This is a genomic window from Pseudomonas sp. 18173 (genome assembly GCF_050432945.1).
Classification (GTDB): domain Bacteria; phylum Pseudomonadota; class Gammaproteobacteria; order Pseudomonadales; family Pseudomonadaceae; genus Aquipseudomonas.
The window spans coordinates 1-55481 of record NZ_JBKFTN010000027.1 but is presented as its reverse complement, the minus strand read 5'-3'; the positions used below and the strand labels follow the sequence as shown (position 1 = coordinate 55481).

Below are 55481 nucleotides of genomic sequence, written 5' to 3'. Positions count from 1 at the left end.
TACACGTAGCGCTGCGGGTCCAGCGGTTGCCGGCGTTCATAGCGCACTGGCGTCGGTGACAGCAGCAGATTGAGCCACGGTGAGTCGGTGAGGAACTGCCCCGCAGGGCACGGCGGCGTATGGTTGGTCAGGAGAAATTGCGAAAAGCGTTCATGGGCCGGCGCGACAGCCTTGAGGTACTGCTCGGTGTAACGCTCGCAGGCCTGCGTGTCGCTGGCCAGGCAGCCGGACAGGTACGGCGGAACGGCTGCATCCGGCAGTTCGGTTTCGGCGCAGGACACCACCCGCACCCACGGGCACCCGGCGTTGGCGATGGCCGGGAACATCACCACGTTGTCGAGCACGATCACGTCGGGCTTGAGGCGGCTGAGCAACTGCTGCAAGGGTTTTTCCGCTTCGATCGCGGTGTCGATGATGGCTTCCCAGGCCGGTGCCACGTAGCTGTCGATCTGTGCCAGCGGGGTCTGGTCGAAGTACGGAATGCTGCGCTCGATGAAGCGCTCCCAGTAGTGCTGGTGTTCCGCCGCCGACAACGGACTCGCTTGCGGAATCGGGTATTCGTCGAAACCGTATTCGGCGAACAGTCCCTGGAAATGTTCATGGCAGATGAACACCGGCCGGGCACCCAGCTCTCGCAGCGACTGGGCAATACCGATGCAGTTCAAGGCCGCGCCGAAACTGGCTTCCGGAAACAGGGCGATCAGTTTTTGTTTTTGCATGGCGAGGGACTGTCCATGGCGGGTCAGACCCGCCGCTCCTGAAGGTGTTTTTGATGCTGTCTTATTTTCAAAAAAAAATCATCATGTTTTTGCGAGCCGTTTAACGACGGCCAAACAGATGACTTTGCGGGATGCCACGGTTGGCGGTTTGCGGGCGTTGCGCGGCGCTCAGGCGCAGGTGCAGGCGCAGCAGGTCGGCGGCGATCTCCATCTGTCCGCGCTCGATCTGCGCGATGATTTGCAGGTGTTCGCGCAGGGCTTCCTGCAGGCGGTGCACGCTCACCGATGGCAGCAGGTTCGGCAAGCGGCGCAGGCCCTGATGCTGGAGCAGGGCGTCGCTGATGAAACGATTGCCGCAGCTCTGGGCCAACAGTTCATGGAAGCTGATGTCCAGTTCGCGAAACTGCTGGATATCGAAGTCTTCCACGGGGCGGGTGAGCAGGCTCTGCATGGCGCTACGCAACAGCGCCAGGCGTTGCGGGTCGGCGTTGAAGCTCTGGCTGAGCAGGGCTTCGGGCTCGAGGATCAGGCGGAATTTCAGGCTCTCTTCAAGGGCGGCCAGGCTGTTGAGCGACGGGCGAAACAGCCAGGACTGGCCGGGACCACGCTCGATGGCCTGGTTTTCGCTCAGTTGCTGCAGGGCCTTTTGTGCCGCCGGCCGGCCGATGTCGTAGCGTCGCATCAGTTCGCTGATGCTGATGCTGTCGCCCAGGCGCCCGGCCATGCGATCACGCAGCACCGACGCGGCAATCTCTTCTTCTTCGGCCTGGGGCAGGGCGGCGTTGAACGCCTGGCCTGCCGGCGAGGCCAGCAGTCGGTAACCCTTGCCGGCTTCGTGGCTCAGCAGGTGTTCTTCCTGCAACACTTTCAGCGCGCCGCGAATCAGCGTGCGCGAGACCTGGAAGGTCCGGGCCAGGGCCTGTTCGGCCACCGGGTCGCCGGCCACCAGCCCGCTTTCCTGGGTGTGCTCGAGGATGCGGCGGGCCAGTTCCAGGTGATTGGTGCGCGGTTTTTTTTCGGCTGTCGTGCTCAAGCGTCTTTTCTCGTTGTGTCCGCGGTCGGGCTCAGGTGCTCATCTTATGTCATGCGCCGGCGAAGCGTCAGGCCGGAAAAAAGCGTTGACATCTTTTGATACTGGTCCTAATTTCTAAAAAAAAACACCAGCAATCGTTTCTCGTTTTGCCGTACTGCCTTCGAACACAACAATAAACAATCGTCGGGTGAGTATTTATGAGCAAGCTGAATGATCTTCTGTGTGCGGGATTGGCCGTTTCCCTGGCGATCGCTTCACAGGCTGCAAGTGCGAAAGACATGGTGATTTCCATCTGGGACGGCTACATGGCCCCGGATGCGCTGGAGAAGTTCAAGGCTGCCAGCGGTGTGGACGTCGACAAGGCGCTGCACGCCACCAACGAAGAAATCATGGGCAAGCTGATGGCGTCCGGTGGTGAAGGGTATGACGTGGTGTTCGTTTCCTCGCCCTTCGCCGAAGTCCTGCACAAACAGGGGCTGCTGGCAGACATCGATCCGGTCAAAGTCCCCAACCTGAAAAACCTCTACCCCGAAGCCACGCACCTGGAATATGACCAGGGCAACCGGTTCTCCGTGCCTTACACCTGGGGCACCACCGGCATCTGCTATCGCTCCGACAAGGTGACGCCGGCGCCGCAAAGCTGGAACGAGCTGCTCAACCCGAGCGATGCCCTCAAGGGTAAAGTGACGATGCTCGCCACCGACCGCTGGATGCTCGGCGCCGGTTTCCTCGCCAAGGGCTGGTCGGTCAACGACAGCGACCCCGCGCAAATCGCGGCGGTTCGCGATCAACTGATCGCCACCAAAAAACGCATCCTGTCCTTCGACGACACCACGTTCTATTCCAAGCTGGCCTCCGGTGAGTCGCTGATGGCCCACGCCTGGGACGGCTGGTGCAACTACGGCACGCAAGCCAACGCGGCGATCAAGTTCGTGGTGCCCAAGGAGGGTTCCGACCTGTGGGTGGACACCATGGTGGTGCTGAAAAGTTCGAAGCATCAGGACGAGGCCTTCAAGTTCGTCAACTTCATGCTCGCCAGGGAAAACCACGCCTGGGTCGCTGAGAACATCCTCTACAAAGTCCCCAACCAGGCCGCAATGGCCGGGTTGTCCGCCGACCTGCTCAAGCAGTACCCCAACCTGACCATCGCCCCCGCCGAGTTGCTGAAAATGGAGCAATTGCGCGACCTGGGCGGCACCACGCAAAAGGCCTACACCCGGGCCGTCACCGAAATCATGGCGGCGCAGAACTGACGCCGCATTGATCCGAGGCATGCCCGGCATGCCTCGCCACGCTCGCAAGCCGCTTCTGTCCTGAAGCGGGAGGATATGGGTAATGAGTGCTTTGCATGCTGACAGGCGCCTGTCGGCCTGGCTTCTTGCGCCCGGCTTTGGCTGGCTGCTGATGTTTCTGGTGATTCCGTGCCTGCTGGTGCTGGTCTACAGCTTCGTCGAACGCGGCGCGTATGGCGGTATCGACTGGTTGTTCACCTGGGAAAACTACCAGCGTGCGTTTGATCCGCTGTACCTCGGCATCCTGCTCAAGTCGGCGAAGATCGCCGGGCTGGCCACGGTGTTCGCGGTGTTGATCGGCTACCCGGCGGCCTATGCGATTGCCCGGGCGCCACGGCGGCGCCAGGCGGCGTATCTGTTCCTGGTGATGCTGCCGTTCTGGAGCAATTACCTGATCCGCACCTACGCCTGGATCGTCCTGCTCAACCGCGAAGGCCTTATCAACCGCGTGCTGCAAGTGTTCGGCTACAGCGGCGAACCCATCAGCCTGCTGTACACCGAAGCCTCGGTGGTACTGGGCCTGGTCTACAACTACATCCCCTTTGTGATCCTGGCGATTTTCTCGTCGCTGTCGCGGATCAACAACGAACTGTGGGACGCCTCGAAAGACCTCGGCGCCTCGGGCTGGATGACCTTTCGCCGGATCATCCTGCCGCTGAGCGTGCCGGGTATCGCGGCGGGGGCGGTGTTTGTCTTCGTGCTGAGCATCGGCAACTTCATTACCGCCGACCTGCTGGGCGGCAAGCAGGTGCAGATGGTCGGCAACCTGATCTATGCGCAATTCCTCACGGCGCGGGACTGGCCGTTCGGCGCTGCGCTGAGCTTCTTCCTGATCGCGATCATGTTGATCCTGCTGTTCATCCAGGCCCTGGTGGCCCGTCGTGCAGAAGGGGCGCGCTCATGAGTCAGCCACGTTCTGTCAGCGCTACCGTGCTGGGTTCGCACCTGGGGCTGGTGTATGCCTTCCTTTATATACCGATCCTGGTGTTGATCCTGCTCTCGTTCAACAAGTCCGGATTGCCCACCGCCTGGGGCGGCGTATCGCTGAAGTGGTATGCGGCACTGGCGCACAACACGGCGATTCTGTCGGCGGCGCTCAACACGCTGATCGTTGCCTTGTCGGCGACGTTCATTGCCTGCGTGCTCGGGACCTTCCTCGCGCTGGGCATCGAATTGCGCCGCAAGGGCAACGACAAGGGCCAGGTGGTCGACACCTTGCTCATGGCGCCGATGATCATTCCCGACATCGTGCTGGCGATTGCGCTGCTGAGTTTTTTCAACCTGCTCAAGGTCGGCCTGGGTCTGCACTCGATCATCATCAGCCACGCGGTGTTCAACATCGCCTTCGTCTGCGCGGTGGTGCGCACGCGGCTCAAGCACTTCGACTACTCGATTCTCGAAGCCTCGATCGACCTCGGCGCGGGCTGGTTCACCACCTTGCGCCGGGTGTTGCTGCCGGTGATCTTCCCCGGCGTGCTGGCCGGCGGGTTGCTCTCGTTCACCCTGTCGGTGGACGAATTCATCATCGCCTTTTTCAACTCGGGCTCAGGCCAGGCCTCGACCACGTTGCCCATGCAGATCTACGCCATGATCCGCTTCGGCGTCACCCCGGAAATCAATGCTCTGGCGACGCTGGTGATGCTGGTCAGCATCACCGCGCTGCTGGCTTCGCAGCGTCTCAACAAGGCTCCTCGCACCCATGAATAATTCTTCCGCGGTACTGATCCTGGATAAGGTCAGCAAGTCTTATGGCAACGGTCTGGCGGTCAATGAGGTGTCGCTGAGCATCCGCGAGAACGAGTTCTTCGCGCTGCTCGGGCCGTCGGGCTGCGGCAAGACCACGCTGCTGCGCATGCTCGCCGGTTTCGAGACCCCCAGCGGTGGCTGCATCTATCTGGACGGCAATGACATCTCGCCGCTGCCGGCCAACAAGCGTCCGCTGAACCTGATGTTCCAGTCCTACGCGCTGTTTCCCAACATGACCGTGCGCAAGAACATTGCCTACGGCCTGGAAATGGAGCGCCTGCCCGAAAGCGAAATCCGTCGTCGGGTCGATGAAGTGCTGAGCACCGCGCAACTGGGCGAGCTGGCCGAGCGCAAGCCCGATCAACTCTCCGGGGGGCAGCGTCAGCGGGTGGCGCTGGCGCGGGCACTGGTCAAGCGGCCGCGGGTGTTGCTGCTCGACGAACCCCTGGGCGCGCTCGACAAGAAGCTGCGGGAAAAGATGCAGCTGGAACTCAAGCGCCTGCAACACGAGAGCGGCATCACCTTCATCATCGTCACCCACGACCAGGAAGAAGCGCTGGTGATGTCCGACCGCATGGCCGTGCTCGACGGCGGCAAGGTCTGCCAGTGCGGCAGCCCGACCGAGCTTTACGAAAATCCCAACAGCCGTTTTGTCGCCAACTTCATCGGCGTCAGCAACCTGCTTGAAGGCGTGCGCTCGGGCCAGCACTCGGTGCGGGTCAACGGGCAGGAGCTGAGCGTCGAAACCGACGCGCCGCTGGTGTCCGGTCAGTCCGTTGCCGTGGTGGTTCGCCCCGAACGCCTGCAGGTGCTGACGGAGCAGGGCAGCGAATGCGCCAATCAGGTCAGCGGCAAAATCGTCGAAGTCGCCTACCACGGCCTCGACACCAATCTGCACGTGCAGACACCGCTCAGCGACAAACCGCTGATCGTGCGCGTGCCGTCCTCACAGTTTGAATTCGCCCATTTTGCAATCGACACGACCATCCGGCTGGGCTGGCAAGTCCGGCATGCCCGCGTATTGACACGCTGAACAATAAAAAGACCAGGCAGGAGCAGCACTCGATGAAACAGAAAGTGATCGCATTCTTTCCGGAAGCCGCCTACGGCCCGGCGCTGAACTCAGTCGGCATCGCCCAGGCGTGTGAAGCGCTGGGGCACAAGGCGGTGTTCCTGACCGACCCGGGCATGAGCGGTGTCTATGCCGGTTATGGTTTTGAAGAGCACATGGTCAACATGTCGGCGCCGATGCCGGCCGAAGAGATGGCCCGCTACTGGGTCGACTTCATCAACGGCCACATTCCGAATTTCCGCAAGTCGCCGCTGGATCAGATCGACAACTACGTCAAGGAATGCTGGGCGGCCATCGTCGAAACCGCCAAGTGGGCACAAAAGGACCTGCCGGCGGTGCTGGACAAGGTCAAGCCCGACCTGATCTGCGTCGACAACGTGATCCTGTTCCCGGCGATCAAGCAATACGGCAAGCCCTGGGTGCGGATCATTTCCTGTTCGGAAAACGAGATCGAAGACCCGGATATCCCGCCGCACCTGTCGGGCATGAGCATCGACGACAAGGCCGGCCACGTGCAATTCCGCCAGCGTTTCGAGGAAGTGGTCGGGCCGATTCACGAGGACTTCAACCAGTTCCTGCAGGCCCATGGTGAGGAACCGTACCCGCTGGGCACATTCTTTGAAGCCTCGCCGTTCATGAACCTGCTGTTGTACCCGGATGCGGTCAAGTTCGACCGCCGCCATCCGCTGCCGGCCGAGCGTTTCCATTACCTGCAAGGTTGCGTACGCCACGACACGCCGTACGAGATTCCGCCGTTTCGCGCGCACAACGACAAGCCGCTGCTGTACGCCAGTTTCGGCAGCCTCGGTTCCGGCGATGTCGAGCTGCTCAAGCGCCTGATCAACGCGGTGGGCAAGCTGCCTTACCGGGCGTTGTTCAATGTCGGCGAGCACCTTGACGAGTACACGGACCTGCCGGACAACGTGCAGATTTCCAACTGGTTCCCGCAGCCGTCGGTGATTGCCCAGGTCGACGCGGTGATCCACCACGGCGGCAACAACAGCTTCACCGAGTGCCTGTTTTTCGGCAAACCGGCGATCGTCATGTCCTACGTCTGGGACGGCCACGACAACGCCATGCGCGCCGAGGAAAGCGGTCACGGCTTCAAGCTCGATCGCTACGAATGGAGCGAAGAGCAGCTGGCGGAAAAACTCGCGGCGTGCCTCAACGACGAGGCGATGCGCCAACGCTTGCAGCGCACCAGCGCGCACATGCAATCACGCAAAGGGCCGCAAGACGCGGCGGCGATTCTCGACAAGGTGCTTAACCATGCCTGATTCATCCACCACGGCGGGTATCACGCCGTACCTCGAAGCCGTCAGCAGCCGCACCGACCTGGTGGACTGGGGCGTGCAGAGCGATGCCATCGAAGGGGTTTCGCATTCCAGCGGCCGCTTGCTGTTCAAGGGCCCGGACAACAGCCCGGAAACCGGGTTGTGGGTCTGTACCCCCGGGCGCTGGCGCCTGTCGATTCCCCGGGACGAGCTGTGCCATTTCATCGCCGGGCACGCGACGTACCGCAACGACAACGGCGAAGTGATCGAGATTCGCCCCAACACCCTGGTGCTGTTCCCGGCCGGCTGGACGGGCGAATGCGAGGTCCGCGAAACCCTTCGCAACGTTTATATGTTGGCCTGAACCTGAACAACCAATGTAGGAGCGAGCTCGCTCGCGAAAAACCCGAGAGCGCCGCCGGGCATCTGGTATCGCGCGTAATCGTTCACGACCATCGCGAGCTCGCTCCTACACACAACCTGGAGAACAACACATGACTACCCCGTTTCTGTACGACCCGCTGGGCATCACTGACGTCAAGGATTGGGGCGTGATCCCGACCATGCTCGAAGGTGAGTCCCGCGTCAGCGGCGTGGTGCTGCACAAGGGCGCCGAAGGCCAGTCCGAATGCGGCATCTGGATCTGCACCCCGGGCAAGTGGTTCTGCCATGTCACCAGCGACGAGTTCTGCCACTTCCTCGAAGGCCGCTGCACCTACGTTCACGAGTCCGGCGAAGTGATCGAGATCAAGCCAGACACCGCCGCTTTCTTCCGCAAGGACTGGAAGGGCGTGTGCACCGTCCACGAGACCATCAAAAAGGTCTACATGATCCGGTGACTGCCATGACCGATGCACAGGCATCAATGCCAACCCGTGAGGACCAGCGCGCCGCCTTCCTGGCCCGCGCCGGTTTTGCCGGGGCCCTGCTGGTCGCCTTGCCGGCGGATGCTTCGGCCCGGCGTTATTTCCGCCTGGACGGCGCGGGGCTGTTGCTGATGGATTCGCCGCCCGAGCGCGAACCCATCGGCCCGTTTGTCCGCATCGCCCGGCAGTTGCAGGGACTGGGCCTGTCCGCGCCGGCCTTGCTGGACGTGGACGAGGCGGCGGGGCTGGCGCTGATCGAGGATTTCGGTCACGACACCTACACCCGGCTGCTGGTGGCCGGGCATTCTGAGTCGGTGTTGTATCACCTGGCGGTCGATACGCTGGTGGCGTTGCATCGTGCAGCGCCAGCCGCGGAGCTGGCGCCTTACGACGAGCAGCGACTGGCGGACGAGTGCGCGCTGTTCATCGACTGGTACGTGCCGCTGCTGATTGGCAAGGGTGCGGCGCACGATCTGCGCGAGTCGTATCTGGCGTTGTTTGCTACCGCCTGCCGCGACGTCGCAACACGCCGCGAAGCCCTGGTGCTGCGCGACTTTCACGTCGACAACCTGATGCTGCTGCAGGGCCGTGAAGGTGTCGCGGCCTGCGGCTTGCTGGATTTTCAGGACGCCCTGGCCGGGTCGGCGGCCTATGACCTGATGTCGCTGCTCGAAGACGCCCGGCGCGATGTGCCCGAGGCGCTGCGGGCGGCACTGATCAGCGATTACCTGGCGCAGCGCCCGGAGCTGGATGCGCAGCGCTTTCTTGAAGACTACCGGCGCCTGGCCGCCCAGCGTCACGCCAAGGTGCTGGGGATTTTCGTGCGCCTGGCCGGCCGTGACGGCAAGCACGGTTACCTGGCGCACCTGCCGCGCACCCTGGGTTTGTTTGTCCGTGCCCTGGACGCCGAAGCCTTTGCACCGCTGCGCCAGTGGCTTGACCGGCACGTGCCGGGCTGGCGTGAAGAACTGCCCGCCAGGACCCTGGCGGCTTTGCGTGAAACCCCTTATCGATTGGTTCAAGGATCATCCCATGGCCACGTTTGACAGCATTTGTGCCTTGCGTTTCATCAATCCCGAGTTCCTGCCGCTGACCGATGGCCGCGTGCGCGAAGTGCTTGACCCGGCGACCCTGCAACCGGTCGGGCAAGTCGGCGTGTGTGGCGCCGCCGATGTGCAAGCCGCCATCGATGCCGCCACCGCCGCGCAACGCCAATGGCGCCTGGTCGACGCGAAAAGCCGCGCCGCGCGCCTGCATCAACTGGCCAACGCCATCGAACAGAACATTGCCTGCAACCGTGAAGTCGCACGGCTGATGACGCTGGAGATGGGCAAGCCGTTTCCCGAAGCCATGGGCGAACTGGCCAACTGCGCGCCGATCTTTCGCTACTACGCGGAAATGGCCCGGGACGATGCCGGCAAGGTCGCCGGTACCACGCAGATCGGCTCCTTCCAACATGTGCGTTATGAGCCGTATGGCGTCAGCGTGCACATCATGCCGTTCAACTTTCCGATCCTGCTGATGTGCTGGACGGTCGCCGCCTCGCTGGCGGCGGGCAACGCCTGCATCATCAAGCCGGCGGAGGCCACGACCCTGTGCACCCTCAAGTTCATGGAGCATTTCACCGCGTTGCTGTCGGGACTGGTGTCCTGCGTGCCGGGCGATGCCGCCACCGCGCAATTGCTGGTGCAGTCGGCGCAGACCCACGCGGTGGCGTTCACCGGCAGCGTGGCGGCAGGCAAGGCGGTCGCCGTGGCCTGTGCCGAGCGGATGAAACCTTGCGTGATCGAGGCCGGCGGCAGTGATCCGTTGATCATCTCCAGGCATGCGCCGCTGGACGTCGCGGCGGCGGGGGCGGTGACGGCTGCGTTCCACCTCAGCGGGCAGATTTGCACGTCGGCCGAGCGCTTCTATGTGGTTGACGAGGTCCATGACGAATTTGTCGCGAAGTTCGCCGAACGCACGCGTGCCTTGCGCATCGGCCATGGCCTGGAACGCTCGGAGATCGGGCCGATGGTCAGCGAAGCGGCGCGCAATAAAGTCATGCGCCTGGTCGATGACGCCGTGGCCAAGGGCGCGAACGTGGTCTGCGGCGGGCGGATTCCACCGGGGCAGGACGTCGGCTGGTTCTATGAACCGACCATCCTCACCGGCGTGACCGGCGACATGGCGATTCTTCAGGAAGAATGCTTCGGCCCGGTGGCGGCGATCTGCCGCGTCAGTGATTTCGATGAAGCAGTGCGGCTGGCCAACGACTCGCCGTTCGGCCTCGGCGCCTCGCTGTTTTCCACGGACCTGGCCGAAGCCATGGAAGCCGCCGAGCGTCTGGAGGCGGGGATGGTCTGGGTCAACAATCCGTTGATCGACAACGATGCGCTGCCGTTCGGCGGCTGGAAAATGTCCGGCCTCGGGCGCGAACTCGGGCGTCAGGGGCTGGAAGCGTTCCGCCGCTCGAAAATGGTCATCATCGATCATCAGCCGAAGATTCAGGACTGGTGGTATCCGTACGCCGACGACGTGTTCTATCGCGATCCGGCCTGAAGCCTTGATGCACACAGGAGGATCGCGATGAGCGACAACATGAATTGGCCGACGCTGGCGGTGATTCTGGCGGCCGGGCAGGGCACGCGCATGCGTTCACCGCTGCCCAAGGTCTTGCACCCGGTGGGCAACCGGCCGCTGCTCGGCCATGTGCTGGCGGCGGTGGAGGCGGCGGGTATCGCGCAACGGGCGGTGGTCGTGGGCGCTGGCGGCGGGCATGTGATCGAGTACCTGCAGCAGGCGGCACCGACGGCGCAGGTGTTTACCCAGCATGAGCAACGGGGCACGGCCCATGCGCTGCTCGCGGCCCGCCCTGCATTGCAGGCTCATGAGCAAGGTTGTGTGCTGGTGCTATTCGGCGATTCGCCCTTGATCACCGCGCAGACCTTGAGCCGTTTGCGTCGGGCGCTGATCGACGGCGCAGCGGTGGCGGTGGCGGGTTTCCACACTCAGCAGCCGGGACCTTATGGGCGATTGCTGGTCAAGGACGGGCGTTTGCTGGCGATCCGCGAAGCCAGGGACGCCAGCCCGCAGGAACTGGACATCAACTTCTGCAATGGAGGGGTCATGGGCCTGCGCGCCGATACCTGCCTTGAGCTGTTGGAGCGTATTGGCAACCACAATGCCCAGGGCGAGTACTACCTCACCGATGCGGTGGCGGTGGCCAACGAGGCGGGGCTGGCGGTGACCGCCGTGGAAGTGGATGAAACCGATGTGCTCGGGGTCAACGATCGCGAGCAATTGCAGGTTGCCGAGCAGTTGTATCAGCAGCGTCGGCGCCGCAGGATCAAGGAGTGTCCAATGGGTGATTATCAACGGTTATACATCGGCGGCCAGTGGGTCGCTCCGGTTAGTGGCGGTGTTTTCGATACCCTCGATCCAAGTGACGGGTCGGTTCTGGCACGGGTTGCGGCCGCCACGCTCGAAGACGTCGACCGGGCGGTTGCCGCTGCGCGTTCAGCGTTTGATGAAGGTGACTGGCCACACTGGTCCGGTGCGCAACGGGCGCAGGTATTGCGGCGGATCGCCGAGGGCATCCGCAACCGTCAGGACGAACTGGCCGCCATCGAAGTGCGCGACAACGGCAAGCCGCTGCCGGAAGCGTTGTGGGACATCGCCGACACCGCCGGTTGCTTCGACTTCTATGCCGGGCTGGCCGAACAGTCGGATCAACACAGTGAACAGTCGATCGAAGTGCCGGACACGCGATTCACTTCATCGGTGATCAAGGAACCGGTCGGTGTGGTGGCAGCGATCATCCCGTGGAATTTCCCGATGCTGATGGCTTCGTGGAAAGTCGCCCCGGCACTCGCAGCGGGTTGCACCGTGGTGCTCAAGCCTTCCGAACTGACACCGCTCACAGCGCTTGAACTGGCCGGTATCGCTGACAAGGCCGGGTTACCCGCCGGGGTGCTCAACGTGATCACCGGCATGGGTCGTGACGCCGGAGCACCACTGGCCAAACACCCGTATGTCGATAAAGTCGCCTTCACCGGCAGTGTGCCGACCGGGCGCAAGATCATGCAGGCCGCCGCGAACGATATCAAAAACATCAGCCTGGAACTGGGCGGCAAATCACCCTTCGTGATCTTCGCCGACAGCGATATTGAAGCCGCCGTGGAGTGGATTCTGTTCGGGATCTTCTGGAACCAGGGCCAGGTCTGCTCAGCCACTTCGCGGGTGCTGGTGGAGCGCGCGTTGTACCCGGCGCTGCTGGAGCGCCTGGTTGCCGCGACCGGGCAGATCCGGATTGGCCAGGGTTTCGAGGAAGGCGTGAAACTCGGGCCGCTGGTCAGTCAGGGTCAGCTGGACAAGGTGCTGGCGGCGATTGCAGCCGGTCGGCAAGAAGGGGCGCGGCTGGTTTCAGGCGGCGTGCGACCGGACTGTCTGGAAAAGGGTTATTACCTGACGCCGGCGATTTTTGTGGATGTTCCCGAAGACAGCGCGGTGTGGCGTGAGGAGATTTTCGGCCCGGTGGTGTGCCTGCGCGCCTTCGACACGGAAGCCGAAGCGCTGCGCCTGGCCAATGACTCGCCATTCGGCCTGGCGGCCGCGGTCATGTCCCGGGATATCCCGCGCTGCGAACGGGTCGCGCGCGGATTTCGCGCCGGCATTGTCTGGGTCAACTGCTCGCAGCCGACCTTCGTCGAGGCCCCGTGGGGCGGCTACAAACAGAGCGGCATCGGTCGCGAGCTGGGTGAGTGGGGTTACAACAATTACCTGGAAACCAAGCAGATCACCCGCTACAGCGGCGAACCCTGGGGGTGGTACCTGAAGTGAGGTGAGCGCCAAGGCGGCCTGCCTCAGCACAGGGGCAGGTCATTTTTCCGATTTGTATGCCGATGGAACTGGAAACCATTCTTGTAATCCAACCCTTCACGGGCGACGTATTAGTCACGCATTCGCATTGAGCGCCCGGCATGGCTGAAAAGCCGGGAGGGTGGCATGGAAAAGGACTCGATGTTCAAGTTCGTTGTGGGCTACCTGTTGGTCTGCGCCCTGCTGGCATGGGGAGTGGCCCAGGCATCTCCCTGGATTGCCTCGCACCTGCTGCTGGGCTGGATACTCTAGCGCCGACCCTGTGCCCACCCCCCCTGTAGGAGCGAGCTTGCTCGCGAAAAACCTGAGGGCGCCACGTCAAGTCAGGCCACCCGCGTTATCGTTGACGACCATCGCGAGCTAGCTCGCTCCTACAGGTACTACGTTCCTGGGCCGGCTCTTTTAAGCTCATCAAGCGTTCCTTCACATTGCATTCACCCAGTTGGGCGCTCTGGCTGACGCCTTGCCCAATAGAGAATGTCCATGCCTAACCGCTCTTTACACTTCAAGTTGTTCTGGACGGCCCTGATCGGAACAGTCGTCGTCATGGCGCTGCTGCTGGGTTCCATTGCCTATATCGCTTATGGCACGTCCGTACAGGAAACCTCCGCCCTGGTCGAGACGATCGTCAAGGCCAATGCCAAGGAAGTTGAACTGGGTGCCGGCTTTACCGTGGCAGATTCGTCCGCTGTCGGGGTTGACGGTGGGTATCCAGGCCTGGTGAGGCGGTGCGTCAGGGAGTGGTGCAACTGACCACGTCGGCACAAGGCGTCGACCAGATCCGCCAGCATGCCCAGGACATCCTGACGCGCATCAGCGAAGTGGCGCGCCAGACCCAGAGCCAGGCCGCGACGGGGGAGCAATTGTCCGCCGCTATCCAGGGGGGGGGCAGCCGTATTTCCGAGCGGAACGATCAAGCGATCCGCAGCCTGCTCGACCAGTCGCTGCAATTGCGCGATCAGGCCGGTTCGCTGAACCGGCAACTGACCCAATTCAAGGATTGAGCCAGCTGCCGGCGCTGCCGGGTTAGTGGAACGGAAAGATGTAGTTCATCCATGCGGCCATGCGCAGCAGGATCTTGCGCATCATCGCGATGTGATGGAAATGCTGGCTGTACAACGCCGCCTGGCCGTAGGACCCGCCGGGCATCAGATTGCTGTACTGGGCATAGTCGGGGTCGGTGATTTCAATGATCACCGGAACCCGGCCGGCCGGTGGTGAACCGGTGAAGCCGATCAGCGTGCCCGAAGGTTGAACCTGGCCTTCGGCGATGACCGAAACGACGGTTTTGACCTTGCCTTCGAATACCTTCCCGGGAATGCCGTCGAAGGCGACTTCGGCTTCGTCGCCCTCGGTCAGGCGCAACAGGCTGTTCTGGCGCATCCACGCGGCGAAGTAGTGCCCTTCGTCAGGAATGAAGACCATCGAAGGGCGCAGCGGCAACTTGGTCGCCATCATGCCCGGACGCAGCGAAACATGGGTGACGAAGCCTTTGCTCGGCGCACGGACCGTGGTGTTGTCGAGTTCGTACTGCGCGTTGTCCAGTTGTGCCTTCAGGTCATCACTGCGAGCGACCACGACGTCCAGTTCCCGTTGGGTGCCGAAGTTGCGCTTCATCAACTCGGTGATCCGCGCGCGATCGGCCTGGGCGGAAATCAGTTGTGCCTTGAGGGATCTGACCCGGTATTCGAAAGGCGCGGGATCGATGCTGAACAGCACATCGCCTTTTTCCAGGGGCTGGTTGGATTTCACCGGCACGTCGATCACCTGGCCGCTGACCACGGGTATCACCGGCACCGATACGAAATAGGTACGCGCCACCTCGGAGTAGGGGTGGTTGTAGTTCATGGTGAAAATCAGCGCGCCGATGATCACGATCCCGCCCAGTACCGCCGTGGGTACCGTCCATTTGTTCAGGGGGATGCGGAAGATCTTGAAGATGGCAACGCAGAGTGCGGCATACGTCAGAATGAGTAAAAGATCCATGGCTCAGAGGCCCTCGCCTTGATTGTCCGTTGGCAGCCTGGTCTGTGCCGTGCCCGTTGCCGCCTCGAGGCGCTCGATCCGCCCTTGCAGTTCGGCGACCTGTTGTTCGAGGTGCACCACATGGCTTTTGGCTGAGTGCCCGTCACCGAAACCCCAGCCCCGGTCCTCTCGATAGGCCATCGCCCAGATCCACAGGAACGGCCAGAGCGCATGCAGGGTGAACAGGCTGACCCAGCCGGTGGCGTGAATCGCATCCTGGTGTGGGTGGTTGCGGTGAACGGAAATTTCATAGGGGATGTCATGGAGCACGATGATCCCGTAGAACAAGACGAGCCCGACAAATATCAGTATGCCCAGTGCGAAGTAATCAAGCATGAATCACTCCTTTTACAGCAGGTGACGTGTCCGCATGAGTGTAGCCGTTCAATCTACACTTGACGCAAACGCGACTGCACAGCTTGAACAACCGGTGTGTGGACGAAGCGTTGACCGAAATCGTGCCGGCATATCCTGGCGAGGTGAGTTCATGCAAACCAATGGTCAATTCGAAAGGGCGCCTGTACTTGACCCTGTCGAGCGCATTACCGAGGTGATCTTCGGCCTGCTGATGGCCATGACGTTTACCGGCACCATCAGCGTGTCCACGGCCGACCAGGCGGCCGAGCGCACGATGATGATTGCCGCGCTCGGATGCAATCTCGCCTGGGGACTGGCCGATGCGGTCATGTACCTGTTGCGCGCACTGGTCGAACGCACGCGCCGGATCAAGCTGTACCTGGATCTGCGCAATGGTACGGACGCCGCGGCTGGTCAGGCACTCGTCGCGCAAGTGTTGCCGATGCAATTCGCGACGGCGGCCGGCAGCGAGGGCCTGGAATTGTTGCGCCGCCGGTTGCTCGAGCAGCCCCCCTTGCCGACCCGCGCCGGCCTCGGCTGGAACGATTTCAAGGGTGCGCTCGGGGTTTTCCTGCTGGTCGTGTGCTCGACATTTCCACTGGTGGTGCCGTTCATACTGCTCGACCAGACGGCACTCGCCATCCGCCTGTCCAACCTGATCGGACTCGTGGTGCTGTTCATCGCAGGCTGGATGCTCGCCAGATACGCGGGCGCCACGCAATGGCAGGGAGGGGTGATCATGGCCACCACGGGGGCCGTGCTGATCCTTGCAATTATTGCGCTGGGTGGATAACCGCTGGGCATAATTCAACACACTAAAGACTCATTCTTATTTACAATTGCCCTTCCATTTACGTCGGGCAGCCTGGTATGGATGTTCTTGCCACTATCCATCTTCATTTTCTCAAGTGGGTGATCGAACCGGTCACCGGGCAATTCCTGGGCATTTTCGACTTCAACGGTCGGCTCGGTCTATCCTTTCTCTGCATGTCTTACGGCGTCGCTTATGGCCTGTTTCGCTGGCGCAAATCCCGGGGTTTGACCGACGCGCGCTCATTCGGGCAATTCATTGGCGGCTGCCGGGTGTACCTGCATCGCTCGGCATTGCTCGACTACCGCTACTACTTTGTCATCGCCATCCTCAAGGTTGTCCTGGTGCTGCCCATCGTCGGCCTGGTCGATCCGTACGTCTTGCGTTCAGCGGACTACATCGCGTTCTTCAGCAACCTTTGGGGCGCGCGTACGCAAGTGGAGGAGAACCTGGCGCTGACCCTGCTCTATGGGCTGGGCGTTTTCCTGGTCAAGGATTTCAGCCATTACTGGGGCCATCGCGCTTTTCATTCGCGCTATCTGTGGGCCTTCCACAAAGTCCATCATTCGGCGCCCGTGCTGGTGCCAGCGACGGCCAGCCGGGTGCACTTTCTGGAAGAGGTGGTGGAAAAGCTCACCGACATCGTCTGCCTGAGCGCGTTTGCCGGGGTCTTCTGGTACGCCTGCGGCGGGGAGATCAGCCGCTATACGCTATTTGGCGTGACCTACATGGTGTTCATCTTCAATAGCCTGGCGGCCAACCTGCGCCACAGCCATGTGTGGTTTTCCTTCGGGCCGGTGCTGGAGCGGGTGCTGAGCAGCCCGGCGCAACACCAGATTCATCACAGCGATGCGCCGCGACACTTCAACAAGAACTTCGGCATCAACCTGTCGCTGTGGGACTGGATGTTCGGCACGCTCTACGTCACGCAGCCCAGCCCCGAGACCCTTCAATTCGGCACCGGTGAGCAGGATCATGAGCGTTACCTGACGATGCAGGGTTTGATCGTCACGCCGTTTGTGGACATCGCCCGTAAACTCTTCCCGGCAAAACGCCCGAAGGTGCAGCCTGAAAGCGCATCTGATCCGTATTTTTCAGGGCAATCTGCCTCTGTAACGAATACAGCCGCCAGCCCACAATAAGTCTTCGGTACGTCGTTGGGGCCACGCAAGACGCCCCTGTACCGCCAATTCATAGTGTGGGAGGCCATATGGCCAAGATGACGATTTTTCTCGGCGGCTTTCTGCTGTTGACCATCCTGATCGGTGTGCTCGCGACGATTCCACCGGGGTGATTACACCCGCTGCTGTTCGTCGACGGCCAGGCGCAGTGCGCGGTACGCCGTGACCAGTTGATCGAGGCTGAACCCTCGATTCCTCCCGCTGGGGTTGGGCAGGACCCAGACCGAAGCGTTGCCGAAGGTTGTCGGTTGCAGGCCCCAGGCAACGTTCCGCTGAGCGGACAGCGCGCAATAGGCCGCCTTGCCCAGAAACGCCACGAAACGCGGCGCATGGCGTGCGATTTTCTGTTCGAAGTCTGCGGCGGCGGCAGTGAACTCGCGCAATGACAACTGATCTGCACTGGCCGTCGGCCGTTCGACCACCGCGGTCAAGCCGCATTGGTAGCTCAAGATCGTCCGATCGTTTTGCGGTTGCACTTGCTCGGGGGTAAACCCGGCGAGATGCAGCGTGCGCCAGAAGCGATTGCCGCGCCCGGCAAAATGATGCCCCTGGGCGGCGGCAGTCATGCCGGGGTTGATGCCGCAGAAGATCACGGCCAATTGCCCGGCGAGAATATCTTCGAGTTTTTCACCCACCGCAGATCACTCTGATCGCCTGTTGTGCCAGCACCGTCAGCTCGGTTCGGGACTTGCCGGCCCGGGCACGTATCGAAATGCTGTGCAGCAGGGACGAGGCGAGCACGGCAAGGGCTGCGGGGTCGGCATCGCCTTGCAATTCGCCGGCATCTTTCGCCGCTTGCAGGCGAACTTCCAGATCGGCATCCAGCCGGCTCAAGCGGTCGGACAACACTTCGCGAATCTCCGGGTCCTCGACGGCTTCGGTGGTTGCCGTGCCGATGGCGAAGCAACCACGGGGCTGGCCGTCGCCGGAGAAATAAATCGACAGCTGCCCCTCATAGAAGCGCTGCAAGGCCTCGGCCAACGGCACGTCCAGGTCCGTCAGCGCCTCGTGCATGGACGCGGCGGCAAATTCCCAATATTGCTCCAGCGCTTTGATATAGAGCGCGTGCTTGTCGCCGAATGCCGCATAGAGGCTGGGGCGATTCATGCCGGCGGCGGTGGCGATGCTGTCGAGCGACGCGCCGGAATAGCCGGTGTTCCAGAACACACCGAGCGCCTGCTGCAAGGCTGTCTGCGGGTCGTATGCCCGAGGGCGGCCACGGCCTTTGCCCTCTGTCGATTTATTTTGTGCCATGTCGTACAAAATCCTTGTGGAGAGGTGGGTCGAGGGATATTCTTACACCATCGCACAAAATTAAGGAATCAGAAATTCCTTGAGCCAGGGTTTGTTGTAGCCGAGCGCGAACTGAGTGTTGCGGCGACAAAACCGACGCGGTGGGAGCGATCCTCCTGGCCGCGCACGGGCTTGCTTGTTTCCAGCATTTATTGACTTCCGGGCCGCCGGCGCTTGCTGCCGACGCCTGCCCGATTACCCGGCCAAAGGCGTACTCGACCATGACCAAAGCGTTCGATATCCCGGCTTCACAGACCTTCGGGCAGCCTGGCCCCAACCCGGCCGTCGCGCCCACCCAAAAACCGCTGAAACAGAAATTGCGCCCCTGGCTGATGGTGGGGGTTCCCGTTCTCTTCGCGGCGCTGGGCTATGCCCATTACGTATCGGGGCAGGCGTATGTCTCGACCGATAACGCATACGCCCGGGTGGCGAAGGCGTCGATCAATGCACGGATCTCCGGGCAAGTGGTGGACATCGCAGTCGAAGACAACCAGCAGGTGCACAAGGGCCAGGTGCTGTTCCGGATCGACCCGAAACCGTTCCAGATCGCAGTCGACCGCGCACAGGCACAACTGAGCGTGGCACGGCTGCGTATCGACGGGCTCAAGGCCAGCTATCAGCAGCAACAGGCGGAACTGCAATCGGCGAAAGCGTCGGCCGACTTCGATCAAAAGGATTTTGCCCGCAAGAAAGCACTGGTCGCGTCCGAGTTCGTTTCGAAGTCGATTTACGAACGTGCCGACACCGACGTGAAAGTGGCGCGGCAACGGATCGCGTCCATCGAACAACAGATCGCCAGCACCGTGGTGGCCTTGAACGGCAATCCGGACATCGATGCCGATAGTCACCCCACGGTTCGCGAGGCCAGGGCGCAGCTCGACGAGGCGCAGTTGTACCTCTCGTACACCACGGTGTATGCGCCGCAGGATGGCACCGTGGCCAAGGTCGACGACCTGCAGGTGGGCAACTATGTGAGCAACGGCGCGCCGGCCTTTGCCTTGTTGTCCGGTCACGAGGTCTGGATCGAGGCGAACTTCCGCGAAACCGATGTGACCCACATGCGCCCGGGCCAGGAAGCCACCATTCGCATCGATACCTACCCGGATCGCGTGTTCAAGGCCCACGTCACCAGCATGAGCCCGGGGGCCGGGTCGGACTTCGCGCTGCTGCCACCGGAAAATGCCACCGGTAACTGGGTCAAGGTGACGCAGCGGGTGCCGGTGCGGCTTGAGCTCGACGAAGCGGACCCGGCGCTGCCGCTGTTCTCCGGGACCAGCGCCACGGTGCGGATCGACACCCGTTTTCGCAGCCCGTGGTGGCATCCGCTCAAGGCATTGCTGACCGCAGGTAATTTCTGATGAACGCCCAACCGATGGTAAGCCCCGGTGGGGAGGGTGCGCGCTCGCTCCGGTTCGCCGCCTTGCTGGCGACCTATATGCAGTCGGCAAACCTGCCGCTGCCGAACTCGGCACTCAGGTTGATCCAGGGCAGCCTGTCGATGAGCGACGATCAGGCGGGGTGGATTTTCACCTCGTACCTGGCGGCCAGTGCGATCAGCATGCCGCTCGCGCAGTGGCTGGCCGCGCGCTTTGGCTTGAAGTTGGTGTATCAGGCGGCGCTGGCGTTGTTCGTCCTTGGCTTGTTGCTCGCCACGGCCGCGACGACACCGCTGGAATTCGTGGGCGCGCGCATCATTCAAGGCATTGCCAGTGGCGTGCTGGCGCCGCTGTCGATGGCCATTGCCACGCAAACCCTGGCGCAGGACAAGCGGGCAAAATTTGCCATGAGCTGGACCGCCATCGTGCTGTTCGGCATCGTCAGCGGCCCGAGTATCGGTGGCTGGATCGCCGAGCATTTTGGCTGGCGGCCGATGTTCTACCTCAGCGTGCCACTGTCGGCGTTCATCTTCCTGGTGGCGGCGCTGTTGTTGACCGAGAAGAAAGACGAGAAAGCTCCAGCGTTCGATTTCTTCGGTTTCGGCACCTTCACCCTTGGCTTGATCAGCCTGCAAATGCTGCTTGACCGCGGTGAGCGACTGGACTGGTTCGCCGCCCCCGAAATCTGGCTGGAAGCCGTGGCGTCGGCACTGGGGATCTACCTGTTCGTGGTGCATGTGCTGACCTCGAACGTGCACTTCCTCAACAAGCGCCTGCTCAAGGACCGCAACTTCGTGTTGTCGACGGTGATCTTTTTCGCCCTCGGTTTCGTGCTGTTGTCGACCATGGCCCTGACCTCGCCGATGCTCGACGAAATTCTCGGCTACCCGCCTGACACCACCGGCGCCCTGACGATTCCCCGTGGCATCGGCCTGGTCGGCGCGTTTCTGTTGATGGGGCGGCTGCCCGAGCGCTTTGACCCGCGCCTGTTCGTGGCGGCCGGTGTCGCCCTGGTGATTTATGCCAACTGGCTGATGCTCGGTTATTCGCCGCTGATGGACGAGTGGCCGGTGGCGGTTGCCGGTGCGATCCAGGGCGCGGGCCTGGGCATCCTGATGCCGGCGGTGAGCAAGGTCGCGTTCAGCACGCTCGACCCTGCGCTGCGCCCCGAAGGCACCGGGCTGTTCAACCTGGCCCGTGTCTACGGCAGCACGCTGGGGGTGGCGATCGTGCAGCTGTTTTTCTTCAACAACACCCAGGCGATGCACATGGCACTGGCCAGCAACCTGACGCCGTACCGCGGCGCTGCGCATTCGCTGGTTTCGGCGCCGTTGCAGGTGCTGGGCGGGCTCAACGAAATGATCACCGGCCAGGCCGCGTTCATCGCCGTGATCGACCAGTTCAAGATCCTGATGGTGGTGATGCTGGTGGTGAGCCCGCTGGTGTTGTTTCTTCGCAAGCCGGTTGCGGCCAATTAGTTTTCGTGGAGTTTGCCAAATGAAATCTTATGCGCTGGTCATCAACCGCTACTGGATACAAACGAAACTCACGGGGTTGTCGGTGCTGGTATTGCTGACGGCCTGTACCGTTGGCCCAGACTATGAAACACCCGCGGCAAGTACATCGCAGCACTATGACCCACAAGCCGAACAGCGTCTGGCCCAGGGTGCCGACCCACGGATCGACCTTGGAAGGAAGGTCAGGGGCGATTGGTGGTCTGCCTTTCGCTCGCCGAAGCTCGATCACGTGGTTCGTCGCGCCATCGACGGCAACCTGGACCTGGTGGCCGCCGATGCCACGATCCGGCAAGCCGCTTCCTCGGTTGCGGCGGCGCAGGGCGCGCTTTATCCGCAGGTCGATTTCGGCGCCGTGGCCGGCCGTCAACGGGTGCACAACGCCAAGGAGCCATCCGTCGTCAATTTCTACGCAATAGGACCGCGGGTGGGTTTCGACCTTGATGTGTTCGGCGGCAACCAGCGACTGGTTGAACAGCAGCAAGCGTTTGCCGACCTGCAAAAACACCGGTACGAAGCGGCCTACCTGACCCTGACCGGCAACGTCGCCAGCCAGGCGTTGCTGGTGGCCTCCGCCAACGCGCAGATCCGGGCCGTGGAAAAGCTGCTGGCCAATGACACCAGGAACCTTGAGCTGGTGCGCATGGCCCACCTCAATGGCAGCACCACGCAGATCGACGTATCGCTGGCCGAGACACGGCTGGCGCAGGACCGCACCTTGTTGCCGCCCCTCGCTCAGCAGCGCGATGCCGCCCGCCATGCGCTGTCGATCCTGACAGGGAAGGGGCCGGCGGACTGGATCGCTCCCGACTTCGACCTCGGCGATTTTGTCCTGCCGTCGAACATGCCGGTGAGTTTGCCTTCGGAAATGGCCCACGACCGGCCGGATGTGCTGCAAGCCGAAGCGCAACTGCACATGGCCAGCGCGGCGGTGGGCGTGGCGACGGCAAACCTCTATCCCCACGTCACGCTGTCGGCGTCCCTGGCGCAGGCGGCCTCCGGCAATGGCGGCGCGGCACTCTGGGGTTTCGCTGCCGGGCTGGCCGGGCCGCTCTTCGATGGCGGAACGCTCAAGGCGCAACAGCAGGCGGCCGTCGACGGTTACAAGGCGACGCTCGCCGGTTACCAGCAGACGGTCATTACCTCGTTCGGGCAGGTCGCCGACACCTTGCAGGCGATCAACCATGACGCCGAGGAAAACCTGGCCCAGAGCGATGCCTTGCGCGCGGCCGAAACCAGTTTGCAGTTGAACCAGCAAGCCTTTGCCCAGGGCGAAAACAGCATTCTCCAGGTCCTCGAAGCCGAGCGTGCCTATGAACAGGCGCTGCTGGGACAGATCCGCGTGAAAACCGCGCAGTACCTCGACACCGTGCAGTTGTTCATTGCGCTGGGCGGCAATTCGGTCGGTGCCTTCGAGCAACGCGTCGCCTCCGGCGACGGGCAGAAACCTTCGTATCAATAATGGCTGCGGCCTGGAGTAAACCACATGACCTATGAAGCCTTTCATGACGGACTGCGCGATACCCGGTTCGCGCTCAACCACGGGGCGGTCGAGATGCCGGCGGTTGGATTCGGTACCTTGTTCCGCGATCTCGCCACCACCACCGACGCGGTAAAGGAAGCGCTGGCCGCCGGTTTCCGCCATTTCGATTGTGCCGAGCGTTATCGCAACGAAGCGCAGGTTGGCGTAGCGCTGAAGGAGATGCAGGAGGCCGGTAAAGTCCGGCGCGAGGAGCTGTTCATCACCACCAAGCTGTGGAACACCAACCACCGTCCCGAGCGCGTCAAGCCCGCGTTCGAAGCCAGTTGCCAACGCCTGCACGTGGACTACATCGACTGCTACCTGATCCACACGCCGTTTGCCTTTCAACCCGGTGAAAACCAGGACCCGCGGGACGGGCAGGGCAACGTCATCTACGACAACGGCGTGACATTGATCGAGACGTGGCGGGCACTTGAGCAACTGGTGGATGAGGGGCGGGCGCGGTCCATCGGGCTGTCCGATATCACACTGGAGGCACTGAAGGCGATTGTCGCCGTCGCCCGGATCAAACCTGCGGTGGTGCAGGTCGAGTCCCATCCTTATCTGCCAGAGTGGGAGTTGCTTGAATTCTGCAAGGAGCACGGGATTATCGTGCTGGCGTTCGCGCCACTGGGGCATGGCATGCAACCGAATGTGCTGCAGGACCCGGTGATCACCGGCATCGCCCGGCGCCTGCAGAAAACGCCGGCCCAGGTGGCACTGGCCTGGTCGGTACAACGTGGAGTGGCGTTCCTCACCACCTCGGCAACGCCGAGCCATATCCGGGAAAATATCGATATCTCGACCTTGCCGCACAGGGCCATGGTCGAGATTCAACAAGACATCACCACCCGTATACGCTTCAATTCGGTGGTTGAAACCGGTGTCCCCGGATTCATTGCGCGCAAGCCGTAGTGCCTGACGCCGGGGCGGTCCGTCACCGGGCCGTCCTGTTGGCTTTTTCCTTGAGGTGAAAACGATGGATGTTTTCCAGACCCTGCGGTGTTTCGTGGCAGTCGCCCAAAGCGGCAGCTTCACCGCGGCGGCCGCGATGCTGGACACCACTACGACCAATGTTTCCAAAGCCGTTTCCAGCCTGGAGGCCAGGCTGCAGACGCGGCTGATCAACCGGACGACCAGACGCCTGGCATTGACCGAAGCCGGTGTGCGTTATTTGCAGCGTTGCGAGCGAATTCTGCAGGAAGTACGCGAGGCCGATGCAGAGGCGGGCACGGCCCAGGTCATGCCCGCAGGCCGGCTGAAAATCCATGCCATGTCGGCCATTGGCAACCATTACGTGATCGGCGCCATTGCCCGCTACCGGGAAACCTATCCTTCGGTGCTGTTTGACCTGACCGTGACCAATCGGCTGCCGGACCTGCTGGAGGAGGGCTATGACATGTCGATCGTGCTGGCGCGGGACCTGCCTGATTCCGGGTTTGTCGCCCAGCGGCTGGGTATCACCTACAGCATTCTCTGCGCTTCGCCGGCGTACCTGCGCGAGCGCGGGATTCCCGGGTCGCCGAGGGAACTCGATGGCCATGATTGCCTGCGCATCGTCAACACGGTCATGCCGGCCGAGAACTGGGTATTTGAAGGCCCGCTTGGGGCGGAAACGTTCAGCACCCCGGTGTCGCCCTTTCACGTCAACACGGCTGACGCCATGACATTCGCGATCAAGAACGGGATGGGGATTGGCATTCAGCCGATTGCTACTGCCGTCGAGGGCCTGCGGGCGGGGACCTTGGTGCGCGTATTGCCGGAGTATCGGCTTGAAGAGTTGAACCTGTTTGCGATCTACCCGTCACGCAAGTTCGTGGATGCAAAAATAAAAACCTGGGTGGAATTCCTGAAGCATTCCATTCCGGGGTTGCTGGCGTCCGATGAAAAAATTGTCAGTGCATCTGTGTAGCGATGTGGCTGGCGCTGTAGGCATGGAGTGTCGACCCTCCATCGTGCGAACAGTGTTCAACCGTTCGAGCATCCAGTGCCCATTACCTGGTACTCGATCGTGCGGCGTTGGCCTTGTGAGTCTTCATAGGTCATGCGCGCCGGGACCGGTGCACATTCATTGGCGATTTCCGACACTTCAATGACGCGCTTGATATCAAGCCTGGTGCCGTAGGTATAGGTTTCAACCGGTGATTGGCCGGCGGCGCTCGAGTGGCTGTCGTCTGCAAAGGCCTGGGCACCGGCGGCGCCAAGTGCGACAAAGAGCGCGATTCTTAACAGTTTCATGATGTTCACCTCGTGATCTGAGCGTTGTCCTGCAAAGGTTTTTTACCGCGTGAGAAGGTTGTGCCCGACTGGGTTCACTCACTTGGCTAGTGCCGATATTAGGCGTTTGGCGGGGGCGCAAATATCGGTCGGCGGGATAAACACTGTTGCCGGATTGCTCATGAATCGAGGGGAATTCGTTGAGCCGATCAGCCAATTACAATCCCTTGCTGGACAACTTGTGGTTGTCTCAGCACGGGTTTTGTAGAGGTTGAGCGCTGGTATCTCAACACGGTGCTTGCGTCGCTAGAAGTCGAAGAACACTGTTTCCGATTCGCCTTGAAGGTGGATATCGAAGCGGTAGGCCAACTTCCCGTCCACCGTGCAGCGACTGGCAATCAGGGATTCACGCCGATGAGGCTGTTCGATCAGATTCAATACGGGATCCACTGCATTCGCCTCGGATTCGTCGCCGAAATACAGTCGCGTCTGCAAGTGAATGTTGATGCCGCGAGCGAACAGCGACACGTTGATATGCGCGGCCATCGGGATCCCCGAGGCATTCTTCACCGGGCCAGGCTTGACGGTTTCGATCCTCCATTCGCCGACATCCGTGGTGGCCGTGCGGCCAAAGCCGTTGAAGGGTTTTTCCTGATCGTAAGCGGTGTCGTAGAGGCCGTCGTGGTTCGCCTGCCAGAACTCCAGAAAGGCGTCACGAATCAAGTGTCCATTGCCATCGTATACGTGGCCCATCAATAAAATATGCTCACCGGGCGCGCCTGGTTTAGCCATGACGTTCCAGATTTCCTGCTGGCGCGGCGGGTTGCCGGCCGCCTCCAGTGCCAGTCCGATATGCACATAGGGGCCGGCTGTTTGCGACGGGGTTTCAGGCAGCAGTTGAACGGGCATGTGCAGGCCTCCTCAGCAGTTTTCGAAGTGGGTCTTGCGCTGGCCGCGCAGGACGATATCAAAGCGATAAGCCAGGCAATCCATAGGATTGGCCATGCTCATGTCAAGCCTGGCGATCAGGCTCTGCACCGCGTCCGGATTGGCGATCGACTTGACGATCGGGCACATGGGGATGAGCGGATCACCTTCGAAATACAGCTGGGTAATCAGGCGTGTGGAAATTGACGGGCCACTGATCGAGACATGGATATGGGCCGGTCGCCAGTCGTTGGGGCCGTTGCGCCATGGATAGGGGCCGGGCTTGACCGTGCGGAAGCTGTAGTTGCCATCTCGGTCGGTCAATGCACGGCCGACGCCGCCGAAATTCGGATCAAGGGGGGCCAGATAACTGTCTTTTTTATGCCGGTAACGGCCACCGGCATTGGCTTGCCACATCTCCACCAGGGTATGGGGAATCGGCTTGCCGTACTGATCGCAAACCCGACCTGCGACGATGATGCGTTCGCCAACGGGCAAGCCGCCATGATTGAAGTTCAGCAGCAGATCGTTATCGTGCTGGCCCATCTTCAGATGGGAAAAATCCGGGCCGCTGGTTTCGGATAAAGATTGGGGGATGCTCACCAGTGCCTGGCGGGGGGATCGCAGGATCGAAGTCTTGTAGTCAGGTGTCAGGGCTTTGGGGTGCCAGTTACGGTCACGAATGACGAAGCGGCTGTCATGCGCATCAGACATGTCGGTCTTCCTGTTGTCAGGGTTAGTCAGAGGCAAACGCTGCATTGGCGGCTACCTGTGGCTAAGTCTCCCTCGTTGCGCTCCAGCCTAAAATTGAAAAAACCGACGTTATCCATATCCATATGGTTATGGATATTTGCCCTCGCGATATTCCTGCCCGACTTCACGCAGCGCCTCCACGCACCGCTGCGCTGCGGGTGTCACGGGCATCGCGGGGTTTGTACACAACCCTACGGAACCGCCCGGTTCACGCATCCCCAGGTCCAGCTCGACCAACTCGCCTTGCCGCAAGTCCTGCCGGACAGCGTCCAGAGGCGCGACCCAGATTGCCTGACTGCATTGCACGTAGCGCCGGCTCAAGGCTACCGACAGGGTTTCCAGGCGTTGGCGTGACGGAGTAATACCGTGCTGCACAAACAGGCCGTCGGCGAATTTCCGGATCGTCGTTCCCGTCAATGGCAAGACCACTGGATAGTCTTCGAGGTTTTTATGCCCCTGTGGATCAGCCAGCAGCGGATGGCCGCAACGCACCACCAGGGTCATGGATTCGCTGTAAAGGTGCTCGAAGGTCAACCCGAGAATCGATGGGCTATCGGTCATTCGGCCAATCACCAGATCCAGCTCACCGATACGCAGTTGGGACAACAGGTAGGCGCTGGGCCCGGTCACGACACTGACAACCAACGCAGGTTGTCGGTCGTGCAGACGGCAGACAACTTCAGGAACCAACAGGCTTTCGACGGTGGATAGCACGCCCAGTCGTACGGTAATCGGCTCATGTACACCGGAGCGCAGACTGTTGACCCCTTCACGCAGCGATTGCACGCTCGGCCCCGCATAGCGCAAAAAGGCCACTCCGGCTTCGGTCAGCGTCGAGCCCTTTTTTCCCCGCTCGAACAACGTGGCAGCCAGCAGGGTTTCCAGCTCCTTGAGCGTTTTGGAGAGCGCTGGCTGGCTGATTGCCAACTTGTCGCAAGCACGTGCCAGGCTACCCTGGCGCGCGACCTCGAGAAAGCAGACAAGATGACGGAATTTGATTCGGGTATCGATGTTCAATCGGGGCGCTGCCTTCGTGGTGTGGCGTTTATTGTTGCTGCTGACCGATGCGGGCAATGCGGTGGTTATCGGTCGATATTCGGCAGCTCGCAGCCTGGGATCACTCGTCCCAGTTTGACCGCCTGGCGATAAAGCACCTGCATGAGCTGTATGGCGGATTCGCCAGGCGGCTCAAACCGCGAGTAGACAAAGCTGATATCGAAATGAATCGCCTCAACCAGCGGTACGACGATCAGGCCACTGTCCTGGGCCACGAACTCATCGATGATGGTCAGTCCCATGCCTTGCTTGACCAGGGCGACCGCTTCGTTGGCATTGGTGAAATTCAGCATGGAGCACAGGTTCAGGCCCTGGCGTTCGATCTCGTCGGCCAGCAAGCGGCCAAAAGGCATGTCGGGGCGAAACAACAACAATGGCTGGTCGACCAGTTCGTGCAGGGACAATGAAGATCGGTGGGCGAGGGGGTGATCAGCCGGCATCACGCAGACCATGCGGGCGCGCATGAAGGCCAGCGAGTGCAGGTGGTCATGGATCAGCGGCAGTGCCGAAACAGCCAGGTCGACCTTCTTCGAAAGGATCTGGTTGGGCATATCGCCCATCAGCGTGGTTTGCCATTCAATGTTCAGCGATGGCAATTCCCGCTTGAGTCGGGCCAGGGCGAACGGGATGACCACCGTCGACAGTGAGGCACTGCAGCAGATGCGCAGCTGACGGTGGGGGCCGTTGGCCAGGGCCAACGCGCACTCATTGACGGCCAGCGCAGCCTGGTAGACACGCTCGACTTCCCGGTAAAGGGTCACGGCTTCGGCGGTGGGCACCAGGCGATTGTTGATGCGCTGGAACAGGCGGTAGACCAGCCGACTCTCGATATAGGCGATCAGCTTGCTGACTGCCGGCTGCGACACGTAGAGCATTTTTGCCGCACCGCTGATCGAGCCGGTCAGCATCACCGCCCGGAACACTTCCATGTGCCGCAGCTTGAACACCATCGTGTTGGCGTCGGGGCCTTCGCCGTAGGGCATGGGTCATTAACCTTTGGTTATTGTTCGAGCGATCTCTGTATGAGCGCTGCGGATCGCCTGGTCGTATCTTCACTGCAACGGCATCGCCCACGCGGCGAACAATAACAAAGATCAGTGAGCAGGCGCAGTGACGCTTGGCGGGAGCAGCCTTGAGCATCTACGACGAACCCAAGATCGATTGCCATAACCACCTGTTTGACCCCGCGCGCTTTGTCTATCGCGCCGACACGGTTTACGCACCCGCCGGGCAGGAGGTCGCAACCCTGGAGCAGTTCGGTCGGGTCATGGGCGCCTATGGTGTGCAACACGCTTTGCTGGTGGGACCGAGCAGTGGCTACCGCACGGACAATCGTTGCCTGTTGCATGCGTTGGCGCAAAGCGAGGGTCGCTTCAAGGGGATTGCCGTTGTCGACCATGACATCGGCCTGGATGAGCTGGCAGCGCTCAAGGAACAGGGCGTGGTGGGCGTTGCGTTCAATCCGGCGCTGGAAGGCGTGGACGTCATGAGTGATGCGGCCGGGCTGTTTGGGCGGCTCGCGGACCTGGACCTGTTCGCCCAGATCCAGGTCCATGGCAACCAACTGGTCGAGTTGCTGGGCTTGATTGAGTCGACTGCGCCGCGGTTGCTCATCGACCACTGTGGCCGTCCCGACGTCCGCGCAGGCCTCGGTCAGCCAGGGTTCCAGGCGCTCCTGGGTCTGGCCGGGAGCGGCCGGGCCTGCGTGAAAATCTCCGGCATGCAGAAGTTCGCCGCCCACGATCATCTCGATGAGCAAGCCGGTGCCTACGTGCGGGCGTTGCTCCAGGCCTTTGGCCCGGATGCGTGCGTGTGGGGTTCGGACTGGCCGTTCATTCGCGAGCAATCGCGCGTGGACTACGGGCCGCTGCTCAAGCTGGCCGAACGACTGATGCCCGATTTCAGTGTAAGGCGCAAGGTGATGTGGGACACGCCACGGCGACTGTTCGGTTTTGGCGAGCATTAAGCCGGCCCAGGGCAATTGCGCTACCCGTAATACCCCCGATAACAACAAGGAACAAAACGATGACGACCGACAATAGATTTGCGGCGGCAACGCTTGCCTGTCCGGCGGCGCAAACCGCCAGAACCCGCACCCGTTTCATGATCCTGGCGCTGATTTCCGGTGGCACCATGATCAACTACCTGGATCGCAGCGTCATGGGTATCGCCGCCCCCAGCATCAGTGCCGACCTGGGCCTGAACGCCGTCATGATGGGGCTCATCTTCTCTGCATTTTCCTGGACCTATGCCGCCGCGCAGATTCCCGGCGGCATCCTGATCGACCGGTTGGGCACGAAGTTAACCTATTGGCTGGCGCTGACGTTATGGTCGTTGTTCACCGGCCTGCAAGGTCTCGCCCAGGGCTTCCTTTCGTTGCTGGGCTTTCGCCTGCTGGTGGGGGCCAGCGAAGCGCCGTGCTTTCCCACCAATAGCCGGGTGGTCGCGACCTGGTTCCCGCAGAGCGAGCGTGCCCGGGCGACCGGTATCTATACCTTCGCCGAATACGTCGGGCTGGCGTTTCTCACGCCGTTGCTGTTCTGGGTGCTGCACGCCCATGGCTGGCGCGTACTGCTGATGGCGGTGGGTATCCTGGGTGTTCTTTACGGCCTGGTGTGGTGGCGCAAGTACCACGAGCCCCATGAGTCGACCACGGCCAATCAGGCCGAGCTCGACTACATCGCCGAAGGCGGCGGGGTGATCGATGGGGGCCAGAAGGCCACGCGGTTCTGCTGGTCGCAGATTCCTGCCTTGCTCAAGCATCGCAATATGCTGGGGATCTGCCTGGGGCAGTTTGCCTGTAACTCGACGAACGTGTTTTTCCTGACCTGGTTCCCCACGTACCTGGTCACCGAGCGGCACATGCCCTGGCTCAAGGTAGGTTGGGTGGCGGTGCTGCCGTTCATTGCGGCTTCCCTGGGCACCCTGGCCGGAGGCTGGCTGTCCGACGCGTTGCTGCGCCGCGGCTACTCGTTGAATGTCGCACGCAAGTTGCCGGTGATCGCAGGCCTTTTGACCGCATCGGTGATCGTGCTGGCCAATTACGTGGACTCCGACGCACTGGTGATCGCCATTCTGTGCGTGGCCTATTTCGCCCAAGGCATGTCGGCGCTGGCCTGGATGATCGTCTCCGATATCGCCCCCAAGGGCTTGCTCGGCTTGAGCGGTGGTGTGTTCAACCTGTTCGCCAATGCGGCCGGCATTGTGACCCCGTTGACCATCGGCGTGATTGTCACAACCACAGGCTCGTTCGTCTGGGCCCTGGCTTTCGTGTCCTCGATCACCGTACTGGGTGCGCTGTGTTACCTGTTCATGGTGCGCGATCTGCGCCGCCTGCCCGAAATCCAATCCGTTCAACAAGGAGCACTTTGATGACTCGATACCTTGAAGGCCAGACGGCCATCGTTACCGGCGGCATGCGTGGCATTGGCCTGGGCATTGCCCGTCGCTTGCACACGGCTGGCGCACAGATCGTCATCTGGGACCTGGCGGTCGATGGCTGGGACAGCGTCGCCAACGGCTTTGAACCGGTGATGCGTCAAGCCGTCAATGTCGCCTCGCTGGCGTCCGTCGAGGCGGCTTTCGACGAGGTTGTTGCCCAGCAGGGCGTCGTCGACATCCTGGTCAACAACGCCGGTATCAATGGACCGGTAGCCCCTTGCTGGGAATACCCGACAGCGGCCTGGGACCAAGTCATCGCCATCGACCTGACGGGCGTGTTCCATTGCTGCCGCACGGTCATCCCGCACATGCGCAAGCGCGGCTACGGGCGCATCGTCAATGTCGCCTCAATGGCCGGCAAGGACGGCGTGCAATACATCTCCGGTTATTCGGCGGCCAAGGCCGGTGTCATCGCGTTTACCAAGGCGGCGGCCAAGGAATTGGCCCAGGACGGCGTGCTGCTCAATTGCATCGCGCCGGCCATGGTGGAAACCGGGCTGATGGCGCAAATGACGCCAGAGCACATTGCCGCGAGCAAGGCCAAGATTCCCATGGGGCGTTTCCTGCAAATCGAGGAGATCGCCAACATGGTGACCTGGATCGCCGGGCCCGAATGCAGCTTCACCACAGGCTTTGTGTTCGACCTCAGTGGCGGGAGGGCCACCTATTGAATGGCTTGGGCGTCGCGCACCTGACCGCGCTGGAGCTGACGCCCGATGCCCTGGTACGGGAGGCGGCGCGCGCCGGTTTCAGTTCGGTCGGCCTGCGCCTGCACCCGGCCATGGCCGGTGGTATCGCTTACCCGCTGGCGCCGGGCAGCCAGGCGTTGCAGCAGTTGAAGACCACGCTCGATAGCGAAGGCGTGGTGGTCAACGAGATTGAATTTGTCGAGCTGACGCCACAAGTGGACGTCGAAGGATTTGCGTCGCTGCTGGAGTCCGGGGCGCAACTGGGGGCGCGCTGCCTCACTGTGTCGGGCGACGATCCGGAGCAATGCCGACTCACGGATAATTTCGCTGCCGTGTGCGAGTTGGCTGCCGGTTATGGCCTGCGCGTGGATCTGGAGTTCATGCGCTGGCGTCACATCGGCAACCTGCAACAGGCCGTCGCGTTGATCGCGGCGGCGGGGCAGGCCAACGGCGGCGTGCTGCTGGATGCGCTGCACCTGTTCCGCTCCGGTGGCAACGCCGCTGCCGTGGCTCAACTGGATCGGCGCTACATCCATGGCGTGCAGTGGTGCGATGCGCCAGCACTGGCGCCCACGGGGGAGGGAATCATCCGCGAAGCCCGCGAGGGTCGCCTGCCGCCGGGTCAGGGGCAATTGCCCTTGGCCGAGTTGCTCGATGTCTTGCCAACCGGGCTGCACTGGAGCGTGGAAATCCCATGCCCCGCGACAGGCGCGCCTGAGCGGTTGGCTCAAGCTTTCACGATCACCCGGGCCTGGTTGGCCAGCCATTCGTTGCCATGCACTTTTTTAAAGCGCCCGGCATGGCAACGTGCACCATGCGCAAGCGGCACGATGGATTTTCGCCGCCACTAACCCAAGCGTCTCGATTTGCACCCTTGGCAATTCGCTTGCTCGGGAAGTCTGCTCACCCTCACTGAAACTCACCTGGATCACAGTCGCCGTAACAGTCATCACTGGCTCGGGAGCCTGGACTTGCACACAGGAAGAAGTCTCGCTGCTGCCGACTGGCACAAAGGCTGCAAGGCTCACATCAGATTCACCTGGAGCGTATTCCTCGGGACAGCCCCCTCGGTCAACGACGATCGATTGGCCGAACAGAACATGGATGACTTGGGTGCGTCAGGCAGTCAAGTCTGGCTTTAACACTGCAAAAGAACAGGCAAAGGCGCCTGGAACCGAAGGGTTTCAGGCGTTTTTTTTTTGTTTTTTTTAACCGTAACGGGTTTCGGGGGCGCGTATGAAAACAGCTGCACAATTGCTGAAACTGAAGGCCATGCAGAACCGGCAAGTACATAGCATCGCACCGGATCAGACGGTGCTTGAAGCGCTGAAACTTATGGCTGAAAAGAATGTGGGGGCTCTACCCGTGATAGAGGAAGGGCGGGTGGTTGGCGTTATCAGCGAACGCGACTATGCGCGCAAGGTCGTTCTGCAGGGCCGCTCTTCGGTCGGTACGCCGGTCAGGGCCATCATGAGCGCGCCCGTCGTGACCGCAGACAGCCGGCAGAGCATCGAGCGTTGCATGGTGGTCATGACCGACAGTCATCTGCGCCACTTGCCGGTGGTGGACGGCGATCAACTGATTGGCCTCTTGTCGATTGGTGATCTGGTGAAAGAAGCCATCGTCGAGCAGGCCGACCTGATCCGGCAACTGGAACACTATATCCGTGGACACTGACGCGACTTTCAAGGTGCGATCTTCTCTTACTCGGTCGCTTCAAATGCCTCGTGGTATTTCACAACCCCCACAGGTAACTCGCCACCAAACGACAGGGCCTGGAAGTATTCAGGCGGAACACCGGATAACTCGAGGCCAGTGTGGGCCCGAAACCCGAAACGGCCATAGTAGCCAGGATCGCCGAGCAGGACGCAGCCGGCTGCGCCGAGTTGCTGCAACTGGGCAAGGGCGGCCTTCATCAATGCCGAGCCAATGCCTTGCCCCTGGCAATTGGGCCACACGGAGATAGGCCCGAGGCCATACCACCCCGTTGAGCCCGACGAAACAGTGACGGGTGAAATGGCAACATGACCGATGATTGCGTCGTTTTCTACCGCGACAAGGGAGACGGCCAACTGATCGGCGCGTCGCAGCGCATTGACAATGAATTGTTCGGTATGACCGGAATGCTCTACGTTCTGGAACGCTGCTTCGGTCAGGCGGGTGATGGTGTCGATGTCTTGGTCTTGTTCAAGGCGGATGGTCACGTTCATGCCGATTTTTTTGTCCTGGTCGATGATCTTCCGAAGCGCCTGAAAAAGGCGATCGGCACCGGTGTATTTTTTGCCGTGGCCCGGATTGAACTCACGAACATGTCAGCGTGCAGCCGATGAAGGGAAGCGCTGCAGCAAACTATAACCCGGAGTAGATACCGGTGTTTTCGAGGGCCGCCTCTCTAGCGGTGGATGATCGGTTTTTCCTGGAATGCGGAGCCTCAGGCATCAGTCGCCTGCAACGCACCCTGCAGGGTGCTCATGACGATGTCATGCAGCAGCTTGCGGCGTGCCCCCTTGCTTGCCTGGGACTCTCCAACCCAGGCCGGCAATTGGTTGAGCAGGGAAACGACGCCGCTCAAGGTCGCGCGACGGGTAACGCTCACCGGCATGCCGGTGAGCTGCTCTATGGTGTCCACCAGATGTTCTTCGTAGCGCTGGCGCAATACCTGTATCAAGTCATGCTGCTCGCTGTTCAGGCAATGAAGGTCATACTCCGCCAGGCGAAAATGCGCGCCCATGCGTTCATGCAGCAGGAGGTGCGCCTCAAGCAGGCCATGCAGTCGTACGGCGGGTGTGGATTTGCGACGTTTCACCAGGCTGGCGCCATGCAGCAACTGTTCGTAGAGCTCCTCGATCAGTTCGAACAGCAGTGCCTCCTTGCTTTCGATGTGGTTGTAAATGGAGCCGGCCTTGATGCCCAGAAAAGCCGCCAGGTCACGCATGCTTACCCGGCTGAAACCGCACCTGGCGAATAGCTCGAGCGCCTTGTGGCGGGTTTCCAGATAGCGCGAGTGCTGCACGTGTTCGATGGGTCCCGCCAAAAGAGCGTTCGGGCTGGCGAAGCGGGACGTGACTGGCTGGGGGGTAGTCATGGAATCAATACCTCGATCGTTGCTCATCCCCCTCATACGCGAAACTGCCCCAACAGCCGATTGAGCTGGCCCGCCAGTTGGCCCAGCTCCAGGCTGGCCTCGTTGGACCGGTCTGCCGCCAGGGCATTCTCGTGGGCCAGCGAGGCTGCACGGGTGACATTCTGGCTGATGTCCTCGACCACGTGGGACTGTTGCAGGGTGGCACTGGCGATCGAGGCGTTCAGCTCGGTAAGGTTACGCAGCGCCGTGATGACCTGGTGCAGGCTTTCACCGGTTTCGCGGGCCTGTGCCACGGTTTGCTGAGCGGTCTGGCTGCTGACATTGATGACCTTCACCGCCGCTTCCGAATTGCTCTGCAGGCGCTCGATCATGCCCTGGATCTGCGCGGTGGACTGCTGGGTGCGCTGGGCCAGCAGGCGCACTTCGTCCGCTACCACGGCGAAGCCGCGCCCCTGTTCGCCAGCGCGCGCCGCCTCGATTGCAGCGTTCAGCGCCAGCAGGTTGGTCTGCTCGGCGATGGCGCGGATCACTTCCAGTACCGTGCCGATCTGGGTGCTTTCCTGGGCCAGGCTCTGGATCACGTCGACAGCCTGGCCGATGGTCGCGGACAACTGGTCGATCTGCTGCAGGCTGCTATCGATGTTGTGCTGGCCCTTGCAGGCCTGCTCGTCGGCCTGGCGAACTTCGTTGGCGGCGTGTTCGGCGTTCTTCGCCACTTCCTGTACCGCGTAGGAGACCTCGTTAATGGCGGCGGCCACCAGTTCCATCTGCTGTGACTGCTGCTGGCTGTGGCGTTGGCTATTGCTGGCAATCTCACCGAGCGATTGCGAGGCCTTGTCCAGGCTGCCAGCGCTCTGCATCGACTGGCCGATCACGGCACGCAGCTTGCCGGTGAACGCGTTGAAGTGGCTGCCCAGAACAGTCAGCTCATCGCGCCAGCGACTGTCCAGGTTGTGCGTCAGGTCGGCTTCGCCGCTGGCGATGTTCTCCATGGCATTGACCACCTGCGCCAGTGGCGAGGCTATGCTGCGGGCAATCAGCAAGATCAGCGCGCTGAGCAGCAGGGCGATCGTCAGTAGAATGACGAAGGTCTGTACCAGCTGGCTGCGGAACTCGACTTGCACGTCGTCGATGTAGATGCCCGAGCCCACGATCCAGCCCCAGGGCTTGAACAATTCGACATAGGAAACCTTCTCCACCGGTGCGTCGGAGCCCGGTTTTGGCCAGCGGTAGTGCACCAGCCCGGAGCCGTCGCGCGTTGCCACGGTCACCATCTCGTCGAACAGTGCCTTGCCATCAGGGTCGCGGGTGCCGGCCATGCGCTTGCCCTCGAGCTTGGCATTGGGATGCATGACCATGCGCGTGTCGAGGTCTTCGATCCAGAAGTAGTCCTCGCGGTCGTAACGCAGGTCGCGCATGACCGCGCGGGCCTGTTGTTGCGCTTGCTCACGATCGAGCCCCTGGCTTTCCAGGTTCTGGAAGTGGCGCAGGATGCCGCTGGCCGTTTCTACCACATGACGGGTTTTCAGCGCCTTGGCCGCGTAGAGATCGTCATGGTTCTGCTTGAGCATCAGGCCAGCGAGAATCAGCAGCATCAGGATGGACGTCAGCAGGATCAACCATAGGCGGCGGCTGATGGGAATATTGCGCAGGCCGAGCATGGGCAACTCCAGAAGGGGGCGGAAGAAGGGGCAGCCGGACGCAGCACGTGCGTCCGGCCAACGGCTCAGAGCGCGTAGTGCGCCAGCTCGCGGGCGATCAGCAGGCGCTGGACCTCGCTGGTGCCTTCGTAGATCTGGGTGATGCGCGCATCGCGGTAATAGCGCTCTACCGGGTAGTCCTCCAGATAGCCGTAGCCACCATGGATCTGCAGGGCGCTGGAGCACACGCGCTCGGCCATCTCCGAGGCGAACAGCTTGGCCTGGGACGCTTCTGACAGGCACGGTTGCCCGGCGCTTTTCAGGCGCGCGGCATGCAGCACCAGCAGGCGGGTAGCATTGAGTCGGGTGTGCATATCGGCGAGCAGGTTGGACACGCTCTGGTGCTCGATGATCGGCTTGCCGAACTGTACGCGTTCGCGGGCATACCCCAGCGCGGCCTCGAAGGCGGCGCGAGCGATGCCCAGGGCCTGGGCGGCGATGCCGATGCGACCGCCTTCCAGGTTGGACAAGGCGATGGCCAGGCCCTTGCCGCGCTCGCCCAGCAGATTGGCCTCGGGGATCATGCAGTCATTCAGGGTCACCGCGCAGGTATCGGAAGCCTTGATGCCCATCTTGTGTTCGCTGCGGTCGACCACGAATCCGGGGTTGTCGGTCGGCACCAGGAAGGCCGACAGGCCCTTCTTGCCCAGCTCCGGATCGGTGACGGCGAAGACAATCGCCAGCCTGGCGCGCCTGCCGTTACTGACGAACTGCTTGGCACCGTTGAGTACCCACTGGCCGTCGCGCAGTTCGGCGCGGGTACGCAGGTTGTGTGCTTCGGTGCCGGCCTGTGGCTCGGTCAGGCAGAAGCAGCCGATCGCCTGGCCGCTGGCCAGAAGCGGCAACCAGCTGTCTTGCTGGGCCGGGCTGCCATATTTCAGCAGGGGGCCGCAGCCCACTGAATTGTGGATGCTCATCAGTGCGCCGAGGGCACCGTCGCCGGCCGAGATTTCCTCCACGGCCAGGGCATAGGCCACATAGTCGGTGTAGCTACCGCCCCACGTGTCCGGCACGACCATGCCCAGCAGGCCCAGCTCACCCATCTGCGCCACCACGGTGTCATCGATCCAGCCTGCCTTCTCCCAGGCCTGGGCCTGCGGTCCGACCTCGCTGCGGGCGAAGTCGCGTGCCATGTCGCGGATCATGCGTTGTTCTTCGGTCAATTCGATATCGTGCATTGCGTTGTCTCCTGCTGGTCAGGCGATGCGAAGGGGAGGGCTGGAGGCGGGCCGGAAGTCGCTGAAAAAGGCCTGCACCCGCGTGGGTGCCAGCTCTGCCAGGGTTGGCGGATTCCAGCGGGGGCGCTTGTCCTTGTCGATGATCAGGGCGCGTATGCCCTCCATCAGGTCGCCCTTGTCGAACCACTGGTCATCCAGGTGCAGCTCCAGGGCGAAGCAGTCGGCCAGGCTCAGGTAACGACCGCGACGCAACAGCTCCAGGGTCACGGCCATGGCCAGTGGCGAGCGGCTGTCGAGCAGCGCGACCGTCTGCTCGGCCCAGTCACGCAGTTCGGGACGCTGCTCGCGCTGCAGGGCGGCGCGAATGGCCGGTACATCGGGCAGGGCGAAGTATTCATCGATTGCCTGGCGATAGGCCTTGAGTTCCGACCCGGCTATTCGCTCGGTGGCCAGGCCGTCGAGCAGGTCTTGCAGGTCTTCTTCGGGCGTGCTGGTCCATGTCATGTAGTCCAGCACGGCATCCAGTTCGGCCAACTGCCCGCTGGACAGGCAGTAGTCGGCCAGATCGGCATAGAGGGCATCGGCGGCGCGAATCTGGCCGCCTGTGACCCCCAGATAGATACCCAGCTCACCCGGAAGGCGAGGCAGGAAGTAACTGCCGCCGACGTCAGGGAAAAAGCCGATGCCGACTTCCGGCATGCCCATCCGGGTGCGCTCGGTGATCACCCGCAGCGAGGCGGCCTGGGCCAGGCCCATGCCGCCGCCCAGGACAAAACCATCGAGCAGCGCCAGCACCGGTTTGCAGTAGCCATGCAGGTACTGGTCGAGGGCGTACTCCTCCTTGAGGAAGCGCTCGTGCAGGTTGTCGCCGGCCTTGTGGCTGTCGTACAGCATGCGGATGTCGCCACCGGCGCAGAAGGCTTTTTCCCCGGCGCCACGGATGGTCACGGCGACGATCTCCGGGTCCCGTTCCCAGGCCGACAGATGCTGGTACAGCTGCGTCACCATGGGCAGGTCCAGGGTGTTCAATGCGCTCGGTCGATTCAGTGTCAGGTGGCCGATGCGGTTGCGCACACTGGCCAGCACCGGGGCTTGCTGCTCGCTCATGTTCAGGCTTCTCCGCGGAACAGTTTGATGATCGCGGAGAAGTCCAGGCCGCCATTACCTTGCAGGCTGAAGGTCTGGTACAGCTGCTGGGCGGCGGCACCGAGCACCACTGGCTGACGCGCATGTTTGGCGGCTTCAGTGGCAAGGCCAAGGTCCTTGAGCATCAGGTCGGTACCAAAGCCGCCGCTGTAACCGCGCGAGGCCGGAGCATTTTCCAGCACGCCCGGGAACGGATTGTTGATTTCCGAGCTCCAGCAGCGACCGGTGGACGTGCCGATGACACCGGCCAGCACCTTGGCGTCCATGCCCAGGGCCACACCCAGGGCCATGGCCTCGGCAACGCCGACCATGGAAATGCCGAGCAGCATGTTGTTGGCGATCTTGGCCACCTGACCGTTGCCTGTTGCGCCGCAGTGCACGATGTTCCTGCCCATGGCTTGGAGAATCGGCAGGGCCTGGTCGTACACGCTGACCGGGCCGCCGACCATGAACGTCAGGGTGCCTGCCGTCGCGCCGCCGGTGCCGCCGGAGACCGGCGCGTCGAGCATCGGGTTGCCTTGGGCAAGGGCGAACTTGGCCACCTCGCGGGCACTGAGCGGGTCGATGGTTGAACTGTCGATCAACAGCACGCCTTGGCCGATATTAGCCAGCAGGCCGTCCTTGCCGCGATAGACCTGCTTCACGTGCTCGGCGGTTGGCAGCATGGTGATAATCACCTCGACCCCGGCCTTGGCCACGCCGGCAGGCGAGTCAGCGGCGCTGGCGCCGGCCTCGACCAGGGCGGCGACGGCTTGCGGGAACGGATCGAAGACGGTCAGGCTGTGGCCAGCCTTGAGCAGGTTGCGGGCCATTGGGCCGCCCATGTTGCCCAGGCCGAGAAAACCGATATGCATGATGACTACCTTTTCTTTTGCGAGTGGGGGAGGCGCTGCTGCGCATCGACCCGTAATGTCGGGTATTGCACCGTTCAACTCCGGCCGGCCGACGCTGGGCGCCGGCCGGCAGGGATCATTTCAGGGTGATGGTGGTGTTCACTGCGCCGCCGGTGTCGTCCTCGTCGAACCAGCGCTGTGTGATCGTCTTGGTCTGGGTGTAGAAGGTCACCACTTGCTTGCCGTAGGGGCCCAGGTCGCCGAGCTTGGAAGCGCGGGAACCGGAGAAGGAGAACAGCGGCACCGGTACCGGGATCGGCACGTTGATGCCCACCTGGCCCACGTCGATTTCTTCCTGGAAGTGACGGGCCGCCGCGCCGGAGCGGGTGAACAGGGCGGTGCCGTTGCCATTGGGGTTGGCGTTGATGATCTCGATCGCCTCGTTCAGGCTGGCGGCGTGCATGACGCACAGCACCGGGCCGAAAATCTCTTCGCGGTACACCGACATTTGTGCAGTGACGCCGGAGAAGATGGTCGGGCCGACGAAATTGCCGTCCTGGTAACCAGGCACGCTTGGGTTGCGCCCATCCAGTTCGAGCTTGGCGCCTTCCGTGACGCCGCTGGCGATCAGGCTGTTGACGCGATCCAGCGCCGCGCAGGAGATCACCGGACCGATGTCGGTGCCAGGCTCGGTGCCGCCATTGATCTTGAGGGTTTTGGTCCGCTCGATCAGGTCCGGCAACCAGGCCTGCGCTTCACCCACCAGGATCACCACCGGCAGGGCCATGCAGCGCTGGCCGGCGGCACCGAAGGAGGCGCCCAGCAGGTTGTTCAGCGTCTGCTGTTTGTTGGCATCGGGCAGGACGATGGCGTGGTTCTTCGCGCCCATCATGCACTGTGCGCGCTTGCCGTTCTGGGTGGCGCGGTTGTAGACATGGGTGCCGACCTTGGTCGAGCCCACGAAGGACACGGCCTTGATGTCCGGGTGGTCACAAATCAGGTTCACCGCATCGACGCCACCGTGGATGACGTTGAGCACGCCCTTGGGCACACCCGCTTCCACAGCCAGTTCCACCAGGCGCATGGTCACCAGTGGGTCCTGTTCGGACGGCTTGAGGATGAAGGTGTTGCCGGTGGCGATGGCCATCGGGAACATCCACAGCGGGATCATCGCCGGGAAGTTGAACGGGGTGATGCCGGCGCACACGCCCAGCGGCTGCATCAAGGTGTAGGTGTCGACGCCGTTGGCGACGTTGTTGGCCAACTCGCCCATCTGCAGGTTGCCAATGGCGGTGGCGTGCTCGACCACCTCCAGACCGCGGAACACATCACCTTCGGCATCGGGCAGGGTCTTGCCCTGTTCGGCGGTGAGCAGGGCGGCCAGTTCCTTGATGTTCTCGCGGATCAGTTGCTGGTATTTGAAGAAGATCCGGGAGCGGGCGCCGATCGGCGTCTTGCGCCAGGTCTTGAAGGCTTCCTTGGCGCTGGCGACGGCGGCGTCCATTTCTTCTGCGGTGGCGAAGGGCACGCGAGCCAGGACTTCCTGAGTGGCCGGGTTGACCACGTCGCGCCACTGAGTGGTGCGCGATTCGACGAACTCGCCGTTGATCAGGAGCTTGACGCTTGGAACGATGGAAGAGGTCATTTTCGGGTCCTGCCTGCTTTCTTTGGGTCGAGTTAAGCCCCTCGGCCAGATTGGCCGAGCGGTCGGATTTGAATTCGGAGGGGCCGGCGTACCGGCCCCGGTTCAGCCCTTGAGCTGAGGGAAGTCTTCTTCGAAGTACTCTTGGGCGCCGCGCGCGTCGCTCTGACGACGCTGGGTTTCCATCTGCCGCAGTTCTACCCGGCGGATCTTGCCGGAGATGGTCTTGGGCAATTCGGTGACGAACTCGATGCGTCGTACCCGCTTGTAGGGCGCCAGGTGCTCGCGGGCGAAGGCGAGGATGTTGCCGGCCAACTCGGCGCTCCCGGTTTCGTCATGGGCCAGGATCAGGAACGCCTTGGGCACGGCCAGGCGCACGGGGTCCGGGCTTGGCACCACGGCCACTTCCATCACCGCCGGGTGCTCGATCAGCGTGCTTTCCAGCTCGAAGGGGCTGATACGGTAGTCGGAGGCTTTGAACACATCGTCGGCGCGACCGACAAAGGTGATGTAGCCATCGGCGTCGATCTGCGCGGTGTCGCCGGTACGGTAGTAACCGTCGCGCATCACTTCGGCGGTTTTTTCCGGGCAGTCCTCGTAGCACAGCATCAGGCCCAGTGGTCGCACGTCCAGCGGCAGGGCCACTTCACCCTCATTGCCAGGTACGCCATCAGGGTCGAGCATGGTCACCCGGTAGCCCGGCAGTGGACGGCCCATGGACCCCGGCTTGAGCGGCTGACCGGGCGTGTTGCCGACCAGTGCTGTGGTCTCTGACTGACCGAATCCGTCGCGCAGCGCAAGGCCCCAGGCATGCTGGATCTGCTCGATGATTTCCGGGTTGAGCGGCTCACCGGCGCCCACCAGCTCGCGCAGGCGCAGGCGATCCTTGATACCGGCCAGATCCTCCTGGATCAGCATGCGCCATACGGTAGGCGGAGCGCACAGGCTGGTGACGCCGTAGCGTTCCAGAGCGCCGAGCAGGGCAGGGGCGCTGAAGCGCGCGACATTGTGGATGAAGATGCAGGCGCCGGCGTTCCACGGCGCGAAGAGGCAACTCCAGGCGTGCTTGGCCCAGCCCGGTGACGAGATGTTCAGGTGCAAGTCACCCGGCTGCAGGCCGATCCAGTACATGGTCGAAAGGTGGCCGACCGGGTAACTCTGGTGACTGTGCAGCACCATCTTCGGCTTGGAGGTCGTGCCGGAGGTGAAGTACAGCAGCATCGGGTCGGTGGCCAGGGTGCGGCCCTCGACTTCGAACTGTTCGCTGTGTTCGCTGGCAGCGCTGTGCGGGGTCCAGCCTGCGGGGGCCGGGCCAACGCAGATGCGGCTGCAGCCTTCGCCCAGGCCGTCGAACTTGTCGACATGAGCGGCGCCGACCACCAGATGACGCACATGGCCACGCTCGATGCGATCACGCAAGTCTTCAGGGGTCAGCAGGGCGGTGGCGGGGATGACCACGGCGCCGAGCTTGAAGGCCGCCAGCATGGTTTCCCACAGGGCGACGTCGTTGCCGAGCATCAGCAGGACGCGTTCGCCGCGGCGTACGCCAAGGGCGCGCAGGTGATTGGCCACCTGATTGGAGCGCGAGGCCAATTGCTGGAAACTGTAGCGTTGTTCGCTGCCGTCTTCTTCGACTATCCAGAGTGCGTTGGCCTGGTTGCCCTGTGCCATTGCATCGAAGTAGTCCAGGGCCCAGTTGAACTCGGTCAACTGTGGCCAGCGGAAATCACGCACGGCTGTGGCGTAATCGGTGCGGTGCTCCAGCAGGAAGTCTCGAGCGGCGAGGAAAGGTTGGCAGTGGCTGTTCATTGGAGTCTCCCGAGACCCGTGCGGGTACTTGATGGCAAGGAGACGGCGGTAAGCATGAATGTCTTCACGATGGGTGCCCTTGTTTGTTTTTATTGGGTCTGAGCCGGTGCATGACCAGGCGGTGAAACCGAGTATAGGCATGCAAAAATCAAATAAGAATGCTCATAAAAACCGGTGCGTTGTGCAAAAAAATCATGGTTTTCCCGCGCCGGTCGGGAGCCGCCTGCATCCTCGGAAATTGGACGCGGCCCCCGACTGGCGGGGCTGTTTACCAGAGCGGCAGGGTATAGCTGAGGATCAGGCGGTTCTCGTCGAGGTCGCTACCGAAGTGAGAGGTGCGCACCGTTGCATTGCGCCACTTGATACCGACGTTCTTCAGGGGTCCGTCCTGCACCACGTAGCCGATGTCGGTATCGCGTTCCCATTCGCGGCCGTCGGGCTTGCGTGCACCCAGATCGATGTTGTCGCCCGACAGGTAGCGGGTCATGAAGGTCAGGCCGGGAACTCCGAGCGCAGCGAAGTTGTAGTCGTAGCGCGCCTGCCAGGAGCGTTCGTCCTTGTTGGCGAAGTCACTGATCTGCACGAAGTTGACGAGGAACGCGTCACTGCCGTTGACGTAGGCGAAACCGGTATCGCCGCTCATGCGCTGGTAGCCGATACCGAAGGCATGGCCACCGAGGGCGTAGGTGAACAGCGCGCCCAACGCAGTGTTGTCGATGTTGCTGCTGCCGTCGTCGGTGGAGCGGGCGTAGCGCAGGTCGCTCTTGAGCGACTGCCCTTCGCCCAGCGGCAGTACCTGGACCAGGTTGAGTTGGTGTTGGTGGTAGAAGTTGTCCAGGCCACCGTAGCTGTAGCTCGTGTTCAACCGGTCGTTCCACTGGTAGGCCAGGGTGGTGAAATCGAAGGCATTGCTGCGCGCCTGGCTGCTGACGATGCCTTTGGCGCCCGTGGTGGTGATGCCCATTTTCTCGTAGTCCGAGGAGTCACGCTGGTTGACCCGGTCCAGGTGCCCGGCATCGATGGTCAGGCCCTTGATCTCCTGAACGTTCAATTGGCCACCGCGAAAGGTTTGCGGCAGCAGGCGCGAGTCATTGGCCAGCAGCACCGGTAGCTTGGGTGTCAGGGTGCCGACCTTGAGCACACTGTTCGAGGCCTTGAACTTGGCGGTCAAGCCCAGCTCGCCGTATTCATCCTTGGCGCGTCTTGGCGCCTGGCTTTCGCGTTTGAGCAGGCCGGAGCCGGCGCGATCGGGGCTGGAATCGAGCTTGAGGCCAAGCAGGCCGAGGGCATCGAGGCCGAAGCCGACCGTGCCGTTGGTGTAGCCGGATTCGTAGCGCAGCAGCAAGCCCTGGGCCCATTCCTCTTGTTTGGACTGGGCGGCACCCGCCTGGCGATAGTCACGATTGAAGTAAAAGTTGCGCAACTCCAGTTTGGCCTTGCTGTCTGCCAGGAAGTCCGCGTGGGCTTGGGTGGCAAGGCTGCTGCCAGCCAGGAACAGGGTGAAAAGAGTGGGTTTCATTGCATGCCTCTTGTTGTTATAGGCAAGCCGTTCCCGCACCGGCCGGGGCCGGTGGAGGGAGGGCTCTGTGGCGGTGCCCTGCGCCAGGTGGCGCAGGGCGTGAGTAAAAAAGCGCGAAGCAAAGGAGCGCACTCGCGCTCGGAGCCGTTGGCCCCGAAAAACTGTGGCGTCAGTGACCGCTGGCCATGGCTGCGCCCAGGCCGGTCTGGGCGCGGACGAACTGGTCGGCAAAGGCGGCACGCTCGCGGTCGGCGCGCTCGCTACGGTCCAGCCTGGACACCAGCACGATGACCAGGAACGCCAACGGCATGGAGAACAGCGCTGGCTGGTCGTAGGGGAAGATCGCCTGGGCATGGCCCAATACACCGACCCATACCGACGGAGAGCCGATGACCAGGGCCAGCGCGCTGACCAGGCCGGTCAGGCCACCGTAGAGGGCGCCACGGGTGGTCAGGCCCCCCCAATACATGGCCATGATCAACACCGGGAAATTGGCCGAGGCGGCTATGCCGAACGTCAGGCCGACGAGGAAGGCGATGTTCTGGCCCTCGAACAGAATGCCCAGGGAAATCGCGACAATGCCCAGACAGACAGTGGCGATGCGAGATACGCGCATTTCCTGCTTCTCGTCGGCATTGCCCTTCTTCAGGACCGAGGCATAAAGGTCGTGGGAGATGGCCGAGGCGCCCGCCAGGGCCAGGCCGGCCACCACTGCAAGGATGGTGGCGAAGGCCACGGCGGAGAGGAACCCGAGAAACAGATTGCCGCCCACCGCCTTGGCCAGGTGCATGGCCACCATGTTGCCGCCGCCGATCATGGCGCCGCCGAGCTTGCCGTCGACGTAGTACTGCGGGTCCGTGCCGACGATGACGATGGCGGTGTAGCCCAGGATGCAGACGACGAGGAAGAAGAAGCCGATGAACACCGTGGCGAACAGCACCGATTTGCGCGCCTCCTTGGCATTGGGCACGGTGAAGAAACGCATCAGGATGTGCGGCAGACCGGCGATGCCAAAGACCAGGCCAAGGGACAGTGATACCGCGTTGATCGGGTCGGCCAGCAAGGTGCCCGGGCCCATGATCTTCACGCCGCTGGCGTGCACCGCCACGGCCTGTGCCGACAGCGTTTCGAAGCTGAAGCCGAAGCGGCTCAGGGCCATGATCATCAGGGTCGTACCGCCCGCCAGCAGCAGGACCGCCTTGGTGATCTGCACCCATGTGGTGGCGAGCATGCCGCCGAAGATCACGTAGACCAGCATCAGCAGGCCGACCACCACCACCGCCGTGCGATAGTCGAGGCCAAACAGCAGCTTGATCAACTGGCCGGCACCGACCATCTGCACCACCAGGTAGCAACACACCACCGTCAGCGAACCGAGGGCGGCGAAGCTGCGCACACGAGTCTGGTCCAGGCGGAAGGAGACGATGTCGGCGAAGGTGTAGCGGCCCAGGTTGCGCAGGCGCTCGGCCATCAGGAAGGTGACGATGGGCCAGCCGACGAAGAAGCCGATGATGTAGATGAAGCCGTCATAACCCTTGGTGAACACCAGGCTCGAGAGGCCCAGCAAAGTGGCGGCAGACATATAGTCACCGGCGATCGCCAGGCCATTCTGGAACCCCGTGATACCGCCACCGGCACTGTAGAAGTCGGCAGCGGAACGCGTGCGGCGTGACGCCCACCAGGTGATCAGCAACGTGGCGAGGACGAAGACGAAGAACATGCCGATGGCATGCACGTTGAGCGGTTGCTTCTCGGCGGTGATGGGGCCGGCGTTGGCCAGCAGGGGGCTGAGGGCGAGCAGGGTGATCAGGCGTTTCATGCGCGGGTCTCCTTGAGGATCTGCGCGCTGAGCGCGTCGAAGCGGGTGTTGGCGGTGTGCACGTACCAGGCGGTCAGCAACCAGGACAGCAAGATGATTGCCACGCCAATCGGCATGCCGAGGCTGAGGTGACTGCCGTCGTACAGCGGCAGGTGCAGCCAGGCAGGGGCGAAGGCCACCACCATGATGAAGCTGTAATAGACGGCCAGGACCGCGCCGCTCAGTGACCAGGCCAGCAGCGAGCGCTGGCGGGTGAGGTGCTGGAACTTGGGATTGGCCCTGACCTGGGCGCAGGTCCGGGCGTGATTCGGATGGTCATTCGTCATGGTGAGGCTCCGCATTTTAATTGTTTTTGTTTGTCGGCCTTTTCAGGGGCGTACGGGTACCCGAGCGACGTCCCGAAGCGGGGCGTCACCTGAATGCTGCTGGAGTCATTGCCTCCCTGGCGATCTTCCCGATGCGAGGGGAAGGTGGAATGTCACAGGAATCGCGCCTGTACGGTGCTCACTGCACGAGCCCTCGGCGGGCAAAAATCCGGGCGTGATGTCGCTGCCGCGCAGCGGCCTGTTTTCGGTTTGATAGGCGACGTTTCGCCCTGCATTCATGCAGTAAGTCCTGATTGAGTTGGGGACCTTGCTGGCTGGCAAACGGTGCTGTTCAAACCAGGCTGAATGCGAGTATATGGTTGCAAATTTCCAATATGTATTGGCAGAAAAGCCTAATGAATATGCAAAAACGCACAACGAACAGTCAGGTGAATTGGGACGATATGCGCTTCTTCCTCGAGGTCGCCCGTGCCCGCACCGCCAGTGGTGCCGCACGCCGCCTGGGGGTGGACTACACCACGGTGTCGCGGCGCATCCGTGCCCTCGAGCAAAGCCTGGGCGCTTTGTTGTTCGAGAAATCCCGAACGTCGGGCTTCGTCCTGACGGTCGAGGGGCAGCACCTGATCAGCCACGCCGAAACGTTGGAGAGTACGTTGCTGGCAGCCTGCGAGCAGGTTTGCGGAACCACCGGCGGGCTCGCCGGGCACCTGCGCATCGGCTGTACCGAAGCCTTCGGTTCCTGCTTCATCACCACGCAGATGAGCCACTTCATCATTCACTATCCGAACATCTCGGTGGACATCCTGCCGGTCCCGCACTTCGTCAACCTGTCGCGGCGCGAGGCGGACATTGCCATCACCCTGGAGCGGCCCGAGCGTGGTCCCTACGTGTGCTCGCGTCTGTGTGACTACCGCTTGCGGCTGTATGCGACACCGGGGTACCTGGCCAATCATCCGCCGATTACCAGTAGCGAGGACTTGGCGAGTCACCCGTTCGTGACCTATGTCGAGGACCTGGCCTTCAGCTTCAAGTTGCTCTACCTGAACGACCTGCTGCCCGGCGCGCAAAGCCGCCTGCGCAGCACCAGCGTAGTGTCCCAGTACCATGCGGCGCTGGAGGGGCGCGCGCTGGCCATTTTGCCCTGCTTCCTCGCCGGTCCCGATCCGCGCTTGTGTGAAGTGCTGCCGGAGGAAGTCGAGGTCACACGACAGTTCTGGATGTACTACAGCGAGGATCTGCGCAAGCTCAAGCGCATCACCCTGGTGGCCGACTACCTGCGCGCCTGCGCGGAGCTCAATCATCCGCTGCTGATGGGCGAGTCGCGCGTGATGGCGTACCTGCCGTCGCCATGAGTCGCCACACCCGTCGGCAGCCAGCCGGCATGCGCCCGGCGACGCGCCGATTACGGTCCGTCGTGGGCTTAAAAAAACCTTTACGAAGGTTCATTGGCACCGGATGATCCCGGTCCAGCAAAAGCATTAACCCGACCCTAAAAAAATAAAAACAGGTGTCTCTATGCTTCTCGACCATGCGTTGTTAACCGATGTCAGCGGCAAGCCGATACGCCAGCACCACAAAAATTTTTCAACCGATTGGGATGAAATCAGCGACTGGTCTGATCGCGTTTATATGCCCTATCGTGTGTCCCCCAAAGGGCCTGCCATCAAGCCGCACGCAACCATGCATTCATCCCGGATTGGCGAGTTGACGCTGACTCGTTTTGGCTATGGCGTGGCGGTGAGCGTCAATGATTTTTCGCCCGAAGCGGGGAATGCATTACTGCTCACGACCATTCGCGGCAATGCCCGGCACTGGACGCAGCGTTCAGTCACTGAAGACACGACGGTGGGTGAATCCTTCATTGCCGATTGCAGTCGCGTCGATTACCGGGTCGACCTTGACCCGGATCACCTGCAATTGAATCTGACCATTCCTCATGCACTTTTGGAGCGCATGGCACAGCAGTGGTTTGGGTTCGTGCCCGATGATCGGTTCTGGAGACACAAGTGCGTCATCGGTGGGGTCGGCTCAAGCTGGCTAAGTCTGCTGGAGTACGCGGTTCGTTGTGTTGCCGAGGCGTGTGAACACATGGCTGAGGGACGTATGGGGGCTCATCTGGAGCAGGTCCTGTGCGTTCATTTGTTGCGAGAGTGGGCAGGTCACGCCGCGCAATCAGGACTTGATTTCAATAGCCCGATTAATCGGATTGCACCCCGTTATGTCAGGGCTGCCGAAGAATTCATGAGTGCCAATGCAGCGAGTCTCCCGACGATGACAGAGGTTGCCAGTACGGTCGGGACCAGTGTGCGGGCATTGAGTGGGGCCTTCTCGCGATTTCGAGGCATGACGCCCGGTGCATTCTTGCGCGAGCAGCGGCTACAGGGGGCACGCCGCGATTTGTTGGCGACGGATCCGGAGTCGGGCATGACAGTATCTGCCATCGCCTTCCGGTGGGGTTATCTAAACCTGGGTGAATTCGCGGGCACCTATCGCAAGCGTTTCAGTGAACTGCCCTCGCAAACCTTGCAACGCCGACTGTGCTAGCGATTGACGCAAAAAAGGGCACCGAGAGAGACATCAAAGCCACTCTCGGTGCCCGGCAACCCAGTCATTTGCTGCGGGTCAGAACACCCACAACAGCCGTAGGTTGACCCGCTGTTCTTCCTTGAAGCCGTTGTCGACCGACACGTCCTGGCCGTAATTGAGCAGGGCCTGGAACGTAGGAGTCACCCAGTAGGATCCTCCGACGCGATACTTGCTGGTGTCGGGTTCATCGTTCTGATCCTGACCGTCAACGCGTGTCTCACCACCCCAGAGTTGAGACGCACCGACATGCACCGACAGCTTGGGTGTCACGGCGTACCTCAGGTAGGTCTGGGCTTGCCATAGCGGCTTCTGGCGCAACGTCAGGCCTTGACTCGACAGGTCGTCATTTTTGCCAAACAGGGTGACGTCCGCGGTGAGGTCCAGAGACAATTTTTCAGTGAGGCCGGTCACATAGCCCGTCTGCAATGTCATCTTCCAACGGTTTTCGCCAAGGTTGAGTGCATCGTTTCGGTCATAGCTACCGGTAGGCACGAACAGGTAGGGCGCAATGCCCCAGTAACGGTTTTTCGCCGGATCATTCACGAGCCACAGGGTGGACGCCAGGATCAAATCGCCCGTGCCACTGGTTTGTCCCAACGCGTCGTTGTCACGTGTTCCTTCCAGGCGACCGAATGGCAACAAGAACTGCGTATTGATCGTGTAGTCACCTAGTTGTTGGTAATTCGCGACGCGCAATATGCCGATATCCGAGTCGAGTCCCGCTTTGATCGCAACCTTGTGACCATCGCTGTAAAGCGACCGCCGTTCGGTATGCTGGAGGTATAGCAAGCCGATATTGCTGCCGGCCGCAAGCGCAGCGGCGTATTCGCCAGCGTCCACATCGATGGCTTGGGCGTTGCCCGCCAGAATGGCCAGCAGGAGGCCGGCACTGATCGTTGAAGTGTCAAATGCGCATACTGTGGACCGAGCGCGCGCAGGGGTACGTGTGGAGATCTCCATGAGTCACCTGTTTTGTTTTTGTTGGTTTCGCAGAGGGGGAGAGTTTTCTTGCGCCATCGCCTGGAGCCCCTTGGGGGCTCTCATGCGACTTGAATCGAATCAGGTGGTCAGGTTGCGGTAGGCCGTCGTTTCGAAATCCAGATAAGCGTTGGTCGAAACAGGGTCTACGAAGGGCAATATCTGAGTGGCCCAAAAACCACCGATGCCATTCTTGCGGTCGATCCAATAGAAAAGATTGGCCAACCCAGCCCACGCCAAAGAGCCGGCGGGACGACCGGTGGGGGCGTCTTGTTCGTTGATCATGAAACTCAACGCCCACGACTTTGGCATGCCCGGGAAAAATTCCGCAGTGTGGGAAATACTCGGAATCACGCAGGGAAGGGCTTTTATTTTCAGGTTGTCGAGCCCGTTTTTCTCCGCGAAAGAAATCGTCTCCGGCTTCAGAATCCGTCCGTGATCACCCTGTCCATCGTTAAGCCAGGCACGGATAAACAGGCAATAATCCTTCACTGTCGAGAACAGGCCATGGCCTCCCATGTGCACTTCGGGTTCCTGCGGGAGGATGAAGTCCTCGACGGCAGTCAGCGATCCATCCTCTTCACGCTGGTGCATGCAAGCCCGCCGCTGGAACATCGACGGGGTCATGCTAAACGCGGTATCGGTCATGCCCAGAGGCTCGAAAATCCGCTGCTGCATGACTTCACCCAGACGCTTGCCGGTAATGGCCTCGACCACCAGGCCGGCCCAGTCCATGTTGGAACCGTATTCCCACTGTTCACCAGGCTCAAACAGCAAGGGAGTCTTCAGTGCAGCCAACGACCCGCTGATGATGCTGGGTTGTCGTTGTTCCTGGACCAGCCTGTTGTAGTGCTCGTTGAAGAACTCGTAACCCAGGCCTGCCGTATGAAGCAGAAGCATTCGAGTGGTGATGTGTTTTTTGGGGAGGCGAAGCCGTGGGGTGCCGTCGGCATCAAACCCGTCGAGCACCTTGAGTTCACCGATCATCGGCACGTAGTCCCTGGCGGGCGCATCGAGATCCAGTCGGCCTTCCTCGACCAACTGGAGTACTGCCGTGGCGGTTATCGCTTTGGTCGTGGAAAACATGGCGAAAACGCTGTCGGTCGTCATTGCCTCAGCGTGACCGAGCGTTCGTTGCCCTGAAGCACCCTCGTAGAGCAAACCGTCTCGCCCGGTTATTGCTGCGACGACGCCTGGGACGCGTTGTGTGCCTGCGGTGACGGTATCGAGCAGGTGGTTGAATGAAGATGTAAAACCCGGATTCATTATTCTTATTCTCCTTGAACCCAACCATGGTGCGCTCGGCTAGAGCCTATGGCGGGGTGTGCAGTGGCAGGACTGATTGAGCCGACGTGAAGCAATGGGCGTCGGGCCAATGGAGAGTAAAAAAATAAAACCTGAGGGTTTGTCGGCTGCCGGCAGAGGGTGTCGGAATCCGGCATTTATTTGAGGGGCGCGCAGGTGGATGCTCTAGGCCGTTATCCGCTCGACGCGTAAGCCGGCGTGATGCGCGCGGCTATCGGTTCAGCAGAGGTGCCAGCAGCGCGCACATGCCGCGCCAGTGCGAACCCTCCCAGTAAACCCGTTGGCAGGCGTCGCAGCGCAGGAAATGTGAGTAGAGGGTGGCAATGCGTGGCGGCACCTGCAGTCGGGCCAGTTCAGGGCTGATCTCGTGCAGCGGCAGGTTGCAATGCAGGCACAGGCTGAAGGGCCGCGCACTGCGCGCCAGGTCGAGGCGCTCGTACAACTCGCGCAGTTGCAGCGACGGTTTCAGGGCATGTATGTAACAGCCGTGGCTGATGATCCGCCGCTTGAGCAGTTCGCGGTCGCGGGTCAGCACGATGCGTCCTTGCTGCGCAGCGATTTCGGCGATTTCGCTATCCTCGAAGCCATTGTCGTAGAGGGTGTCGAAGCCGCTCATGCGCAGCAGGCTGGCCAGCCCGCCAAGGTGCGCATCGGCGACGAAGCGCAGCACCCGTAAAGGCTGCGCACGAACCTTGAGCAGAGGGCTGATGTCCAGCGCTTCGAACTTGGGATACACCGCCAGCCGGTCACTGTCGAAGATCGCCCGTTCAAATCCGACCGACTCGCCGTTGAGCAGCACCAGTTCAACCTCCGTGTGCGGCACGCCGAGCGCCTCGATCATGTGCTTGACCGTCGCCCCTTGCGCGCATTCGCAGGTGAAGGACTGCCGCCGCCGTTCGGCCGGCAGGAAATCGTTGAGCTCCTCGTAGAAGCGGAAAGTTGCACGGGTCATGTTGGATAGTATGGCAGGGCTGAAGGATGAGCGAGTTGCGAAGGGCAGCAGGCGACCCATAGCGGAGATCTGAATATCTGGCCGCTCGCGTAAGAGATAAGGCCGTAAGATGTGTGCTTCATTGCCGATCAGGAAATCGCCATGTCACCGAACAAGGCTTGCCCGGTCATCCTCTCCAGTATTCCAGGCACACACATCCTTCTGTTCCGCCATCCAATAGCAGGCGTACAGCTGGTCAAAGGGACAATCGAGACAGGTGAAACTCCAGCTCAGACCGCTCTGCGTGAATTAAGCGAAGAATCAGGCATGGAAGGCGCCTCGGTTGTCAGCGATATGGGCTGTTGGGACGCCGCGCATCTCGACCAGATATGGTCATTTCAACTGTGTTACACGCAGGCACTTTTGCCGGAACAATGGACTCATCACACGCTCGATGACCATGGTCACACCTTCAGCTTTTTTTGGGCTCCGCTCGATGATTTGCCGTTTGCCGACTGTCATCCGGTCTTCCATCGAGCATTACGGTACCTGACTGCCACACTGACAGCGCAAGGTTATGTATTGGCTCATGATCAAAGCACAAACATATCACCCGAAGCTCCGACTTGATGTTCGCAAGCGGCTTTGGAGTGGATGCTTCTGGCCGATTGCTGCCTTTCGTGAAGGGCAGTTACCGGCCAGTAGCGGACATTCGGTATGTCACGAAACTAAGGGCTGCTTAACCCTCTGTGCATGGCACGTAAAGTTGATGTTTATAATCATCGGTGTTCAGCAGGACTGCGCCACATCAGCACGGCCAAAATAGCTGCAGCGATGATACTGGGCGCAAGTAAAGCGATGCCGAAACTAAGCGGATGAACACCGAAAATCATGGCCGCAGCTGCCACCATTCCGCACAACAGGCCGACCATCAGCCTGACCTTGCTTCTGAATCTGGGACGCGACCACAGTAGTCCAAAGTAGATACGCCACCCCGAATAAACCCCAAGCCAACCGCACACTACCATTGGGAGTATCAGCGGAGTCGAGAAATCGCCTTGTAACAAAGTCGCGATTGAAACCATCAGCCCCATAACACCGAATAATGCAGCAAACGCCGTCGGTGGAACCATTACAAACAACGCCATTGTAGTGAGCAAAACCCTACGTTTTGTGAGAGGGGGCACTGGCCGACTCCTGTTGGCTCTATGACCGAAAAGGATAGTCACGATATTCGATTGCAGCTATACGCGATCCAGCTCTCGGCCAAGAATTGGAATGCAGATTGTCCGCAATGGTCGATTGCTGCCCGTCATGACAGGCAGAAATCGGCCTTACCGGTCACTTCTGTGTGTGGTCTGTGTCGGCAATGGACCAAAGCGGAACCGGTCGAATGGCAGCTTCCAGCCGATTTCTGTGTCACAACGGGCTGCTCCTGGTCGATTGCTGCCTGCCACCAAGAGCCGCTATCGCCAAGTATCGTCCACACGACGGACAAGTGAGGGCAAGACCGAAGCCCTATAGCGCTCAACATTGTAATCTCACACGTGGTCCGCAACACTCCGGAAACAGTTCTACTTTTTTCCCGGTGCTCATTTGTTTTTAGACAGAACGTAGAGTCTTTACTATCGTGAAGGAAGTCAGCAGTCACCTTGCTAGTACTATCCATTTGGCGTTCGCATCACTCTGATGCTCAGCATTTTTTCAAGGAGGAACGATGGGACGAATACTGGCAATCATGGTGTTAGCGTTATCAACAAACATTTATGCTGACGACTGGGGGAAATTCTCTGGGCCACTAAGAGTTGAGTTTCTGCACTCCAAACACGATATAAAGCTGTTAAGCGACTTTGGGTACACAGGTCCTGGGCCTCAGAAACTCTTTTGGCTAGCGCCAAAGGGCACTGTTACAGATGGTGCTTCGATACCTCAGGTAGCCTGGTCTGTCGTGGGTGGACCACTCGACGGGCAGTACCGCGACGCCGCAGTTATTCACGACGTAGCGTGTGTAAACAAAAAAAGAAGTTGGCGGCAGACTCATTTAGCCTTTTACACTGCCATGCGAGCGGCAGGTGTTGATGTCATAACCGCAAAAACAATGTACGCAGCGGTTTACCACTATGGGCCGCGGTGGGCGGAGCCTACCCACATCTTGCTACCACGGACCAAATCAGTGCTAGTTACCTCTGACATCGATAAAATCAACGCTGATCTTCCACTCGGGAAAAAGGCAGTATTGATAAACGAAGGACGGACTATTAGAAGAACCGTATCCACTGGCCTCTTAAAAAACGAACAATTAGAGGAAGTAGTTGGTGCAGTACTTGAGGTTCGTGAGCAACAACCCGAATCATCAAAGGAAGCTTTTGAAAAAATGGCAAAGGAGATCAGAGACAAAAACCTGAGCCTCACTGAAATCGAGAATTTACCAGTTGTTGATAATTGATTAAATTGCCCTTGATATCGCAGACACAACAAGTACTGGTTTCCAACAGCTATCTGCTTTTCGAAAAAACAAATCCGTCCCCTTTTTTCCCTGATGTTGCTGTAGCGCCTGCCAAACCGCCTTCGCGAGCAGGCTCGCTCCCACAATGGTTTTG

Annotated in this window: 55 protein-coding genes and 2 pseudogenes (1 of these 57 running past the window's edge); 30 read left to right on the top strand and 27 right to left on the bottom strand. The window is 61.3% G+C overall.

Features of this window, described 5'->3' with window-relative positions; translation table 11 throughout:
- Nucleotides 1-719, bottom strand: the 5' portion of a protein-coding gene (locus ACLD1X_RS25000; protein ID WP_429372307.1) for a nucleotide disphospho-sugar-binding domain-containing protein. Its footprint begins 565 nt before the window's first position; 719 of the gene's 1284 nt are visible here — the first part of the coding sequence; it begins with the start codon at nucleotides 717-719; the stop codon falls past the left edge of the window.
- 100 nt (nucleotides 720-819) lie between these two features.
- Complete coding sequence (locus ACLD1X_RS24995; protein ID WP_429372305.1) at nucleotides 820-1752, bottom strand: FCD domain-containing protein; 933 nt, start codon at nucleotides 1750-1752, stop codon at nucleotides 820-822.
- A gap of 197 nt (nucleotides 1753-1949) precedes the next feature.
- Here ACLD1X_RS24995 and ACLD1X_RS24990 point away from each other — a divergent pair, with 197 nt between their 5' ends.
- From ACLD1X_RS24990 to ACLD1X_RS24925, 14 genes and pseudogenes are all read left to right on the top strand, one after another.
- Nucleotides 1950-3005 carry a polyamine ABC transporter substrate-binding protein gene (locus ACLD1X_RS24990; RefSeq protein ID WP_429372303.1) on the top strand — a complete coding sequence of 352 codons (1056 nt, stop codon included), beginning with the start codon at nucleotides 1950-1952 and terminating at the stop codon, nucleotides 3003-3005.
- An 82-nt stretch (nucleotides 3006-3087) separates the two neighbouring features.
- Nucleotides 3088-3948, top strand: a complete 861-nt coding sequence (locus ACLD1X_RS24985; RefSeq protein ID WP_429372301.1) for an ABC transporter permease — start codon at nucleotides 3088-3090, stop codon at nucleotides 3946-3948.
- A complete protein-coding gene (locus tag ACLD1X_RS24980) occupies nucleotides 3945-4751 on the top strand; it encodes an ABC transporter permease (protein WP_429372299.1) in 807 nt (268 codons plus the stop codon). The genes ACLD1X_RS24985 and ACLD1X_RS24980 overlap by 4 nt, the downstream gene beginning before the upstream one ends.
- A complete protein-coding gene (locus ACLD1X_RS24975) occupies nucleotides 4744-5823 on the top strand; it encodes an ABC transporter ATP-binding protein (RefSeq protein WP_429372297.1) in 1080 nt (359 codons plus the stop codon). The genes ACLD1X_RS24980 and ACLD1X_RS24975 overlap by 8 nt, the downstream gene beginning before the upstream one ends.
- Nucleotides 5824-5855: 32 nt before the next feature.
- Nucleotides 5856-7139: a nucleotide disphospho-sugar-binding domain-containing protein gene (locus ACLD1X_RS24970; RefSeq protein WP_429372295.1), complete on the top strand. Its 1284-nt coding sequence runs from the start codon at nucleotides 5856-5858 to the stop codon at nucleotides 7137-7139.
- On the top strand, nucleotides 7132-7500 hold the full coding sequence (locus ACLD1X_RS24965; RefSeq protein ID WP_429372293.1) for a cupin domain-containing protein: 369 nt from the start codon (nucleotides 7132-7134) through the stop codon (nucleotides 7498-7500). Before ACLD1X_RS24970 ends, ACLD1X_RS24965 begins: the two co-directional genes overlap by 8 nt.
- A 130-nt stretch (nucleotides 7501-7630) precedes the next feature.
- Nucleotides 7631-7975 carry a cupin domain-containing protein gene (locus ACLD1X_RS24960; RefSeq protein WP_429372291.1) on the top strand — a complete coding sequence of 115 codons (345 nt, stop codon included), beginning with the start codon at nucleotides 7631-7633 and terminating at the stop codon, nucleotides 7973-7975.
- Nucleotides 7976-7980: 5 nt separating this feature from the next.
- Nucleotides 7981-9048: an aminoglycoside phosphotransferase family protein gene (locus tag ACLD1X_RS24955; RefSeq protein WP_429372289.1), complete on the top strand. Its 1068-nt coding sequence runs from the start codon at nucleotides 7981-7983 to the stop codon at nucleotides 9046-9048.
- Nucleotides 9035-10543: an aldehyde dehydrogenase family protein gene (locus ACLD1X_RS24950; protein ID WP_429372287.1), complete on the top strand. Its 1509-nt coding sequence runs from the start codon at nucleotides 9035-9037 to the stop codon at nucleotides 10541-10543. Before ACLD1X_RS24955 ends, ACLD1X_RS24950 begins: the two co-directional genes overlap by 14 nt.
- 27 nt (nucleotides 10544-10570) lie before the next feature.
- A pseudogene (locus ACLD1X_RS24945) lies at nucleotides 10571-11017 on the top strand (NTP transferase domain-containing protein); the annotation flags it as partial.
- 327 nt (nucleotides 11018-11344) lie between these two features.
- Entirely contained in the window at nucleotides 11345-12823 is a 1479-nt protein-coding gene (locus tag ACLD1X_RS24940; protein ID WP_429372356.1) for an aldehyde dehydrogenase family protein, read from the top strand.
- Between the two features lie 165 nt (nucleotides 12824-12988).
- Entirely contained in the window at nucleotides 12989-13114 is a 126-nt protein-coding gene (locus tag ACLD1X_RS24935; RefSeq protein WP_429372285.1) for a hypothetical protein, read from the top strand.
- A gap of 231 nt (nucleotides 13115-13345) precedes the next feature.
- Nucleotides 13346-13615 (top strand): hypothetical protein, encoded by a 270-nt coding sequence (locus ACLD1X_RS24930; protein ID WP_429372283.1) that lies wholly within the window; start codon nucleotides 13346-13348, stop codon nucleotides 13613-13615.
- The gene (locus ACLD1X_RS24925) at nucleotides 13606-13866 is read left to right on the top strand and encodes a hypothetical protein (protein WP_429372281.1); all 261 of its coding nucleotides are present in this window, start codon (nucleotides 13606-13608) and stop codon (nucleotides 13864-13866) included. Before ACLD1X_RS24930 ends, ACLD1X_RS24925 begins: the two co-directional genes overlap by 10 nt.
- 22 nt (nucleotides 13867-13888) lie before the next feature.
- Here the strand turns inward: ACLD1X_RS24925 and ACLD1X_RS24920 are convergent, their stop codons facing one another.
- Nucleotides 13889-14848, bottom strand: coding sequence for an HlyD family secretion protein (locus ACLD1X_RS24920; protein ID WP_429372279.1), 960 nt, complete (start codon nucleotides 14846-14848; stop codon nucleotides 13889-13891).
- A 3-nt stretch (nucleotides 14849-14851) separates the two neighbouring features.
- Nucleotides 14852-15223, bottom strand: coding sequence for a DUF3302 domain-containing protein (locus ACLD1X_RS24915; RefSeq protein ID WP_429372277.1), 372 nt, complete (start codon nucleotides 15221-15223; stop codon nucleotides 14852-14854).
- Nucleotides 15224-15374: 151 nt separating this feature from the next.
- Here ACLD1X_RS24915 and ACLD1X_RS24910 point away from each other — a divergent pair, with 151 nt between their 5' ends.
- Nucleotides 15375-16037 (top strand): hypothetical protein, encoded by a 663-nt coding sequence (locus tag ACLD1X_RS24910; protein WP_429372275.1) that lies wholly within the window; start codon nucleotides 15375-15377, stop codon nucleotides 16035-16037.
- A 77-nt stretch (nucleotides 16038-16114) separates the two neighbouring features.
- Nucleotides 16115-17197, top strand: a complete 1083-nt coding sequence (locus tag ACLD1X_RS24905; RefSeq protein ID WP_429372273.1) for a sterol desaturase family protein — start codon at nucleotides 16115-16117, stop codon at nucleotides 17195-17197.
- Nucleotides 17198-17349: 152 nt separating this feature from the next.
- Here the strand turns inward: ACLD1X_RS24905 and mug are convergent, their stop codons facing one another.
- Together mug and ACLD1X_RS24895 are read right to left on the bottom strand one after the other, a co-directional pair.
- Nucleotides 17350-17871 carry a G/U mismatch-specific DNA glycosylase gene (gene mug / locus ACLD1X_RS24900; RefSeq protein ID WP_429372271.1) on the bottom strand — a complete coding sequence of 174 codons (522 nt, stop codon included), beginning with the start codon at nucleotides 17869-17871 and terminating at the stop codon, nucleotides 17350-17352.
- Nucleotides 17864-18490, bottom strand: coding sequence for a TetR/AcrR family transcriptional regulator (locus ACLD1X_RS24895; RefSeq protein ID WP_429372269.1), 627 nt, complete (start codon nucleotides 18488-18490; stop codon nucleotides 17864-17866). The genes mug and ACLD1X_RS24895 overlap by 8 nt, the downstream gene beginning before the upstream one ends.
- Nucleotides 18491-18750: 260 nt before the next feature.
- Here ACLD1X_RS24895 and ACLD1X_RS24890 point away from each other — a divergent pair, with 260 nt between their 5' ends.
- The 5 genes from ACLD1X_RS24890 (at nucleotide 18751) to ACLD1X_RS24870 (ending at nucleotide 24853) form a co-directional block, all read left to right on the top strand.
- On the top strand, nucleotides 18751-19887 hold the full coding sequence (locus tag ACLD1X_RS24890; protein WP_429372267.1) for an HlyD family secretion protein: 1137 nt from the start codon (nucleotides 18751-18753) through the stop codon (nucleotides 19885-19887).
- Nucleotides 19887-21383, top strand: a complete 1497-nt coding sequence (locus ACLD1X_RS24885; RefSeq protein ID WP_429372266.1) for a DHA2 family efflux MFS transporter permease subunit — start codon at nucleotides 19887-19889, stop codon at nucleotides 21381-21383. The genes ACLD1X_RS24890 and ACLD1X_RS24885 overlap by 1 nt, the downstream gene beginning before the upstream one ends.
- A gap of 19 nt (nucleotides 21384-21402) precedes the next feature.
- Nucleotides 21403-22881: an efflux transporter outer membrane subunit gene (locus ACLD1X_RS24880; RefSeq protein WP_429372264.1), complete on the top strand. Its 1479-nt coding sequence runs from the start codon at nucleotides 21403-21405 to the stop codon at nucleotides 22879-22881.
- A gap of 24 nt (nucleotides 22882-22905) precedes the next feature.
- Nucleotides 22906-23856 (top strand): aldo/keto reductase, encoded by a 951-nt coding sequence (locus ACLD1X_RS24875; RefSeq protein WP_429372262.1) that lies wholly within the window; start codon nucleotides 22906-22908, stop codon nucleotides 23854-23856.
- A gap of 64 nt (nucleotides 23857-23920) precedes the next feature.
- The gene (locus ACLD1X_RS24870) at nucleotides 23921-24853 is read left to right on the top strand and encodes a LysR family transcriptional regulator (RefSeq protein ID WP_429372260.1); all 933 of its coding nucleotides are present in this window, start codon (nucleotides 23921-23923) and stop codon (nucleotides 24851-24853) included.
- Nucleotides 24854-24909: 56 nt separating this feature from the next.
- Here the strand turns inward: ACLD1X_RS24870 and ACLD1X_RS24865 are convergent, their stop codons facing one another.
- From ACLD1X_RS24865 to ACLD1X_RS24845, 5 genes are all read right to left on the bottom strand, one after another.
- A complete protein-coding gene (locus ACLD1X_RS24865; RefSeq protein WP_429372258.1) occupies nucleotides 24910-25179 on the bottom strand; it encodes a DUF2790 domain-containing protein in 270 nt (89 codons plus the stop codon).
- A 285-nt stretch (nucleotides 25180-25464) separates the two neighbouring features.
- Nucleotides 25465-26067 carry a protocatechuate 3,4-dioxygenase subunit alpha gene (gene pcaG / locus ACLD1X_RS24860; protein WP_429372256.1) on the bottom strand — a complete coding sequence of 201 codons (603 nt, stop codon included), beginning with the start codon at nucleotides 26065-26067 and terminating at the stop codon, nucleotides 25465-25467.
- Nucleotides 26068-26079: 12 nt separating this feature from the next.
- Complete coding sequence (gene pcaH, locus ACLD1X_RS24855; protein WP_322616772.1) at nucleotides 26080-26799, bottom strand: protocatechuate 3,4-dioxygenase subunit beta; 720 nt, start codon at nucleotides 26797-26799, stop codon at nucleotides 26080-26082.
- 126 nt (nucleotides 26800-26925) lie between these two features.
- Nucleotides 26926-27855, bottom strand: a complete 930-nt coding sequence (gene pcaQ, locus ACLD1X_RS24850; protein WP_429372254.1) for a pca operon transcription factor PcaQ — start codon at nucleotides 27853-27855, stop codon at nucleotides 26926-26928.
- A 65-nt stretch (nucleotides 27856-27920) separates the two neighbouring features.
- A complete protein-coding gene (locus ACLD1X_RS24845; RefSeq protein WP_429372252.1) occupies nucleotides 27921-28877 on the bottom strand; it encodes a LysR family transcriptional regulator in 957 nt (318 codons plus the stop codon).
- Nucleotides 28878-29026: 149 nt separating this feature from the next.
- On the opposite strand from ACLD1X_RS24845, the gene ACLD1X_RS24840 reads away from it, so the two are divergent.
- The 5 genes from ACLD1X_RS24840 to ACLD1X_RS24820 all read left to right on the top strand — a co-directional run bounded on the left by ACLD1X_RS24840 (nucleotide 29027) and on the right by ACLD1X_RS24820 (nucleotide 33701).
- Nucleotides 29027-29860 (top strand): amidohydrolase family protein, encoded by an 834-nt coding sequence (locus ACLD1X_RS24840; protein ID WP_429372250.1) that lies wholly within the window; start codon nucleotides 29027-29029, stop codon nucleotides 29858-29860.
- Nucleotides 29861-29919: 59 nt separating this feature from the next.
- Nucleotides 29920-31266 (top strand): MFS transporter, encoded by a 1347-nt coding sequence (locus tag ACLD1X_RS24835; RefSeq protein WP_429372248.1) that lies wholly within the window; start codon nucleotides 29920-29922, stop codon nucleotides 31264-31266.
- A complete protein-coding gene (locus tag ACLD1X_RS24830) occupies nucleotides 31266-32006 on the top strand; it encodes an SDR family NAD(P)-dependent oxidoreductase (RefSeq protein ID WP_429372246.1) in 741 nt (246 codons plus the stop codon). The genes ACLD1X_RS24835 and ACLD1X_RS24830 overlap by 1 nt, the downstream gene beginning before the upstream one ends.
- Complete coding sequence (locus ACLD1X_RS24825) at nucleotides 32003-32875, top strand: sugar phosphate isomerase/epimerase family protein (protein ID WP_429372244.1); 873 nt, start codon at nucleotides 32003-32005, stop codon at nucleotides 32873-32875. Before ACLD1X_RS24830 ends, ACLD1X_RS24825 begins: the two co-directional genes overlap by 4 nt.
- Before the next feature lie 385 nt (nucleotides 32876-33260).
- Complete coding sequence (locus tag ACLD1X_RS24820) at nucleotides 33261-33701, top strand: CBS domain-containing protein (protein WP_429372242.1); 441 nt, start codon at nucleotides 33261-33263, stop codon at nucleotides 33699-33701.
- A 26-nt stretch (nucleotides 33702-33727) separates the two neighbouring features.
- On the opposite strand, the gene ACLD1X_RS24815 is transcribed toward ACLD1X_RS24820, so the two are convergent.
- The 12 genes and pseudogenes from ACLD1X_RS24815 to ACLD1X_RS24760 form a co-directional block, all read right to left on the bottom strand.
- The gene (locus tag ACLD1X_RS24815) at nucleotides 33728-34234 is read right to left on the bottom strand and encodes a GNAT family N-acetyltransferase (protein ID WP_429372240.1); all 507 of its coding nucleotides are present in this window, start codon (nucleotides 34232-34234) and stop codon (nucleotides 33728-33730) included.
- Between the two features lie 221 nt (nucleotides 34235-34455).
- Entirely contained in the window at nucleotides 34456-35109 is a 654-nt protein-coding gene (locus tag ACLD1X_RS24810) for a TetR/AcrR family transcriptional regulator (RefSeq protein ID WP_429372238.1), read from the bottom strand.
- A 32-nt stretch (nucleotides 35110-35141) separates the two neighbouring features.
- Nucleotides 35142-35876, bottom strand: coding sequence for a methyl-accepting chemotaxis protein (locus ACLD1X_RS24805; protein WP_429372354.1), 735 nt, complete (start codon nucleotides 35874-35876; stop codon nucleotides 35142-35144).
- A gap of 120 nt (nucleotides 35877-35996) precedes the next feature.
- A pseudogene (locus tag ACLD1X_RS24800) lies at nucleotides 35997-36680 on the bottom strand (cache domain-containing protein); the annotation flags it as partial.
- Nucleotides 36681-36835: 155 nt separating this feature from the next.
- A complete protein-coding gene (locus tag ACLD1X_RS24795) occupies nucleotides 36836-37987 on the bottom strand; it encodes an acyl-CoA dehydrogenase family protein (RefSeq protein ID WP_429372236.1) in 1152 nt (383 codons plus the stop codon).
- Between the two features lie 18 nt (nucleotides 37988-38005).
- On the bottom strand, nucleotides 38006-39094 hold the full coding sequence (locus ACLD1X_RS24790) for an enoyl-CoA hydratase/isomerase family protein (RefSeq protein WP_429372234.1): 1089 nt from the start codon (nucleotides 39092-39094) through the stop codon (nucleotides 38006-38008).
- Between the two features lie 2 nt (nucleotides 39095-39096).
- On the bottom strand, nucleotides 39097-39987 hold the full coding sequence (gene mmsB, locus ACLD1X_RS24785) for a 3-hydroxyisobutyrate dehydrogenase (RefSeq protein ID WP_429372232.1): 891 nt from the start codon (nucleotides 39985-39987) through the stop codon (nucleotides 39097-39099).
- Between the two features lie 115 nt (nucleotides 39988-40102).
- Nucleotides 40103-41611 (bottom strand): CoA-acylating methylmalonate-semialdehyde dehydrogenase, encoded by a 1509-nt coding sequence (locus ACLD1X_RS24780; RefSeq protein WP_429372230.1) that lies wholly within the window; start codon nucleotides 41609-41611, stop codon nucleotides 40103-40105.
- 102 nt (nucleotides 41612-41713) lie between these two features.
- Nucleotides 41714-43417, bottom strand: coding sequence for an AMP-binding protein (locus tag ACLD1X_RS24775; RefSeq protein WP_429372228.1), 1704 nt, complete (start codon nucleotides 43415-43417; stop codon nucleotides 41714-41716).
- A 268-nt stretch (nucleotides 43418-43685) separates the two neighbouring features.
- The gene (locus ACLD1X_RS24770) at nucleotides 43686-44936 is read right to left on the bottom strand and encodes an OprD family porin (protein ID WP_429372226.1); all 1251 of its coding nucleotides are present in this window, start codon (nucleotides 44934-44936) and stop codon (nucleotides 43686-43688) included.
- 169 nt (nucleotides 44937-45105) lie between these two features.
- Entirely contained in the window at nucleotides 45106-46755 is a 1650-nt protein-coding gene (locus ACLD1X_RS24765) for a cation acetate symporter (RefSeq protein ID WP_429372224.1), read from the bottom strand.
- Complete coding sequence (locus ACLD1X_RS24760) at nucleotides 46752-47081, bottom strand: DUF485 domain-containing protein (RefSeq protein WP_429372222.1); 330 nt, start codon at nucleotides 47079-47081, stop codon at nucleotides 46752-46754. Before ACLD1X_RS24760 ends, ACLD1X_RS24765 begins: the two co-directional genes overlap by 4 nt.
- A gap of 401 nt (nucleotides 47082-47482) precedes the next feature.
- Here ACLD1X_RS24760 and ACLD1X_RS24755 point away from each other — a divergent pair, with 401 nt between their 5' ends.
- Both ACLD1X_RS24755 and ACLD1X_RS24750 read left to right on the top strand, forming a co-directional pair.
- Nucleotides 47483-48433: a LysR family transcriptional regulator gene (locus ACLD1X_RS24755; RefSeq protein WP_429372352.1), complete on the top strand. Its 951-nt coding sequence runs from the start codon at nucleotides 47483-47485 to the stop codon at nucleotides 48431-48433.
- Between the two features lie 163 nt (nucleotides 48434-48596).
- On the top strand, nucleotides 48597-49625 hold the full coding sequence (locus ACLD1X_RS24750; RefSeq protein WP_429372220.1) for an AraC family transcriptional regulator: 1029 nt from the start codon (nucleotides 48597-48599) through the stop codon (nucleotides 49623-49625).
- A gap of 78 nt (nucleotides 49626-49703) precedes the next feature.
- Here the strand turns inward: ACLD1X_RS24750 and ACLD1X_RS24745 are convergent, their stop codons facing one another.
- From ACLD1X_RS24745 to ACLD1X_RS24735, 3 genes are all read right to left on the bottom strand, one after another.
- A complete protein-coding gene (locus ACLD1X_RS24745) occupies nucleotides 49704-50627 on the bottom strand; it encodes a transporter (protein ID WP_429372218.1) in 924 nt (307 codons plus the stop codon).
- Between the two features lie 99 nt (nucleotides 50628-50726).
- Nucleotides 50727-51911, bottom strand: a complete 1185-nt coding sequence (locus tag ACLD1X_RS24740; RefSeq protein ID WP_429372216.1) for a serine hydrolase domain-containing protein — start codon at nucleotides 51909-51911, stop codon at nucleotides 50727-50729.
- A gap of 250 nt (nucleotides 51912-52161) precedes the next feature.
- Nucleotides 52162-52902 carry a Mut7-C RNAse domain-containing protein gene (locus ACLD1X_RS24735; RefSeq protein ID WP_429372214.1) on the bottom strand — a complete coding sequence of 247 codons (741 nt, stop codon included), beginning with the start codon at nucleotides 52900-52902 and terminating at the stop codon, nucleotides 52162-52164.
- Nucleotides 52903-53043: 141 nt separating this feature from the next.
- Here ACLD1X_RS24735 and ACLD1X_RS24730 point away from each other — a divergent pair, with 141 nt between their 5' ends.
- Nucleotides 53044-53511: an NUDIX hydrolase gene (locus ACLD1X_RS24730; RefSeq protein WP_429372212.1), complete on the top strand. Its 468-nt coding sequence runs from the start codon at nucleotides 53044-53046 to the stop codon at nucleotides 53509-53511.
- A 149-nt stretch (nucleotides 53512-53660) separates the two neighbouring features.
- Here ACLD1X_RS24730 and ACLD1X_RS24725 read toward each other — a convergent pair whose 3' ends face one another.
- Nucleotides 53661-54068, bottom strand: a complete 408-nt coding sequence (locus tag ACLD1X_RS24725; RefSeq protein ID WP_429372210.1) for a hypothetical protein — start codon at nucleotides 54066-54068, stop codon at nucleotides 53661-53663.
- 530 nt (nucleotides 54069-54598) lie between these two features.
- Here ACLD1X_RS24725 and ACLD1X_RS24720 point away from each other — a divergent pair.
- Nucleotides 54599-55327: a DUF1353 domain-containing protein gene (locus ACLD1X_RS24720; protein ID WP_429372208.1), complete on the top strand. Its 729-nt coding sequence runs from the start codon at nucleotides 54599-54601 to the stop codon at nucleotides 55325-55327.
- The last annotated feature ends 154 nt before the right edge of the window (nucleotides 55328-55481 follow it).

Bases quoted from the DNA above. Each gene is read 5' to 3' on its own strand.
- ACLD1X_RS24990 (WP_429372303.1), top strand. From the start codon at position 1,950: ATGAGCAAGCTGAATGATCTTCTGTGTGCGGGATTGGCCGTTTCCCTG.
- ACLD1X_RS24985 (WP_429372301.1), top strand. From the start codon at position 3,088: ATGAGTGCTTTGCATGCTGACAGGCGCCTGTCGGCCTGGCTTCTTGCG.
- ACLD1X_RS24980 (WP_429372299.1), top strand. From the start codon at position 3,945: ATGAGTCAGCCACGTTCTGTCAGCGCTACCGTGCTGGGTTCGCACCTG.
- ACLD1X_RS24975 (WP_429372297.1), top strand. From the start codon at position 4,744: ATGAATAATTCTTCCGCGGTACTGATCCTGGATAAGGTCAGCAAGTCT.
- ACLD1X_RS24970 (WP_429372295.1), top strand. From the start codon at position 5,856: ATGAAACAGAAAGTGATCGCATTCTTTCCGGAAGCCGCCTACGGCCCG.
- ACLD1X_RS24965 (WP_429372293.1), top strand. From the start codon at position 7,132: ATGCCTGATTCATCCACCACGGCGGGTATCACGCCGTACCTCGAAGCC.
- ACLD1X_RS24960 (WP_429372291.1), top strand. From the start codon at position 7,631: ATGACTACCCCGTTTCTGTACGACCCGCTGGGCATCACTGACGTCAAG.
- ACLD1X_RS24955 (WP_429372289.1), top strand. From the start codon at position 7,981: ATGACCGATGCACAGGCATCAATGCCAACCCGTGAGGACCAGCGCGCC.
- ACLD1X_RS24950 (WP_429372287.1), top strand. From the start codon at position 9,035: ATGGCCACGTTTGACAGCATTTGTGCCTTGCGTTTCATCAATCCCGAG.
- ACLD1X_RS24940 (WP_429372356.1), top strand. From the start codon at position 11,345: ATGGGTGATTATCAACGGTTATACATCGGCGGCCAGTGGGTCGCTCCG.
- ACLD1X_RS24935 (WP_429372285.1), top strand. From the start codon at position 12,989: ATGGAAAAGGACTCGATGTTCAAGTTCGTTGTGGGCTACCTGTTGGTC.
- ACLD1X_RS24930 (WP_429372283.1), top strand. From the start codon at position 13,346: ATGCCTAACCGCTCTTTACACTTCAAGTTGTTCTGGACGGCCCTGATC.
- ACLD1X_RS24920 (WP_429372279.1), bottom strand. From the start codon at position 14,848: ATGGATCTTTTACTCATTCTGACGTATGCCGCACTCTGCGTTGCCATC.
- ACLD1X_RS24915 (WP_429372277.1), bottom strand. From the start codon at position 15,223: ATGCTTGATTACTTCGCACTGGGCATACTGATATTTGTCGGGCTCGTC.
- ACLD1X_RS24910 (WP_429372275.1), top strand. From the start codon at position 15,375: ATGCAAACCAATGGTCAATTCGAAAGGGCGCCTGTACTTGACCCTGTC.
- ACLD1X_RS24905 (WP_429372273.1), top strand. From the start codon at position 16,115: ATGGATGTTCTTGCCACTATCCATCTTCATTTTCTCAAGTGGGTGATC.
- ACLD1X_RS24895 (WP_429372269.1), bottom strand. From the start codon at position 18,490: ATGGCACAAAATAAATCGACAGAGGGCAAAGGCCGTGGCCGCCCTCGG.
- ACLD1X_RS24890 (WP_429372267.1), top strand. From the start codon at position 18,751: ATGACCAAAGCGTTCGATATCCCGGCTTCACAGACCTTCGGGCAGCCT.
- ACLD1X_RS24885 (WP_429372266.1), top strand. From the start codon at position 19,887: ATGAACGCCCAACCGATGGTAAGCCCCGGTGGGGAGGGTGCGCGCTCG.
- ACLD1X_RS24880 (WP_429372264.1), top strand. From the start codon at position 21,403: ATGAAATCTTATGCGCTGGTCATCAACCGCTACTGGATACAAACGAAA.
- ACLD1X_RS24875 (WP_429372262.1), top strand. From the start codon at position 22,906: ATGACCTATGAAGCCTTTCATGACGGACTGCGCGATACCCGGTTCGCG.
- ACLD1X_RS24870 (WP_429372260.1), top strand. From the start codon at position 23,921: ATGGATGTTTTCCAGACCCTGCGGTGTTTCGTGGCAGTCGCCCAAAGC.
- ACLD1X_RS24865 (WP_429372258.1), bottom strand. From the start codon at position 25,179: ATGAAACTGTTAAGAATCGCGCTCTTTGTCGCACTTGGCGCCGCCGGT.
- pcaG (WP_429372256.1), bottom strand. From the start codon at position 26,067: ATGCCCGTTCAACTGCTGCCTGAAACCCCGTCGCAAACAGCCGGCCCC.
- pcaH (WP_322616772.1), bottom strand. From the start codon at position 26,799: ATGTCTGATGCGCATGACAGCCGCTTCGTCATTCGTGACCGTAACTGG.
- ACLD1X_RS24845 (WP_429372252.1), bottom strand. From the start codon at position 28,877: ATGCCCTACGGCGAAGGCCCCGACGCCAACACGATGGTGTTCAAGCTG.
- ACLD1X_RS24835 (WP_429372248.1), top strand. From the start codon at position 29,920: ATGACGACCGACAATAGATTTGCGGCGGCAACGCTTGCCTGTCCGGCG.
- ACLD1X_RS24830 (WP_429372246.1), top strand. From the start codon at position 31,266: ATGACTCGATACCTTGAAGGCCAGACGGCCATCGTTACCGGCGGCATG.
- ACLD1X_RS24820 (WP_429372242.1), top strand. From the start codon at position 33,261: ATGAAAACAGCTGCACAATTGCTGAAACTGAAGGCCATGCAGAACCGG.
- ACLD1X_RS24815 (WP_429372240.1), bottom strand. From the start codon at position 34,234: ATGAACGTGACCATCCGCCTTGAACAAGACCAAGACATCGACACCATC.
- ACLD1X_RS24810 (WP_429372238.1), bottom strand. From the start codon at position 35,109: ATGACTACCCCCCAGCCAGTCACGTCCCGCTTCGCCAGCCCGAACGCT.
- ACLD1X_RS24805 (WP_429372354.1), bottom strand. From the start codon at position 35,876: ATGGAACTGGTGGCCGCCGCCATTAACGAGGTCTCCTACGCGGTACAG.
- ACLD1X_RS24795 (WP_429372236.1), bottom strand. From the start codon at position 37,987: ATGCACGATATCGAATTGACCGAAGAACAACGCATGATCCGCGACATG.
- ACLD1X_RS24790 (WP_429372234.1), bottom strand. From the start codon at position 39,094: ATGAGCGAGCAGCAAGCCCCGGTGCTGGCCAGTGTGCGCAACCGCATC.
- mmsB (WP_429372232.1), bottom strand. From the start codon at position 39,987: ATGCATATCGGTTTTCTCGGCCTGGGCAACATGGGCGGCCCAATGGCC.
- ACLD1X_RS24780 (WP_429372230.1), bottom strand. From the start codon at position 41,611: ATGACCTCTTCCATCGTTCCAAGCGTCAAGCTCCTGATCAACGGCGAG.
- ACLD1X_RS24775 (WP_429372228.1), bottom strand. From the start codon at position 43,417: ATGAACAGCCACTGCCAACCTTTCCTCGCCGCTCGAGACTTCCTGCTG.
- ACLD1X_RS24770 (WP_429372226.1), bottom strand. From the start codon at position 44,936: ATGAAACCCACTCTTTTCACCCTGTTCCTGGCTGGCAGCAGCCTTGCC.
- ACLD1X_RS24765 (WP_429372224.1), bottom strand. From the start codon at position 46,755: ATGAAACGCCTGATCACCCTGCTCGCCCTCAGCCCCCTGCTGGCCAAC.
- ACLD1X_RS24760 (WP_429372222.1), bottom strand. From the start codon at position 47,081: ATGACGAATGACCATCCGAATCACGCCCGGACCTGCGCCCAGGTCAGG.
- ACLD1X_RS24755 (WP_429372352.1), top strand. From the start codon at position 47,483: ATGCAAAAACGCACAACGAACAGTCAGGTGAATTGGGACGATATGCGC.
- ACLD1X_RS24750 (WP_429372220.1), top strand. From the start codon at position 48,597: ATGCTTCTCGACCATGCGTTGTTAACCGATGTCAGCGGCAAGCCGATA.
- ACLD1X_RS24745 (WP_429372218.1), bottom strand. From the start codon at position 50,627: ATGGAGATCTCCACACGTACCCCTGCGCGCGCTCGGTCCACAGTATGC.
- ACLD1X_RS24740 (WP_429372216.1), bottom strand. From the start codon at position 51,911: ATGAATCCGGGTTTTACATCTTCATTCAACCACCTGCTCGATACCGTC.
- ACLD1X_RS24735 (WP_429372214.1), bottom strand. From the start codon at position 52,902: ATGACCCGTGCAACTTTCCGCTTCTACGAGGAGCTCAACGATTTCCTG.
- ACLD1X_RS24730 (WP_429372212.1), top strand. From the start codon at position 53,044: ATGTCACCGAACAAGGCTTGCCCGGTCATCCTCTCCAGTATTCCAGGC.
- ACLD1X_RS24720 (WP_429372208.1), top strand. From the start codon at position 54,599: ATGGGACGAATACTGGCAATCATGGTGTTAGCGTTATCAACAAACATT.